Source organism: Burkholderia sp. WSM2232 (assembly GCF_000472545.1).
GTDB lineage: Bacteria > Pseudomonadota > Gammaproteobacteria > Burkholderiales > Burkholderiaceae > Paraburkholderia.
The window spans coordinates 228,629-271,894 of the sequence record NZ_AWZV01000006.1; the positions used below are offsets into that span (position 1 = coordinate 228,629).

A 43,266-nucleotide genomic window follows, 5' to 3' on the forward strand; every position below is an offset into this window, starting at 1 on the left:
ACCTGCGAGCGCCGCCGCTTTTCCACCAAAGTTTTCTGGTGCGTTGCCGTAAACCAGTTTAACGACGGTCACCGTCGCATCTTTGTGAGGGCTCGGCAGTGCTGATTTTCGTGGGAACACTCGTGACGCTTTTGTCCGTTTTCGGCGGTTACGCGCTGGAAGGCGGCCATCTCGGCGCGCTGTTGCAGCCCGTTGAAGTGCTGATGATCGTCGGCGCAGGCGTCGGCGCGTTCATCCTCGGCAACGGGATGAAGACGATCAAGGCAACGCTGCGCGTCATTCCGACCCTGTTCAAGGGCGCGAAGTACAACAAGGACGTGTATATGGAGCTGATGGCGCTCCTCTACGTCCTGCTCGCCAAGGCGCGCAAGGAAGGCACGCTGACGCTGGAGGCGGACATCGACGACCCGTCGAAGAGCCCGATCTTCACGCAATATCCGAAGATTCTCGCCGATCACCACATCATCGAGTTTCTGACCGATTACCTGCGGCTGATGGTGGGCGGCAACATGAACGCGTTCGAGATCGAAAGCCTGATGGACGAAGAGATCGAAACGCATCACCAGGAAGGCGAAGCGCCCGCGCATGCGCTCACCAAGGTCGGCGACGCGATGCCGGCGTTCGGTATCGTGGCCGCGGTGATGGGCGTGGTGCACACCATGGCGTCCGCCGACAAGCCGCCGGCGGTGCTTGGCGAAATGATCGCGCAGGCGCTGGTCGGCACCTTCCTCGGCATTCTGCTTTCGTACGGCCTCATCGGGCCGCTCGCGAGCGTCGCCGAACAGCGCGTGACCGAATCCACCAAGATGTTCCAGTGCATCAAGGTGACGATTCTCGCGAGCCTGAATGGGTACGCACCGGCGATCGCCGTCGAGTTCGGCCGCAAGGTGCTGTTCTCGACCGAGCGTCCGTCGTTCGCCGAGCTCGAAGAGCACGTGCGGCGCGTGAAGGCCAAGTAAGGGCGCCGGGACCGAACCGATGAGCAAGGACAAAGACCGCGCGATTGTCGTCAAGCGCTCCGCACCGAAGAAGTCCGGCCACCACGGCGGCGCGTGGAAGCTCGCGTACGCGGACTTCATGACCGCGATGATGGCGTTCTTCCTGCTGATGTGGCTGCTGAGTTCGGCGTCTACGGTGCAGTTAAAGGGCATTGCGGAGTACTTCAACCAGCCGTTGAAGATCACGCTGTGGGGCGGCGACCGCAGCGCGGAAGACTCGAGCATTCTGAAAGGCGGCGGCCGCGACATCTCGACCGACGCGCAGGGCGTGACGCGTTCCACGGACGGTTCGAACAATCGCGCCGAGCGCACCGTCTCGCACAGCAACGAAGATTCGATGAAGCAGTTGCAGGGCGAACTGGAGCGTCGCGAGCAGATCCGCCTGCACGATCTGCAGGTGAAGCTGATGGCCGCGATCGAAGCGAATCCGGTGCTGCGCCAGTTCAAGCAGCAGATCCGCATCGACTCGACGCTGACGGGCCTGCGCATCGAGATCGTCGACTCGCAGAAGCGGCCGATGTTCGCGACCGCGAAAGACCAGGTGGAGCCGTACATGCGCGACATTCTGCGCGAGATCGGCCACACGCTGAACGACGTGCCGAACCGCATCATCGTGCAGGGACATACCGACGCCGTGCAGTACGCGGGCGGCGAGAAGGGCTACAGCAACTGGGAACTGTCCGCGGACCGCGCCAATGCGTCGCGCCGCGAGCTGATTGCAGGGGGCATGGACGAAGCAAAGGTGATGCGCGTGCTCGGTCTCGCGTCGACGCAGAACCTGAACAAGGCGGACCCGCTGGATCCGGAGAACCGCCGCATCAGCATCATCGTGCTGAACAGGAAGTCGGAGGAGGCGCTCAATCATGACGACTCGACCACGACGACCTTGTCGGACGACGCAGCGGGCTCCAAGCCGCTGCTGCAAAGACTGGCGCCGCCCGTGACGGCCGCGCCGAAGGTACCGGCGGCAACGCCGGCGGCTCAGTAACAGGAAGGCGGTCGCCCGGCCGTCCCCGCGCCACGGCGGCGCGGCCAGCCAGGCGGCACAAAGCGCAAGCGCAACGAGGTTTTCATGATCAGGCACATCCTGGCAATCGACGATTCGGCATCGATGCGGCAGATTCTTTCCGCGACGCTGACGGCGGCCGGCTATGAGGTGACGCTCGCGGCGGACGGCGCAGAAGGGCTCGAAAACGCGCTCGCCGTGCGCTTCGATCTGGTGCTGACCGATCAGCACATGCCGGGCAAGACCGGCCTCGATCTGATCGCCGAGTTGCGCGGCAATCCGGCTTACAGGGAGACGCCCATCCTCGTTCTGACGACGGAATCGGGCGAGCCCTTCAAGGCCGCGGCGCGCGAAGCAGGCGCGACGGGCTGGATCGAAAAGCCGGTCGACCCCGATCTGCTGACCGAACTGGTGGCGGCGTTGGCCCAGCCAGATCACGCATAAAGCATCAACCCAGACAAGTTATAGAAGCTCTCGACGCTGCGGCAAGGTAGCCCAGGCCTAGACAGGAACTCTCGCGGTGACCCAGGCATGACACTCGACATCACTCAGTTCTATCAGACGTTCTTCGACGAAGCGGACGAACTGCTCGCGCAGATGGAGCAGTTGCTGCTCAATCTGGACGTCGCGCATCCGGACCCCGAAGACCTCGCGGCGATTTTCCGCGCGGCGCATTCGATCAAGGGCGGCGCAGCCACGTTCGGCTTTACCGCGCTGACGGAGACGACGCACATCCTAGAATCGCTGCTCGACCGTGCGCGCAACAACGAACTCGTGCTGCGCAAGGACATGATCGACACGTTCCTCGAAACCAAGGACGTGTTGTCCGGCCAGCTCGCCGACTACCGTGCGAGCGCCGAGCCCGACGCAGCAGTCGCGAAGGCGATCTGCGCGAAGCTCGAGCAGTTGCACGCGGAAAGCCGGGGCGCTGCCGCGCCGGCCGCGACCGCACCGGCCGAAGCACCGCAGGCCGCAGTGAGCGTGCCGGTCGAGGCACTCGCAACAGTAGAAGAAGGCAGTCCGCCGGAGCACGTCGTCGAACAGGCGGTGCAGGCGGCGGGCGAATGGAATGACGGCGAACCGGCACAGACCGGCGCGGCCGACGGAGCCGGCGACGCGAATGACGCCGCCGGCCCGCATCTGAAAATTACGCTACGGGGCGTTGATGAGAAGGACCAGGAACTGCTTGCCGAAGAGCTGGGCAACCTGGGCAACATCGTCGGGCAGGTCAAGAGCGGCGGCGACCTGACGCTGTGGCTTCAGACCGATGTCACGTCCGACGACATCATCGCCGTGTGCTGTTTCGTGATCGACGAAAGTCAGATCTCGATCAGCCGCGGAACCGCACCGGCGGACGGTGCTCAGCAAGGCGAACCTGGAACGCCCGACGCTGAGCACCCGTCTCCGGCGCAAGCAGCACCGGCGGCTTCGGCCGCCACCCATACCGAAGCGCCCGCCGCCCCGGCGCCGAGCGCCGCCGAGCCTGCGAAGGCCGCGGCCCCTGTTGCGGCCGCGGCTCCCGCTGCGGCGAGCGCGTCCGCACCGGCGGCCGCGCCCGCAGCCGCCCCGGCGCCAGCGACGGCACCGGCAGCGGCCGACTCCGACCGCAAAGCCGCGCGTCCCGCGGCAGCAGCGGCCGGCGCCGAGGGCAGTTCGATTCGCGTGGGCGTCGAAAAGGTCGATCAGCTGATCAACCTCGTCGGCGAACTGGTGATCACGCAAGCGATGCTCGCGGAAACCACCAGCACGTTCGACCCGGCGCTGCACGACCGGCTCTTCAACGGCATGGCACAGCTCGAGCGCAACGCGCGCGATCTGCAGGAAGCCGTCATGTCGATTCGCATGATGCCGATGGATTACGTGTTCAGCCGCTTCCCGCGTCTCGTGCGCGATCTCGCGGCGAAGCTCGGCAAGGAAGTGGAACTCGTCACCTTCGGTCAGGCGACCGAACTCGACAAGAGCCTGATTGAGCGGATCATCGACCCGCTCACCCACCTCGTGCGCAACAGTCTCGACCACGGCATCGAAACCGTGGAAGCGCGCCGCGCCGCAGGCAAGGACGCGACCGGCCAGCTGGTTCTCTCGGCGGCACATCATGGCGGCAACATCGTCATTGAAGTGAGCGACGACGGCGCCGGCCTGCGCCGCGACAAGATTCTCGCGAAGGCGGCGAAGCAGGGCATGCAGGTCAGCGAAAGCATGACCGACGACGAAGTCTGGAACCTCATCTTCCTGCCGGGCTTCTCGACGGCGGAGCAGGTCACGGACGTGTCGGGCCGCGGCGTCGGCATGGACGTGGTGAAGCGCAACATCCAGTCGATGGGCGGCCACGTCGAAATCACGTCGCAGGCCGGCAAGGGCAGCACGACGCGCATCATCCTGCCGCTCACGCTGGCGATTCTCGACGGCATGTCCGTCAAGGTCGGCAACGAGATCTTCATTCTGCCGCTGAACTTCGTGATGGAGTCGCTGCAGCCGCAAGCCGAGGACATCTACACGGTCGCCAACGGTGAGCGCGTGGTGCGCGTGCGCGGCGAATACCTGCCGCTCGTGGCGTTGCACGAAATATTCAACGTGGAAGACGCGAAGCAGGAGCCGACCCAGGGCATCGTCACCATCATGCAGACCGAGGGGCGGCGCTTTGCGATGCTGATCGACGAGCTGGTGGGGCAGCAGCAGGTCGTCGTGAAGAACCTCGAAACCAATTACCGCAAGGTGCACGGCATTTCCGCCGCGACCATTCTCGGCGACGGCAGCGTCGCGCTGATCGTGGACGTGGCGGCGCTCAACCGCGAGTCGCGCAACGCGCATGGCGCAATGAGCCTCGCATGATGTCCGCGACATTCGCAGCAACACTCACTCAACCTGATTTATCCCAACCGTTTGGGGGCTAACGTGGCAGAAGTTCAATCCATCAATTCGAGCGTCGCGAACGCGACGAATGGTCGCCGCGACGCGCAGCAGGCCGACGCCGGCGGTCAGGAATTCCTCGTCTTCACGCTCGGTGCCGAAGAGTACGGCATCGACATTCTCAAGGTGCAGGAAATCCGCGGCTACGACAACGTGACGCGCATCGCCAATGCGCCCGATTTCATCAAGGGCGTGATCAATCTGCGCGGCATCATCGTGCCGATCGTCGACATGCGCATCAAGTTTCACCTGGGCCGCGTCGAGTACGACCACCAGACCGTCGTGATCATCCTGAACGTCGCGCATCGCGTGGTCGGCATGGTGGTGGATGGCGTGTCCGACGTGTTGACGCTCGCCGTCGACCAGATCATGCCGGCGCCTGAATTCGGCGCAACGCTGACGACCGAGTATCTGACGGGACTCGGCACCGTCGACGGCCGCATGCTGATTTTGATGGACATCGAAAAGCTCATGACGAGCCGTGAGATGGCGCTCATCGAAACGCTCGGCGTGTAACGGCTGCGGCGTTCACAAAAGTTTGCAACAGGGAGCAGTGAGATGCTAAGCAGGTGGTCGATTCGCACATCGCTCACGCTAGTGGGGATCATTCTCGTCGCGCTGACCATGGTGGTCGGCGTGCTTGGGCTGACGGCGCTCGGCAGCGCGAGCCGTTCGCTCGACCGTATTGCGCGCGGCGATCTGGTGGCGATTCACGCGCTCGACGACGCTTCTGCCTATCTGCTGCGCTCGCGCATCTCGCTCGACCGTGTCACCGCGCTCACCGCTGCGGGCGAAACAGAAATGGCCAGCAAGGTGCTGGACCGCGCTGTCGAGCTTTATGGCTTCAGCAACAAGAACTGGCAGATTTACCTGGACGCGCCGAAGGCGGGCGTCGACCAGGCAAAAATGGACGAGCTTGCCGCACTGCGCGGGACCCTCGTGCGCGACGGCGTGGAGCCTGAATTCGCGGCGCTGCGCGCGAACGATCTGGCGGCCTATCACGCGATTGCCGACAAGAAGATCAGTCCCATGTTCGTGGCCTACGACAACGTGGCGGCCGTCGTGGTGAAGAGCCTGCAGCAGCAGGCAGTGGACCAGCAGGCAGACGCGCAGTCGAACATCTCGCTGATGACCACGCTGATCGTCGCCTTTGCCGCACTTGCGCTGCTGCTCGTGATCGGCCTGCGCTTCGCGCTGCGCGGCCTGATCATTCGGCCGCTGCAGGACGCAACCGAATGCTTCGAGCGGATTGCTGCGGGCGACCTGTCGGAAACCATCGAGGTGCGCAGCCGCAATGAAATCGGCCGCCTCTTTGCCGGCATCAAGCGGATGCAGGACAGCATGGCGTCGATGGTCACGGCGGTGCGCAGCAGCACCGAGTCGATCGACACCGGCGCGCGCGAAATCGCAATGGGCAACACGGATCTGTCGCAGCGTACGGAAGAGCAGGCCGCCTCGCTGCAACAGACCGCGCAGAGCATGGAACAACTCACGGGCACGGTGCGGCAAAACGCCGAGAACGCGCGCCAGGCGAGCCAGCTTGCCGTGAACGCGTCCGACATCGCGACGCGCGGCGGCGACGTGGTGAGCCAGGTCGTGACGACGATGCAGGACATTGCGAGCAGCTCCAGCAAGGTCGTCGACATCATCGGCGTGATCGAAGGCATTGCGTTCCAGACCAACATTCTCGCGCTGAACGCGGCAGTCGAAGCGGCGCGCGCCGGCGAACAGGGCCGCGGTTTCGCGGTCGTGGCGGGCGAGGTGCGCAGCCTTGCTCAACGCAGCGCGAGTGCCGCGAAGGAAATCAAGGAATTGATCGGCGACTCAGCCGACAAGGTGCAAAGCGGCTCGGCACTCGTCGGACGCGCGGGCACCACGATGGACGAGATCGTGCAGGCCGTGCGCCGCGTGACCGACATCATGGGCGAGATCAGCGCCGCTTCGGAAGAGCAGTCGGGCGGCATCGAGCAGGTCAATCGCGCCGTTGTGCAAATGGACGAAGTGACGCAGCAGAACGCCGCGCTCGTGGAAGAAGCAGCGGCTGCCGCAGCGTCGCTCGAAGACCAGACGCGTCAGTTGCAAGCGGTGCTCAGCGGCTGGAAGGTCGCGAGCCATGCGGCGCGTGGTTTCAACGCGCCGGGCACGGCGGCTGTGCAGCAAGTGAAGGCGCGTGTGGGCGGCGGCATCGGCAAGCCCGCTGCGAAGGTGGCGCCGCGCGCCGCGCAAGCGGCAGCCAGCGCGCCGGCCGCTCACGCTGCTGCGGCTCATGCGACCCATGCGGCAGCGCATGCAACGACCAACCCATCGGCTCATGCATCGACTCACCCAGCAGCCCCGAGCAGCGCCGCACCGGCTTCGGGCAACCACGAAGCAGGCGCCGGGCGCGTCGAACCGGCATTGAAGCCGAAGGCGCCGCGCGCGGCATTCGAACCGGCCGCCCGTCCGGCAGCGGCGAGCGTGAGCTCGGCGGGCTCGGACGCGGACTGGGAAACCTTTTAAACATGACGATGAAACATGCAGTCATTCGGTATCTCGCGGCTCGTGGCGCGAATCATCGAAGCACGTCCGGGCGGCGTGTCGCGGGCCGACTGCATGGTGGCGCAACGTGCGGGCGGGCGCGACCCCGTACAAACAATCCCTTGCTCGCCGGCGCTGTCGTCGGGCAGGCGTGATGGCTCGTATCGCAGGCAGGAACTTCCATGATGGCAACGCGCGCACAGCAACGCACCGACCGGGCGGACCCAATCAGGTCTGGCGAACAGGGACGTGATTTCGAATTCACCTCCGCGGATTTCACTCGCATTCGCGAACTGATTCACCGCAGCGCCGGCATTTCCCTTTCCGATCACAAGCGCGACATGGCGTATAGCCGCCTTGCGCGCAGGCTGCGCGCCCGCGGCCTCGATTCGTTCAGGCAGTATCTGGATCTGCTCGAAGCGGAGAACGATCCTGCCGAGTGGGAAGCGTTCACCAATGCGCTGACCACGAACCTGACCGCATTCTTTCGCGAGGCGCACCACTTTCCGATTCTCGCCGACTTCGTGGCGCGCCGCGCGCAGCCGGTTTCCGTCTGGTGCTCGGCGGCCTCGACCGGCGAAGAGCCGTATTCGATCGCAATGACGCTGATCGAAGCGCTCGGCGAAAGCGCCGCGCGCCAGGCCACGGTGCTTGCCACCGACATCGACACGCAGGTGCTCGCCAAGGCCGAAGCGGGCATGTATCAGTTCGATCAGGTCAAGCACCTGTCGCAGGAACGGCTCAAGCGCTTTTTCCTTAAAGGCACCGGCCCGCACGCGGGCATGGTCAAGGTGCGGCCGCAAGTGCGCGCGATGGTGCGCTTCGAGCAGTTGAACCTGACCGACCGCGATTACCAGTTGCGCACGCAGTTCGACGCGATCTTCTGCCGCAACGTAATGATCTATTTCGACAAGCCGACGCAAGCGCAGGTGCTCGGGCGCTTCGAGCCGCTCATGAAGTCGGGCGGCCTGCTGTTCGCCGGTCACTCGGAGAACTTCACGTACGTCACGCAGGCGTTCAGGCTGCGCGGCCAGACGGTTTACGAACTGACACGCGACGTCGCCGGGGCGCGCGCGCCGGCGCGTGCAGCGGCGAGTGCGAGCAGCACGCCGACGAGCGGGGTGACGGTATGAGCAGTGCCTTGCCTATTGCAACCAATCTCTACTACGACAACCACTTCCAGCGCCCCGGCGTGAAGCTGTTGCCCAACGAGTTCTACACCACGCATGACGACATGGTGCTCGTCACCGTGCTCGGCTCGTGCGTCGCGGCCTGCATTCAGGACCGCACGGCAGGCATTGGCGGCATGAACCACTTCATGCTGCCCGACGACGGGGCCGAAGTCGGCCAGCCGGCATCCGATTCGATGCGCTACGGCGCCTACGCGATGGAAGTGCTGATCAACGAACTGATCAAGGCCGGCGGCCGGCGCGACCGTTTCGAAGCGAAGGTGTTTGGCGGCGGCGCGGTGCTCGCGGGCATGACGACCATTAACATTGGCGATCGCAACTCGGAATTCGTGCGCCGTTATCTCGCGCTCGAAAAAATCCGCATCGTCGCTGAGGATTTGCAGGGCTCGCACCCGCGCAAGGTCGCGTTCATGCCGCGCACGGGTCAGGTGATGGTGAAGAAGCTGCGCTTGCAGCAGGATCCGGGCGTCGCCGAGCGCGAACAGGCGCTGGTGCGCCAGAGCGCGGAAGCGCGCGCCGAGCGGCTTGCCGCCGCGAGAAAACGGGTCGAGCTGTTCGCGGCCCCGGCGGCTGCGCGGCCAAAGGTGGAGCTGTTCGGTTCCTCCACGGGCGCGGCGAAGCCGAAGGTGGAGCTATTCGGGTCGACAGGAGGCGCCGCGAACGGTGGCGCGGGCGGCACGGGCGGCAGCGCGACCACGGGCGCTGCGAAGTCGCGCATCGAACTGTTCAACTCCACCGCGCGTCCCATCAATTCAAACAACGCCAGAACCGCAGAGGAGGCGTGAGCGCTGTGCAAAAGATCAAAGTATTGTGTGTCGACGATTCGGCGCTGATCCGCAGCCTGATGACCGAGATCATCAATAGCCAGCCGGACATGACCGTCGTCGCGACCGCGCCCGACCCGCTCGTCGCGCGTGAGCTCATCAAGCAGCACAACCCGGACGTGTTGACGCTCGACGTCGAAATGCCGCGCATGGACGGCCTCGACTTTCTGGAGAAGCTGATGCGCCTGCGGCCGATGCCGGTCGTAATGGTCTCGTCGCTGACCGAGCGCGGCAACGAAATTACGCTGCGTGCGCTGGAACTGGGCGCAGTGGACTTCGTCACCAAGCCGAAGGTCGGCATTCGCGACGGCATGCTCGATTACTCGGAAAAGCTCGCTGACAAGATTCGCGCCGCGGCGCGCGCACGCGTGCGCCAGGCGGCGCCTGTACAGCATGCGCCCGCAGCGGGCGCGCATGCGCCGGTCGGCGCGGCGCCGCTCTTCAACAATCCGCTGCTGAGTACCGAGAAGCTGATCATCGTCGGCGCGTCGACGGGGGGCACCGAAGCGATCCGCGAAGTGCTCGTGCCGCTGCCGCCGGACGCGCCTGCCGTGCTCATCGCGCAGCACATGCCGCCCGGTTTCACAAAATCTTTTGCGCAACGCCTCAATGGTTTGTGCCGGATTACCGTTAAAGAAGCTGAGCACGGCGAACGCGTACTGCCGGGACATGCGTATATCGCGCCCGGCCACGCTCACCTGCTGCTTGCCCGCAGCGGCGCGAACTACATCGCGCATCTGTCGGACGATCCGCCGGTGAACCGGCATCGTCCTTCGGTTGACGTGCTGTTCCGCTCGGCCGCGCAGCACGCGGGCAAGAACGCGGTCGGAGTGATCCTGACCGGCATGGGGCGCGACGGCGCCGCAGGTCTGCTGGAAATGAAGAAGGCAGGGGCTTACACCCTTGCGCAGGACGAAGCGAGCTGTATCGTGTTCGGCATGCCGCGCGAGGCGATTGCGCTGGGCGCGGCCGACGAAATCGCGTCGCTGCCGGACATGAGCCGGCGCGTGATGGCGCGTCTTGCGTCGATGGGCGATCGGGTTCAGCGCGTATGATGCGCCGTTCGGATTGAAGCGGTCATACGCCGCACAGTGAATCAAGTAAAGGGAATCAAATGGATAAGGCAATGAAGTTTCTGGTGGTGGACGACTTTCCGACAATGCGCCGGATCGTTCGCAACCTTCTAAAGGAGCTGGGCTACGGCAACGTCGACGAAGCCGAAGACGGCCAGGCCGGTCTCTCGCGTCTGCGCGGCGGTACGTACGACTTCGTGATCTCCGACTGGAACATGCCGAACCTCGACGGTCTCGCCATGCTCAAGGAAATCCGCGCCGACGCAAACCTCAAGCACCTGCCGGTGCTGATGGTGACGGCCGAGTCCAAGAAGGAAAACATCATCGCGGCGGCTCAGGCAGGCGCGAGCGGTTATGTCGTCAAGCCGTTCACGGCTGCGACGCTGGACGAGAAGCTCAACAAGATTCTCGAGAAGATGGCCAAAACCGGGAGCTGATGTGAACCTGCCGACCGAAGCGCCTAGCACCGAAGCGGTCAACGAGAGCGGCGACTTCGCGTCAGACCGCATTCTCGCCCGTATTGGACAACTGACACGCACGCTGCGTGACTCGATGCGCGAGCTCGGGCTCGACAAGCACGTCGAGCGCGCGGCGGAAGCCGTACCCGATGCACGCGACCGTCTGAAGTACATCGCGAACATGACCGAGCAGGCCGCCGAGCGCGTGCTGTCCTCGATCGACATCGCGAAACCCATTCAGGAGCAGTTGCAGAAAGACGCCGGTGAACTCGACGCGCGTTGGGAGCAATGGTACGCAGCGCCGATCGAGCGCGCTGAAGTGCGCGCGCTGATGAACGACACGCGCGAGTTTCTGCGCGGCGTGCCCGAGGCGACCACCGCGACCAATTCGCAGCTCATGGAGATCATGCTGGCGCAGGACTTCCAGGATCTGACCGGCCAGGTGATCAAGAAGATCACCGACGTCGTGTATCTGATCGAGCAGCAATTGCTTGGCGTGCTGGTCGAGAACATCGCGCTCGAACGGCGCGAGCAGTTCGCGGCGCACGCCGCGGCGCTGGTAGCCGAAGCGTCGCCGACCGGCAGCCCCGAGCATCTGCTGAACGGTCCGCAGATCAATCCGGAAGGCAAGACGGATGTGATGCAGGATCAATCGCAGGTCGACGATCTGCTCGCGAGCCTCGGTTTCTGAGCGGTCCGCGCCCTTGCGGCGCGCGGCCGGATCAGTGTGCGTAGCAAGTCGCGCTCCCGGGCCGGAGTGCTGTCTATCGACGCAAATGCAGGCATACTGCAAGGTCAACGAGGGGCGCGGCAGAAGGTGAACGCTATCACCAGGGCTGGCAAAACGAGGTTTTCGTCGAATTTGCGGCCTGCTCCGTGTCCTATGATTTGCCTACATGCAGCCGGTCAGCACGCAGTGTGCGCCGCGCGGCAGCCAGGGAGGAATGTCGATATGTGGAGTCACGTACGCCGCGCCGGTCGGGTCACGGCGCTTGTGTTGCCCTTTGTTTTACCCGGTTCGTTTTCCACGGTGCAGTCCGCTCACGCGGCACTCGGCGGCGCGCCCATGACGCCGCCCGCAGACGCATCGGTCTCGTCGCGCACCCTGCATCCTTCCAGCGCCGTGTTGCGTTCTGCATCGGGTGCGGCGTCTTCCGCTTCGGCTTCCACCACGGCCGCGTACACCGTTCGTCAAACCACGCTCGGCAACGGCACGGTGGTGCGCGAGTATCTCGCGGCCGACGGCAGCGTGTTCGGCATTGCGTGGAACGGCCCGCAAATGCCCGATCTGAATGAAATGCTCGGCAGTTACTTTCCGCAGTATGTCGCGGGTGTGAAGGCAGCGCGCGCGGCGCGCGGCGGCGCTCGCGGGCCCGTCGCGGTCGACCAGAACAGCCTCGTCGTGCAGTCCGGCGGTCATATGGGCGCTTTCAGCGGCCGCGCGTGGCTGCCGCCCGCGCTGCCCGCGGGCGTCAGCGGCTCCGACATTCAGTAACGGCGAGGACGAACGATGCACACCATGCAAATTGCAAAGAAACTCAAGGACTGGACGCAGGTTGCGGCAACCGTCGTGCTCGTGTCAGCGCTTGCCGCGTGCGGCGGCGGTGGCGGGGACAGCGGCGGCTCGACGTCCACGAGCGGTTCCACGGGCGGGTCGACCAGTGGTTCGACCAGCGGCAGCTCCTCGAGCAGCTCGTTGCCGGCGAGCCCCACGCAACAGCCGATCGCGGCAACCGCCGCGAACACGGTGGCAATCACGGTCGGCCACGGCGTGACCGGCGTCATCAACATTCCCACGATCAGCGTGACGGTTTGCGTGCCCAACACCACGACCTGTCAGACCATCGACAACATTCAGGTGGACACGGGTTCGTTCGGGCTGCGTATTGTCAATTCGGCGCTCAATTCGACCATGCAGGCGGGGCTGGTGCCGAGCACCTCGACAACCGGCGGCCAGCTCGCCGAATGCGCGACTTTCGCCGACGGCTACACGTGGGGCACCGTGCGTACCGCGACCGTGACGATCGGCGGCGAGACCACGACAGCGGCCGTGCCGTTGCAGATTATCGGCGACAAGGACGCGAGCACCACACCAACGTCCGGCTGCGGCAGCGGCTCCGCTGAGAACACGGCGAGCGATCTGGGCGCAAACGGCATTATCGGCATCGGGACGGCGCTTTATGACTGCGGTTCGACCTGCGCGAACGCGTCGACTGCTGCGACCTACAGCAACTACTTCTCGTGCCCGGGCGGCACCGGCTGCACGCGTGCCACGGTTCCGCTCGCGAGCCAGGTGGCCAACCCGGTCGCGAAGTTCCCGGTCGACAACAACGGCGTGATCGTACAGATGCCGCCCATCGGCAATAACGGCGCAGCCTCGGCCACCGGCACGCTGGTGTTCGGCATCGGCACGCAGTCGAACAATGGGCTGGGGTCCGCGCAGACCTTGACCACCGACGCCTATGGCGACCTCACCAACAGCGTGTTCAACGGCAGCACGACCACGGCGTTCCTGGATTCGGGCTCGAACGGCTATTTCTTCAACGATAGCTCGCTCACGCTATGCGGCAGCAACTTCTCGGGCTTCTATTGCCCGTCCACGCCGCAGACCCGCTCCATTACGCTGGTGGGCGCAAACAGCGTCAAGACGACGGCCAATATCGGCATCATGAGTGCGTCTACGCTCTTTAACAGCGGCAACAACTACGCGTTCAACGACCTCGCCGGCCAGCTTGGCGGTCTCGCCGCGTTCGACCTCGGCTTGCCGTTCTTCTACGGGCGCCATGTCTATCACGGCTTCGACCTGCGCCCCAACGGCGGCAGCCAGGCCCCGTTCGTGGCTTACGCCAGCTGATCCGCGGCAACGCGCTAACTGAGCGCTAAGCCACAACGCCCGCGCGAAACTGCGCGGGCGTTGTTTTTTTGCGGCGGCGCGCGGCCTTTCGCGCCGCTTGCCGATCCGCCGAAAAGCCCCCGTTTCTCCTTCCTTATCCGCCGATCGGCACTTGCGCCGAGCGGGAATAATCGCTCTCACTGGAAAGAGGCGCTGTGCCTCGCCCACCTGGAGAGCTTTGTGGCAGAGGAAAGCGACCTCGAAAAAACCGAATCAGCCACCCCCCGGCGCCTGGAGAAGGCGCGCGAGGAGGGGCAGATCGCGCGTTCGCGGGAGCTGTCGACGTTCGCGCTGCTCGCGGCCGGCTTTTTCGGCGTATGGGCCATGTCGGGCAGCATTGGTCAGCATTTGCAGGACATGCTGCGCACGGCCTTTACGTTCGACCATGCCACCGTTTTCGAAACGCGCCGCATGATGACCGGCGCCGGTACGGCGAGCCGCGAAGGCCTCTACGCATTGCTGCCGATTCTCGCGCTGACCGGCGCGGCGGCATTGCTCGCGCCGATGGCGCTGGGCGGCTGGCAACTGTCGACCAAAGGGCTCGAGCCCAAGTTCGATCGCCTCAATCCGATCGCCGGCCTCGGCAAGGTATTTTCGATCAACGGACCGGTCCAGCTCGTCATGTCGATCGCGAAAACGCTGGTGGTGGGCATCATCGGCGGCACGGCAATCTGGAATCGTCGCGAGGAAATTCTCGCGCTCGCCACGCAGCCGCTGCACCTCGCGCTCGCCAACACCGTGCATCTGATCGCCGTGTGCTGCGGGATGACGGTGGCGGGCATGTTCGTGGTCGCCGCGCTGGACGTGCCGTATCAGCTCTGGCAATTCCATAAGAAACTGCGCATGAGCAAGGAAGAAGTGAAGCGCGAGCATCGCGAAAGCGAAGGCGATCCGCACGTGAAAGGCCGGATTCGCCAGCAGCAGCGCGCGATTGCCCGCCGCCGCATGATGACCCAGGTGCCCAAGGCCGACGTGGTGGTCACGAACCCGACGCACTTCGCAGTCGCGTTGCAGTACACGGACGGCGAAATGCGTGCTCCGAAGGTGGTCGCCAAGGGCGTGAACCTCGTGGCCGTGCGGATTCGCGAGCTTGCCGCCGAGAACAACGTGCCGCTGCTGGAAGCGCCGCCGCTTGCGCGTGCGCTCTATCACAACGTCGAGATCAACCGCGAGATTCCCGGCCAGTTGTATGGCGCGGTCGCGGAAGTGCTCGCGTGGGTGTACCAGTTGCGGCGCTTCAAAACCGAAGGTGGCACGGCGCCGGTCGCACCGACCGGGCTCGACGTGCCCGCGGAACTCGACAAGGGCGGTGTGTCCGATCAGGAAGCCGATCAGGAAGCCGCCGATACGCTTAACCCTGCTAACGATGACGGAGCCTCCGCATGAACGCTCGCGCCGGTTTCCTCGCTCGACGGCCCGATGCCCTGAGCAGCACCAATTTGCGCGCCCTAGCCGGCCCGGTGCTGATCTGCATGATCCTCGGCATGATGATCTTGCCGTTGCCGCCGTTCCTGCTGGATCTGCTGTTTACCTTCAACATCGCGCTTTCGGTGATGGTGCTGCTCGTCAGCATGTACACCATGAAGCCGCTGGACTTCGCGGCTTTCCCGAGCGTGCTGCTGTTCTCGACCTTGCTGCGGCTCTCGCTGAACGTTGCGTCCACGCGTGTCGTGCTGCTCGAAGGCCACACTGGTCCCGACGCCGCGGGCCAGGTGATCGAGTCGTTCGGCCACTTCCTCGTGGGCGGCAACTTCGCGGTCGGTATCGTCGTCTTTATCATTTTGATGGTGATCAACTTCATGGTGATCACCAAGGGCGCGGGGCGGATCGCGGAAGTGTCCGCGCGCTTCACGCTCGACGCGATGCCCGGCAAGCAGATGGCGATCGACGCCGACCTGAACGCCGGCCTCATCAACGAAGAACAGGCGCGCAAGCGTCGCGCTGAAGTCTCGCAGGAAGCCGAGTTCTACGGCTCGATGGACGGTGCGAGCAAGTTCGTGCGCGGCGATGCGATTGCCGGCCTGCTGATCATGGTGATCAACATCTTCGGCGGACTGATCGTCGGGATGGTTCAGCACGGCATGGACTTCGCGTCCGCGGGCAAGAACTACACGCTGCTCACCATCGGCGACGGCCTCGTCGCGCAGATTCCGTCGCTCGTCATTTCGACGGCTGCCGGTGTGATCGTGTCGCGTGTCGCGACCAACGAAGACATCGGCACGCAGCTCACCGGGCAGCTCTTCACGAATCCGCGCGTGCTGATGATTACCGGCTGCATTCTGGTCCTGATGGGCCTGATTCCCGGCATGCCGCATTTCGCGTTTCTGATTCTGGGCGGCGGTCTGATCCAGCTCGGCCGCACCATGAAAAAGCGCGCCGAAGAACGCAAGAACACCACGGCGCTCGTGGATGTCGCGCCGGCCGCGGTTGCACCGGTCGAAAACACGGAAGCAAGCTGGGACGACGTGACGATGATCGACACGCTCGGGCTGGAAGTCGGCTACAGGCTGATTCCGCTCGTCGACAAGAACTCGGACGGCGAGCTGCTCAAGCGGATCAAGAGCATCCGCAAGAAGTTCGCGCAGGAAATTGGCTTCCTGCCGCCTGTCATCCATATTCGCGACAATCTCGAGTTGCGCCCGAACGGTTATCGCATTGCGTTGAAGGGCGTGGAAGTGGGCGTGGGCGAAGCGTATCCGGGCCAATGGCTCGCAATTAACCCAGGCCAGGTGTCGGCCGCGCTGCCAGGCACGCCGACGCAGGACCCGGCGTTCGGTCTGCCCGCAATCTGGATCGATACGAATCTGCGCGAACAGGCGCAGGTGTACGGCTACACCGTGGTGGATTCGAGCACCGTGGTCGCAACGCACCTGAATCACCTCGTGGTCACGCATGCGTCCGAACTGCTCGGGCGTCGCGAAGTGCAGGCGCTGCTCGAGCGGATGCAGAAAGATACGCCGTCGCTCGTCGACGATCTGGTGCCGAAGACGCTGCCGCTCACCACGCTGCAAAAGGTGCTGCAGAACCTGCTGGAAGAAGGCGTGCCGATCCGCGACCTGCGCACCATTCTCGAAGCGCTCTCCGAGCACACGCCGAAGCTCAGCGACCCGCACGATCTGACCGCCGCCGTGCGGCTTGCACTGGGCCGCGCGATCACGCAGCAGTGGTTCCCGGGCACCGGCGACATGCAGGTGATGGGCCTCGACTCGAATCTGGAACGCGTGCTCTCGCAGGCACTGTCCACCGGCTCCAACCCCGGCCTCGAGCCTGGCCTCGCGCATACGCTGATGACCGAGACACAGAAGGCGATGAGCCGTCAGCAGAACATGGGCCTCGCGCCGGTGCTGCTCGTGCAGCACGCATTGCGGCCGATGCTCGCGCGCTTCCTGCGCCGCAGCCTGCCGCAGCTCAAGGTGCTGTCGTATGCGGAAGTGCCGGACACGCGCAACATCAAGGTGGTGAATCTGATCGGCGCGCATGGTTGAAGCACAACGGCAAGCGCTGCGCTTGCCATGCGTATGACGAGTGGACGAGTGAACCCACATTCCACAGATTTGCCGGCGCCCGAGGGCGCCGGTTTTCATTTGCGCGCCTCGTTTTTGCATCGCGCGGCTACTCATTGATTCATGTCGCGCTCGCGGCGGCCGCCCGCATTCGCGTGGAGTCGGGCGGCATGTTCCTCCGCCGCCGCGAACGTAGCTGACGGCCAGCCTCCATCGTTCGAATTACCCACGTTTCCCGGCCTTTATCCACCGATCGTCGGTCGACGGGTTTCGCAATAATGATCTCAATGGGAAGCGGTGTGTTGCCGGTCCGTCAGTCCGTATACCTCATCGGGGGTCCAGCTTGAACATTCGTAAATTTATAGGTGCCACCAGTCGCGACGCACTGCGTCTTGTGCGCGAAGCGCTGGGCGCGGACGCGGTCGTGCTGTCCAATCGGACAATGGATGACGGCAGTGTCGAAATTGTCGCGTTGGCCGACAGCGACCTTGCGGCGATCACGCCAAAGGCACCGCGCGCGGACACCGGCGCGACGCCTGCCGCATCGACCAGTGCTGCGCTCACGCAGCCCGCATTGGCTGCATCTGCGGCGCCGCGTACGCTCTCCTCCACACAGCCGATGCAGGCGAACCCGTATGCGAGCGGTATGCCCGACGTGTTCTCGTCGGTGTTCGGCGCGAGCCCCGAAGCCGGGACCGAGGCGACGGGCAACGTTGCCGACTCCGCGCTTGCAGCCGGCCACGATACACAGCCTGCCGCCAAGGTGGTTCCGAGCGCGGCCATGAATGCGGCGATGAAGGCAGCGAGACCCTCGGCCGCGCAGACCGAGACCCGCAACAGCGCATTAAGCAGCGTGTCCGGCTCCACGTCGTCCGCTGCAGTTGCGGCAGCGAAGCACGCAGCGGCGCCGCAAGCACCGCAGATTCACGTCGGGCAGCCGAGCGCGCGCGCTGCGGCTGCGCGTCTCACCGAAGACATCCGCGCCGATCTCCTGAAGGCGGCCGGCGTGCCCTCTGCGTCTGCCGCAGCCACCGCCGACATCCACGGGCCGCGCACGCTCGCCGAGTCCAATCCGTGGCTGATCGATCACGCACGACGCATTGCCGCCGAACAGGAACAGCACGGCGACTACCGCGCACGTCCGGCCGCGATGACGCCGGCCGACGCTATGGCGAAGGGCCTTGGCGCCGCCGTCGAGCCGGGCAGGGGTGCGGCAGCGGCTAGCGACAACACGCCGGACTGGGCGCGCGAAGCCGCCCAGGTCGCTGCACGCCGCGCCGCGCAAAAATTCACGCCGACGCCTCCTGCAGCCGACGACGCGCGCACGCCTGCCGCGGTCGCGGAAGCGATCAAGGCGCGCATGGAACAGGTCGTCAAGGAAACCGTGATGAGCGAGCTGTCCTCGCTGCGCGGCATGATGGAAGAACAGTTCGCGGGCCTCATGTGGGGAGACCGGCAGCGCCGCAACCCGGCGCACGGCGCCCTCACCAAGCATCTCTTTGCCGCCGGCTTCTCGGCGCAACTCGTGCAGATGATGGTGGACAACCTGCCCGAGGACGTCGACAACATGGACGACGGCATGGACTGGGTGCGCTCGGTGCTCGCCTCCAATCTGCCCGTCATGGAAGACGAAGACACGCTGATGGAACGCGGCGGCGTGTTCGCGCTGATGGGCCCGACGGGCGTAGGCAAGACCACGACGACCGCCAAGCTCGCCGCGCGCTGCGTGATGCGTTTCGGCGCCAGCAAGGTCGCGCTGCTCACGACCGACAGCTACCGGATCGGCGGCCACGAACAACTGCGCATCTTCGGCAAGATTCTTGGCGTGTCGGTTCACGCGGTGAAAGACAGCGCCGACCTGCAACTCGCCCTCTCCGAATTGCGCAACAAGCACATCGTGCTGATCGACACGATCGGCATGAGCCAGCGCGACCGGCTTGTCTCCGACCAGATCGCGATGCTGAGCCGCGCGGGCCAGCCGGTGCAGCGCCTGTTGCTGCTCAACGCAACGAGCCACGGCGACACGCTCAACGAAGTCGTGCAGGCATATCAGCGCGGACCGGACCAACAGCCGCTCGCCGGCTGCATTCTCACCAAGCTCGACGAAGCCACCAACCTCGGCGGCGTGCTCGATACGGTGATCCGCTACAAGCTGCCGGTGCACTACGTGTCGACCGGTCAGAAGGTGCCTGAGAACCTCTACGTCGCGACCAAACGTTTTCTGATCAAGAGCGCGTTCTGCATTCCACGCGATCACTCGCCGTTCGTCCCGCACGACGACGATGTGCCTGCACTGCTCTCCGCGCTGTCTGCGCGTTCGACCGCTGAACTGCACGAGGTCCGCTTTGGATAAGCTCGTCTCCGATCAGGCAGAAGGACTGCGGCGCCTCCTCGCGCGCAGCGGCTCGCGCGTGATTTCGGTGACGGCGGGCTCGCTGGGTGCGGGCTGTACGTCCACGGTGATCAACCTTGCCGCCGCGCTCGCGCAGCAAGGCAAGGACGTGCTCGTGATCGACGAGTGCGTCGGCGGGAAGTCGGTGAGTGCGCTTGCCGGGAACCTGCGCGACGCCGGCAATTTCGCCGCCTTGATGCGCGGCGAGGCGACGCTCGACGACGCCGCCTCGCGGCATCCGCTCGGTTTCTCGGTGCTGAGTGCCGCACGTGCGCATCGCGAGGGTTATAGCGCGGCGCAGTTCGGCGTGCTGCTGCACGGTCCGGCCGACATCGTGCTGATCGACGCGCAGCTCGACTCACACGGGCATCTGTCCGCGCTCGCCATGCAGGCGCACGACGTGATGATCGTCACACGCATGGCCGCTCAGGCGATCACGGACGCGTATGCCTGCATGAAGCGACTGCACTACGCGCATGCGATCGCGCAGTTTCGCGTGCTGGTGAACCACGTGCAGAGCGTGGAAGACGCCCGCACTGCTTTTGCAAACCTGGCCGGCGTGGCCGGGCGCTACCTCGCGGTGGCGCTGGAAGACGCCGGTTGCATTGCCGCGGATGCGCGGATGGCGCGAGCCGAAGAGTTGTCGCGTTGTGTCGTCGACGCCTTTCCGTCGACACCGGCAGCGCGCGATTTCCGGCACCTCGCAGCCGAATTGCAGTACTGGCCAATGCGGCCAGCGATGTCGTCGCAAACGCCATGGATGGCGCCTGCGACAGTTTCATCGGCGCAACACGCCGACCAACCGTCTGCGCAGCACGCCTGAGAGGCGGCACAAGGACAAGGGGAGCACGATGTATAACGCTCAGGGAAAGATTTCCCAAGCCGATGTTTTGACGAAGTATGCACCGCTCGTGCGTCGCCTCGGCTTGCAGCTCGTTGCCAAAATGCCGGCCAGCGTCGATCTCGACGATCTGATTCAGGCCGGCATGATTGGCCTACTGGATGCCGCGAGCCGCTATAAGGAAGATCAGGGCGCGCAGTTCGAAACCTACGCGAGCCAGCGGATTCGCGGAGCGATGCTCGACGAATTGCGCAGCAACGACTGGTTGCCGCGCAGCTTGCGGCGCACTTCGCGTGAAGTGGAAACGGCCGTGCACAAGGTGGAGCAGAACCTGGGACGCTCGGCGAGCGAAACGGAGATTGCCGAACACCTGCAGATGCCGCTCGACGAGTATCAGTCGATGCTGCAGGATCTGCACGGCAGCCAGCTCATTTACTACGAAGACTTCGACCGTTCGGCGGACGACGAGCCGTTTCTCGACCGCTACTGCGTCGACCACTCGGACCCGCTTTCGGCGCTGCTCGACGAGAGCCTGCGCTCAGCGCTGGTCGAGGCGATCGACCGCTTGCCGGAACGCGAGAAGCTGCTGATGTCGCTCTACTACGAGCGCGGCATGAACCTGCGTGAAATCGGCGCGGTGATGGAAGTCAGCGAGTCGCGTGTATGCCAGTTGCACAGCCAGGCAGTGGCGCGCTTGCGCACGCGCCTGCGCGAAATGGCCTGGGCGAATGCCGAGGCAACCTGAGCGGTGTGCGTTGTGCACCCATGCCACGCAACGCGGTTCAGTTGCGAACGTGGTTGCGCAATGAGTTCGGATGCCGAAGCGGTGGGCGCTGCACGCGCCGATGTCAGGCGTCCGCCATTTCATGCTCGGCTGCCAGCGCAAGAAAAGCCGAACGCGACATGCCGCGCGCCTGCGCGTATTCGTCGATGTCGTGCACCAGCGCCTCCGGTAACGAGATGTTGATGCGCACCGCTTTTTTCAGCGCGGGAATGTTGCGGGTTGTCACGAAGCCCCATGTGAAACCCGCGTAGTCAGGATTACGCCGATGCTCGTCTAGCGTCAGCCTTTCGGGAATCGGCAAACCTTCGTCGAGCAGCGTGTCCAGATGCGCCTCGATTGCCTCTTTCGCGTTCGCGTAAGCCTCCTCCAGCGTATCTCCCGCCGAGTGACAGCCGGGAATATCCGGCACGATGACGCCGAACGCGTGCTGCGCGTCGCCCGGCTCGATTGCGATCGGAAAGATCAGGTTTTTCATTTCGGTCCTGCCTGTTTCAAGATGCTGTTCAGCATGCCGGGCGGGAGGTCCCGCTTGGGGTGAGGGATGGTCACGAGCCCGGCTTTCAATGCGTGCCGGAAATGATGATGACTGCCCGATATGCGCACGAGCCTCCAACCGTCCGCCTGAATCAGTTTGACGACCTCGCCACTGTTCATTTTGCACTCCCCGTAATATACACACGATTACACAACTCCGCTAAAGAGATTTCACCGCCTCGCGCGCGACGCTGCCGAAACTGGGCGCAACGGCGCACGCACGCCGCGGGAAACGTCATGGAAAAGAGAAGATTTGAACGCGGAAGGCTGGCTTAGCGCCACCTGGCCAGATGGCCAGTCATGAGGAAGTGAGAGAAGGCGAATGACCGACAGCCGCGCGGCGGGCGGAAACGAAAAGGGGTTCGTCGTGGCGACGAACCCCTTGTTCAGTGGTGCTTCGGTTCGAGTACTCGAGACTCAGGCTCGAGTTTCAGCGCTTGCGTTTCAGCGCTTGCGTTTCAGCGCTTGCGTTTCAGCGCTCGAGTTTCAGCACGGCAGCGTTTGACCTGCTATCAAACCGCGACACGCGCGGGAATCCGCCCGTCTGGTCCATAAAAGCCGGCCTTTTGCGGCATCACGACCTGCAACGCCGCCAGGGCCCGCTGGTTGTAATCCATGCGCACGCGAATCAGTTCACCATTGCTCGTGTTCGAACGGCGCGCGCGCTCGGCGGCTTTTTGCAGCAGCGACCATTGCTCAGCAATGCGCTCGTCGGTGCTGGCTGCGAGCTCCATGCCGGCCCAGCCGGCCGGAAAACCCATGCCGGCGAGCAGTTCGTCGCGGCGCGTTTCAAGCTGGGCGAGCTCGCCGATCAGCTCGGTCTTTTTCTCGATCACCGACGGCAGCAGCTCGACCGGCGACAAGGCGGTCAGCGCCTTGGTCTCGAGCGTCAGTACCGACGCAAACGCCTCGACGGCGGAATACTCTTCGGAGAGGGTGGCAAGCAGGGCGTCTTTCATCTCAACAACTCGCTGGAAACGACGGCTCGCGCTAGATACGCGAGCCGGGTCTGTCGAACGTCGCCCGGCCATTCACCGTACTTCGATGCGTCGATTAGTTGCCGGTCGACGAGGATTTGTTCTGCAACAACTCGCGTGCGGTGCTCAGCACGCCGTCGGCGATCTTGCCGGAGTCGATCGTTAGCGTGCCGTCCTTGATGGCCTGCTTGATCGACTCGACGTGCGCCGTGTCGATGTCGGCCGAGCCGGTCGCCGCGAGGCTGCGCAGATGCTGCGACAGACCCGACAGGCTGACGCTGGCGTCGCCCGAGCTGCTGGGAGTGGCTTGCGAGGCAGTGCCCGCGGTCTGCGCGCTGGTGTTCGCGGTCGCCGCGTCGCTTTGCTGCGAGCGGGACAGCGCGTCTTTCAACGTCGGCAGATTCGAATTGGTTTGAGAATCGACTTTCACGATTGGCTTCCTGAACGATTTGATTCTGATAACGGCAAGCGTCGATCAAAACTTTAGCGCAATCGCTACAGCTTTTTCCTTGTCTATCAAGACGATCCGGCCCTGATACGGGCGGCGCGACCCAGCTTCTGGCGACGCGCGGCGCGCTCACTTTCACAGTTGAATCTCCACCGTCGAGCCGTCCTTGACGATGCCTGAGATGATCTGGCCGTTGGCGGTCTTCACGCGAACCTGCTGGCCCGGCGACGCGTTGTTCATCGCGCTGCCTTCCGACGAAATCGCGAAGCCGTCGCCGGCGGCCACGACCTTCACCGTCTGCCCGATCGATACCGCCGACGCGCTTCTCAGCATATCGCGGCGCAGCGGCATGCCGGGGGAGACGCGCGTCAGCGTGAGCGAGCCGACCGCCTGCGACGGGTCCGTGACGATGGCCTGCGGCAAGCCGGTCAGATCGCCTTCGCGCGCAACCAGATCGGCGGCAGTGAGGACTTCGCCTGCCGACATGGCACGCGCCGCGAGGTAGTAGGTCGCGTGCAGCGAGATGCGCGCTTGCAGATAGATGGTCCACGGACGCTGTCCCGCGCAACGCACGCCGACGGTCACACGGCCCCACATGCGCGCGCCGCTCGGCATGAACGGCTCGAGCGTCATGCAGGCCGCGAGACCGCGCGGAAACGCGGGCGCGACGGTGATATCCACTTTGCCCGGCAAGCCCGCCGACTGCTGTTGCAGAAACGCCAGCGCAACCGCGCGGATGGCTTCCGGGTCTTGCTGGCCGGGCAGCGGAGCGGGCTGCGCCGGTGCCGTTGCCGCTGCACGCGGGTTCTGCTGGGCCACTGAGGCCGTGGGCGAGGCGGGCCGCGTCGCGGGCATGCGGGCGTTCGGCGCAGCGACCGCGCTGTTCGCCGAATTGGCTGGTGCGCTCGGGCGAGCCGCGATCGGTTTGCCGTCGGCGCCGATCTGCGGCGGCTCGCCGCGCGACGCGAGCGTGTCGAAGCTGTCTGGCACCAAAGCGCCCGCCGTCGCGGCCGAAGGGGCCGAAGCGCCCGCTCCCGCCGACCGGGACATGCCCGCCGCTGCGCGGCTTGCCACGCTCGACGCCGCATTGGCCGCCACCGGCTGGACGCCCGCGTTCTCGCGTGCGCCGTTGGATTGAGGCGCCGGGGTCACGACAACAGGCACGACGCGGCGTGCGGCCTGCGCAAGGTTGACGCGAGTCGAAGCGCCGACCGCGCTGGACGTATCCGCCGCGTTGGGAGCATCCGGGAGGTTGGCCGCATTCATCGCGCCAGTCCCCGCGCGCCCCGGCGCCGGAATGGTCACGACACCGTTCGGATCCGGCTTGAAGTTCGTGCGGATCATCTGCGGCGCGGCGGGCGTCTCGCCTGATCCCGCTATCACGATGGAACCGCTCACATTGGCGGCGCGAATGAACGGATCGTTCTCGCGCGTGGAAGCACCTCGCGTGAGCGACTGCGCGGTAGCGGCGGCGAGCGTGGCGGCCGAGCCGGTACGTTTCGCGGGCGCGCTCTGCATATGCTGGGCAAGTTCGGCAAGCGCCGCCGAATTCTGTTCGTTCGGCCCGGCAATCACGATAGGGCCGTCTGCCTCGCCGGCGTGCGCAGCTCCGGCGAAGAGCATGCAGCTGCCGCCAGCCGCGCAGACGCCAAGAGACGAGCTCAACACCAGGCGGACAGCGACCCGCCATGCCGCCGCACTCGTGCGATGCGCAACCGTGCGTTTCGCGCGGGGCGTCGGATCGGAAGTGGGCTGGTCCATCGGGTTCTCCATCGAATGCATTCGGTACGTCTTGCATTCTATTGAGCGCCCCCTTCGCGCAAACGTTGAATAGAAGCCCCCTTTCCCGGTTATTCGTCCGATTGCTGCTTGCGCCCCGCCCATAAGATGCTCCTCATGCAAAAAGGCCTTCCCGTCTGATGCAGTCCTCACGCGAGGCGCACGGGAAGCCTCGGGACCGTTCTCCGGAGATTCTTATGCTGGACAAACTCGATGCCGAATTCGCTTTTGGACGTGAGGCGCTCGATGTGCGCGCTTATCGCCAGGAGCTCCTGTCGTCGAATATCGCCAATGCCGACACGCCCGGCTACAAGGCACGCGACGTCGACTTCGCCTCGTCGCTCGCGGGCGCGCTGAAAAAGACCGGTGCGTCCGGCCACACGGCGTCCAACACCGCGACGCTCGCGATGGCCCAGCCGGCCGGCGTGACGAGCGGCATGTCGATGGCGGCGACGGCGCCGGGCCATCTGTCCGGCAAGTCGACCTTGCGCCCGGCAGGCGGCACCTCCGACGACTACGGCAATCTGCAATACCGCAATCCGACGCAACCGGCGCTCGACGGCAACACCGTCGACATCGACACCGAGCGCGTACAGTTCGCGGACAACACGTTGCACTTCGAATCGGGCATGACGGTGCTGTCGAGCCAGATCAAGACGATGTTGTCGGCGATCCAGTCGGGCTCGTAATAGCGACGCGGGCAACGCGCGGCGCATGAAAAAAACGCTACGGGAACTCACTTGATGCCGGCTCGAACCGGCACGAAAGGTCAGCAAACATGCCTTCTTTGATGAACATATTTGGTGTTGCAGGCTCCGCGATGTCCGCGCAGTCGCAACGGCTCAACGTGACGGCGTCGAACCTCGCCAACGCGGACAGCACCACCGGCCCGGACGGCCAGCCGTACAAGGCCAAGCAGGTCGTGTTCGCGGTCGCGCCGCTCGGCGGCGCGCGCACGGGCTCCGGCCAGCAGGTCGGCGGCGTGCAGGTCACCGGCGTGGTGGACGACCCGACGCCGATGAAAACCGCCTACGACCCAGGCAACCCGGCCGCCAACGCCGACGGCTACGTCACGCTGCCCAACGTCGACCCGGTGCAGGAAATGGTGAACATGATTTCGGCGTCGCGCTCGTATCAGGCCAACGTCGAAACGCTGAATACCGCCAAGACCCTGATGCTGAAAACGCTCACGATCGGAACCTGAGGAGAGCCCCTTGACCACTAGCACGACCATCGGCAACAACGGCACGACCGTGTCGCAAACGCTGCTCGACACGATGAACGGCACGAACAGCGCGTCGAGCTCGACCAGTTCGACGGCCAGCACGTCCGGCACCTCGGCGACCGATCTGCAGAACACCTTCCTGAGCCTGCTCGTGGCGCAGTTGAAGAACCAGGATCCGACCAACCCGATGGACAGCTCGCAGATGACTTCGCAGCTCGCCCAGATCAATACCGTGTCGGGCATCAGCCAGCTGAACACGACGTTGAGCTCGCTCGCCACGCAGATGTCGGCGGGCCAGCAGTCGCAAGCGGCGCTGCTGATCGGCTCGACGGTGCTCGCGCCGGGAAGCTCGGTCTCGGTCGCAAGCGGCAAGGCGGATGCGTTCGGCGTGCAGCTCGCCAACTCGGTGAGCGACCTGCAGGTCGTGGTGAAGAACTCGGCGGGCACGATCGTCAAGACGATCGATCTCGGCAAGCAGTCGGCCGGCACGATTCCGGTGGGCTGGACGCCGACCGACGCAGCCGGCAACGCGCTGCCCGACGGCAGCTACACGATCAGCGCGGTCGGCACGATCAACGGCCAGCAGGCCACGGCCACCACGCTCGCGAGCGCGACGGTGCAAAGCGTCGTCATGCAGAGCAACGGTACGCCGGGCCTCGTGTTGTCGAACGGCTCGACCGTCGCGTTGACCGGCGTGGCCGCCATCCTCTAATTCAGATTCAGTCAGTTACGACTTTCCAGACACGGAGACCGTCATGGGTTACCAACAAGGTTTGAGTGGTTTGTCCGCATCGTCGAGCGATCTCGACGTGATCGGCAACAACATCGCCAACGCGAATACGGTTGGCTTCAAGAGCGGCGCGGCGCAGTTCGCCGACATGTACGCGAATTCGGTGGCGACGGCGGTGGGCAACCAGGTCGGCATCGGCACGAAACTGTCCGAAGTGCAGCAGCAGTTCTCGCAAGGCACGATCACGAGCACGAACCAGGCGCTCGACGTCGCGATCAACGGCAACGGCTTCTTCCAACTGTCGAACAACGGCTCGCTCGTGTATTCGCGCAACGGCGTGTTCCAGCTCGACAAGAACGGCTTCATCACGAATGCACAAGGTCTGCAACTGATGGGCTACGCCGCGAACAGCTCCGGCATCATCAACACAGCGCAAACCGTGCCGTTGAGCGTGCCCACCGCGAACATCGCGCCGAAGGCGACCACCAACATCTCGGCCGGCCTGAACCTGAACGCGCAGGACCCGCTGATGCTCGGCACGCCGAGCGTCACGGCCAACGCCTCGAACACCGGCACGCTCACCACGCCTGGCGCGACCATCACCAACACTGCATCGGGCACGAACAACGACAACTACACCGTCACGTTCACCAGCGCGACCGCCTACACGGTGACCGACACGACGCTCGGCACCTCGACGACCGGCACCTACACGGCCGGCTCGCCGATCTCGCTCGGCAACGGCCAGACCGTCACGTTCAACGGCGTGCCCGCGACCGGCGACAGCTACGCGATCGCGCCCACGCCGGTGGCCTTCAACCAGAACAGCTCGTCGACGTATAACTACTCGACCAGCACGACCGTGTACGACACGCTCGGCGGCTCGCAGACGGTCAACATGTATTTCGCCAAGACCTCGGCCGGCACGTGGGACGTGTATGCGGGCGTGTCGACCGGCACGGCGACGCTGGTCGGCCACGCGAACTTCAATTCGTCGGGCACGCTGCTCGGCACGACCGACGCGTCGGGCACGGCAACCACCACGCCGTATGTCTTCAACTTCTCGGTACCCACCACGGACGGTTCGGCGACGCCGCAGGCTTTGACGCTGAACATTGGCGGCACCACGCAGTACGGCGGCAAGAACGGTGTGAATTCGCTGCAGCCCGACGGCTATGCGGCCGGCACGCTGACGAGCTTCACGATCGGCGCCGACGGCACGCTGACCGGCAATTATTCGAACCAGCAGACCGCGGCGCTCGGCCAGATCGCGCTCGCCAACTTCTCAAACCAGAACGGTCTCGTGAACCTCGGCAACAACGTGTTCCAGCAGACGTCGCAGTCGGGCGTCGCGCAGATCTCGGCGCCCGGCTCGACCAACCACGGCGTGCTGCAAGGCGGCGCGGTGGAGAACTCGAACGTCGATCTGACGAGCGAGCTGGTTGATCTGATCACCGCGCAACGCAACTATCAGGCGAACGCGCAGACGATCAAGACGCAGCAGACCGTCGACCAGACGCTCATCAACCTGTAAGCGAGCAGGACGGACCCATCATGGATCGGCTGATCTACACCGCGATGTCGGGCAGCACGCAAGCGCTCGAACAGCAGGCCATCGTTGCAAACAATCTGGCGAACGCGTCGACCACGGGCTTTCGCGCGCAGCTGGCGACGTTTCGCGCCGTGCCGATGTCGTTCGGCGACGGCAGTTCGATCAACGACAACACCACGCGCACCTTCGTGCTGTCGTCGACGCCGGGCGCGGACTACACGCCCGGCCCGATCCAGCAGACGGGCAATCCTCTGGATGTCGCCATCGAAGGGCCGGGCTGGCTCGCCGTGCAGACCGCCGACGGCGGCGAAGCCTACACGCGCGCCGGCAATCTGCATATCGACCAGAACGGCCAGCTGGTGAACGCCACCAACCAGGTGGTGCTCGGCAACGGCGGCCCGATGGCGGTGCCGCCGGGCGCGCAGATCACCATCGGCCGCGACGGCACCGTGACCGCGCTCACGCCGGGCGATCCGCCGACTGCCGTGGTGACGATCGATCAGCTCAAGCTGGTCAATCCCGATCCCCAAACGCTCACGCGCGGCGACGACGGCCTCTTCCGCACCGCCGACGGCAACCCTGCCGAGGTGGACCCGACGGTGGCGATCGCGCCGGCATCGCTGGAAGGAAGCAACGTGAATCCGGTCAGCGCGATGGTCGCGATGATCACCAACGCGCGCCAGTTCCAGATGCAGACCAAGCTGCTGGAAAGCGCCGACAAGAACGATCAGTCGGCAAACCAGTTGCTGAGTTTCAGCTAACGGGCCGTTCACGGGTCCGCAACCAGTTGCATGAGACCTGAGCGAGCGCAGAGCGCGAGCCCGGTCGACAGGAGAATAGATTTATGAACCGCTCACTCTACATTGCCGCTACCGGCATGAATGCGCAGCAGGCGCAGATGGACGTGATCTCGAACAACCTCGCGAACGTCAGCACGAATGGCTTCAAGGGCTCGCGCGCCGTGTTCGAAGATCTGCTGTACCAGACCGTCCGCCAGCCGGGCGCGAATTCGACGCAGAACACGGAGCTGCCCTCCGGCATTCAGCTCGGCACCGGCGTGCAGCAGGTTGCCACCGAGCGTCTGTACACGCAGGGCAACCTGCAGCAGACGGGCAACTCGAAAGACGTCGCCATCAACGGCCAGGGCTTTTTCCAGGTGCAGATGCCCGACGGCACGACCGCCTACACGCGTGACGGCTCGTTCCAGACCAACGCGCAAGGTCAGCTCGTCACGTCGAGCGGCTACCAGGTGATTCCTGCGATCACGGTGCCGAGCAACGCGACCTCGCTCACCATCGGCAGTGACGGCGCGGTGTCGATCAGCGTGGCGGGCTCGACCAACACGCAGCAGCTCGGCACGATGCAGCTCGCCACCTTCATCAACCCGGCCGGTCTCGACGCAAAGGGTGAAAACCTGTTCGCGGAAACCGCCTCGTCGGGCGCGCCCAATGTCGCGCAGCCTGGTCTGAACGGCGCGGGCACGCTGAATCAGGGCTACGTGGAAGCATCGAACGTGAACGTGGTGCAGGAACTGGTCAACATGATCCAGACGCAACGCGCTTACGAGATCAACAGCAAGGCCGTGACGACGTCCGACCAGATGCTGCAGACGCTCAGCCAGATGCAGATTTAACGCTGCAGTCAGCGGGAATTAACAGGCGGTAATCAAGATGTCGTACTTCACTCGTAATCCGGTCCATTCGCGCACTGCCGTCGCGCTCGCGCAGCTTGCGCTCGTCGCGGCGCTCGGCGGTTGCGGCCTCGTGCCGAAGCAGCCGATCACGCAACAGCCGATGACGGCGATGCCGCCTATGCCGCCGCAGGCGCAGGCGCCCGGCTCGATCTACAACCCGGGTTACGCAGGCCGGCCGTTGTTCGAAGACCAGCGCCCGCGCAATGTCGGCGACATCCTGACCATCGTGATCCAGGAAAACGTCAACGCGACCAAGTCGTCGGGCGCGGGCGTGAACCGCAACGGCACGACGAGCTTCGACGTGCCCACCGCCGGCTTTCTCGGCGGGCTGTTCGGCAAGGCGAACCTGAGCGCGAACGGTGCGAACAAGTTCACCGCGACGGGCGGCGCCAACGCGTCGAACACGTTCAACGGCACCATCACGGTGACAGTGACCGGCGTGCTGCCGAACGGCAACCTGATGGTCAGCGGCGAAAAACAGATGCTGATCAACCAGGGCAATGAATTCGTGCGCTTCTCAGGCATCGTGAATCCGAACACCATTTCGAACCTGAACGCGGTGTACTCCACCCAGGTGGCCGACGCGAAAATCGAATACTCCGCGAAGGGCTATGTCGACGAAGCGCAGAACCTCGGCTGGCTGCAACGCTTCTTCCTCAACGTGTCGCCGTGGTGATCATGGGTACTGCTTCTCTTCGCTTTCTCGCGCGCGCCGGCAACATCGGCCGGGCGCTCGCCCTCGTCGCGCTCGCGTGCGCGGCGCTGCCGGCGGCCACGCCTGCTCACGCGGAGCGTCTGAAAGACCTCGTACAGATCCAGGGCGTGCGTGACAATCCGCTGATCGGCTACGGCCTCGTCGTCGGTCTGGACGGCACGGGCGACCAGACCACGCAAACGCCGTTCACGACGCAGACGCTCGCCAACATGCTGGCGAACCTCGGCATCTCGATCAACAACCAGGCGGCCGGTTCGAGCAACTCGCAATCGTCGTTGTCGAACATCCAGTTGAAGAACGTCGCCGCGGTCATGGTGACGGCCGTACTGCCGCCGTTCGCGCGTCCGGGCGAACAGATCGACATTACCGTGTCGTCGCTCGGCAATGCGAAGAGCCTGCGCGGCGGCACCCTGCTGCTCACGCCGTTGAAGGGCGCGGACGGCCAGGTGTACGCACTCGGCCAGGGCAATCTCGCGGTGGGCGGCGCGGGCGCCAGCGCGAACGGCAGCAAGGTGCAGGTCAATACGCTGGCGGCGGGCCGCATTGCCGGCGGCGCGATCGTCGAGCGTGCCGTGCCGACCTCGGTGTCGCAAGGCGGCACGATGCAGTTGGACCTGAACGAGATGGACTACGACACGACGCAGCGCGTGGTGGCGGCAGTCAACAACGCATTCGGCAGCGGCACGGCCACGGCGCTCGACGGCCGCACGATCCAGTTGCGTGCGCCGAGCGATCCCGAGCAGCAGGTCGCGTTCATGGCGCAGTTGCAGAACCTCGACGTGAAGCCGGCGCAGGCCGCCGCGAAGGTGATTCTGAACGCGCGCACCGGCTCGATCGTGATGAACCAGATGGTCACGCTGCAGAACTGCGCGGTCGCGCACGGCAACCTCTCGGTGGTAATCAACACCCAGCCGGTAGTGAGCCAGCCGGGCCCGTTCTCGAACGGCCAGACGGTGGTGGCCAAGCAGTCGCAGATTCAGATGAAGCAGGACAACGGCGCACTGAAGATGGTGACGGCCGGCGCGAACCTCGCCGAAGTAGTGAAGGCGCTCAACGCCTTGGGGGCGACGCCCGCGGATCTCATGTCGATCCTGCAGGCGATGAAGGCGGCGGGCGCTCTGCGCGCCGACCTGGAAATCATCTAAGGAAGAGAAGAGATGAATTCGGATACGACCAATTCCGCCGCGGCGGCGAACGATCTGACCCAGCGCTTCGCGCTCGACGTGCAGGGTTTCGCGAAGCTGAGCGCGCAGGCGAAAGCGTCGCCGCAGGCCGGCATGAAGATGGCGGCGCAGCAGTTCGACGCCGTCTTCACGCAGATGATGCTAAAGAGCATGCGCGATGCGACGCCCCAGGACAGCCCGTTCGATTCGCACGACAGCGCGACCTTCACGTCGATGATGGATCAGCAGTTGTCGCAGCAGATGTCGCAAAAGGGCATTGGCGTCGCCGACGCGATGCTCAAGCAGTTGATGCGCAACCAGGGCATGCAGGTGAGCGGTGCCAACGGCGGCAGCGGCGCGGGCGGCCTCGTTGGCATGGCCAATGCGCTCGGCGGCGGCAGCGGCGGCGACGAAGGTCAGACCGCGGCGCTCAACGCGCTCGCCAAGGCTTATGGCAACGCGCAAGCCAACGGGCAACTGGCGACGGGCAAGGGCTATTCGGCCAACAGCGCGCTCACGCCGCCGCTGAAGGGCGACGGCAGCTCGCCGAAGGTCGACGCGTTCGTCGACAAGCTTGCAGCGCCTGCCCAGGCCGCCAGCGCCGCGACCGGCATTCCGGCGCGCTTCATTATCGGTCAGGCCGCACTGGAGTCGGGCTGGGGCAAGAGCGAGATCAAGAAGGCGGACGGCACCACGAGCCACAACGTGTTCGGCATCAAGGCGACCAAAGACTGGACCGGCAAAACGGTTTCCACGCTCACCACCGAATATGTGAACGGCAAGCCGCAACGCGTGGTGGAGAAATTCCGCGCGTACGATTCGTATCAGGAAGCCATGACCGATTACGCAAGCCTGCTCAAGGGCAATCCGCGTTACGCGCAGGTAATCAATTCGGCACATGACGTAAAGGGTTTCGCCACGGGCATGCAGCGCGCCGGTTATGCGACGGATCCGCATTACGCGAAAAAACTGATGTCGATTATGAGCAAGATGGGTTGAAACACCGCAACCATGCACGCGACGGGGCCAGGTGCATGACAAGACGGACGAAGCCGGCTGCCGACAGCGGCCGGCTTACCCGCGAAACTCATCTGCAGAAACCGGCGCGTTGAAAATGCGCGTTACGATTTACCCACGCGTTATCAGCACGTTATAGCCGCGTTATCCGGCTTTTAACGTTTGCGCGGTGCAATGCCAAATAATTCATTGGGCGCCCCTAAATTTTAGCGGGATACTGCCGCTAATCCGTTAGAGCCCATACCGGAAGCGTTTATCTCCGGTTGAATGCGCGTGCCACGGTCTGCATGGAAAAAAGACCGCGTGAAAGCCCCGGCAGGAGCTCTGGCACGTGCCCGCAAGAACATGCATACCGGCAAGCCCATGGAAACCAATCAGTCGAACGGCCAGACCGACACGCCGATCCAGCCGCACGTTTCGTCAGACGACAGCGCTCACGATTTCGGCCGGCGCAATCCGCTGGAGATCGGCGTGCAGTTGCGCAATCTCGTCAATCGGGGCGATTTCCTCACCGTTCAGTATCCGGGAGGGCAGCTCGTCACGCGTCTGCTCGACGTCGACGTGCGCGCGCGCACTTTCACCTTCGACTGGGGTGCGTTATCCGAGCAGAACCGCGGCCTGCTGGCTGCGGCGGGCTGCCAGTTCCACGCGGCGCCGGAGGGCGTGCGCGTGGAGTTCGCCACGGGCACGCCGCGCGAAACGCGCTTCGAGGGACTGCCCGCATTCGAAGCCGACTTTCCGCCCGTGCTGTTCTACGTCCAGCGCCGCGAGTATTTTCGCGTCGACGCACCCATTCTCGATCCCTATACGTGCAGCGGACGTCTGCCGGAAGGCGATTCGTTCCGCTTCGAAGTGCACGACCTGTCGCTTGGCGGCGTGGGCATGCGCACGTCCGACGAACGTGTGGCGGAACTGCCCATGGGCACGCGTCTGGACGATTGCGAACTGTCGCTTGGCCGGCTGGGCCGCCTGTCGCTCGATCTGCAGCTGGTGTCGCATCGCTCGCTCGCGCTGCCGAACGGCACGCAGCGTTATCAACTCGGCTTCCGTTTCCTGACGCTGCCGGGTAGCGCGGAAAACACGCTGCAGCGTCTCATCACGCAACTGGAAATGAAGCGCCGTTCTCTCGTTCGCTAACGGACGGGCGCAGCGGGCGCAATGCGCCGGCAGCGCGGCAGCGGACTGTCTTCGCATGCCCGCCGCGCCGGCCTCGCAAACGTTGGATCGAAGTTTTGCAAGCGTCGCGAATGGCCTCAATTTTCCGTCGCGAAAGCCGTTAAACAGAAAGTTCAAGTAACGCGGCGGCATGTGTATGGTGTCGCCCTTCAGGATGACGCATGTCCAATCTCATCAATCTTGGTCTCAGTGGACTGAACGCAGCCCAGTGGGGACTCACGACGACCGGCCAGAACCTCAGCAACGCGTCGACGCCCGGCTATACGATCGAAACGCCCGTCTACGCGGAAGCCGGCGGGCAGTACACCGGTTCGGGCTATCTGCCGCAGGGCGTCTCGACGGTCACCGTCACGCGTCAGTACAGCCAGTACCTGACGACGCAGCTCAATGACGCGCAGTCATCGAGCAGCTCGCTCGCCACCTACAACTCGTTGATCTCGCAACTGAACAATCTGATCGGCAGCCCGACTGCCGGCATTGCCAGCGCCATCACGAGTTATTTCACGGGCATGCAGAACGTCTCGAACAATGCTTCGAGCCTCGCCACGCGCCAGACGGCGATGAGCGGCGCGCAGACGCTCGCGAACCAGCTCAACGCCGCCGGCCAGCAATACGACGCGCTGCGCCAAAGCGTCAACACGCAATTGAGCAACACCGTTTCGCAGATCAACAGCTACACGCAGCAGATCGCGCAGCTGAATGGCCAGGTCAGCGCCGCCAGCACGCAAGGCCAGCCGCCGAACCAGTTGCTGGATCAGCGCGACCTCGCCGTGTCGAATCTGTCGAAACTGATCGGCGTGCAGGTCGTCAATAGCAACGGCGCCTACAGCGTGTTCATGAGCAACGGCCAGCCGCTCGTGTCGGGTGGCAACAGTTTCAACCTGGGCACCGCGCCTTCCACGGGCGACTCCAGCGAACTCTCCGTGCAGTACCTGGGGCAGGCCGGCGCGAATCCGGCAGCGGCGCCGCAGGACTTGCCCGATAGCAAGATCGAGGGCGGCACGCTCGGTGGACTCGTCGCGTTCCGCAGCCAGACGCTCGACCCGGCAGAGGCGCAGCTCGGCGCGATTGCCGTCAGCTTCGCCTCGCAGGTCAACGCGCAGAACGCGCTCGGCATCACGCTCGCGGGCGTGCAGGGCGGCGCGCTGTTCTCGGTGGGCAGCCCCACGGTGTATGCGAACACCCAGAACACCGGCAATGCGTCGCTCAGCGTGTCGTTCGCCGACGCCACCCAGCCGACTACCGGCGACTATACGCTCGCCTACAACGGCAGCAGCTACACGCTGACCGACAATTCGACGGGCACGGTGGTGGGCTCCGCGAGCAACCTGAGCCAGCCGATCAACGGCCTGAACTTCTCGACGACGGGCACCATGAATGCCGGCGACTCGTTCACGGTCGAGCCGACGCGTGGCGCGCTGAACAGCTTCGCAACCGCCACCACGGACGCCGCGGCAATCGCCGCCGCGTCGCCGGTACTGGGCGCGGCCGCGTCCACCAACACGGGCACTGGAGCGATTTCGTCGGGCACCGTGACGGCCGGCTACACGATGCCCAGCTCGACCACCACGCTGACCTACGACGGCACCGGCCTGACCGGCTTTCCGGTCGGCTCCACGGTGACCGTGGCCGGTTCGCCCGCGACCACGTATCCGATCACGAGCGCGACGACCGTCGTGCCGTATTCGTCGAGCACCGGCGCGAGCCTGACGATCAACAACACGACCGCCGGCCAGATGAACAACGTGTCGGTGACCATCAGCGGCGTGCCCGCTGCTGGCGACAAGTTCACCATCGGCCCGAACACCGGTGCGAACAACGACGGCCGCAACGCGCTTGCGCTGTCGAACCTGTCCACGGCCAAGTCGATGAACGGCGGCACGGTCACGCTGACGGGCGCGTATGCGAACTACGTCAACGACGTCGGCAACCAGACCAATCAGATTCAGACCTCGAGCACGGCACAGGCTTCGCTGGTGACGCAGATCACCACCGCGCAGCAGTCGGTCTCGGGCGTCAACATCAACGAAGAAGCAGCCAATCTGCTTCAGTATCAGCAGCTCTATCAGGCGAACAGCAAGGTGATCCAGACCGCGCAGACCCTGTTCCAGACGCTGCTTGGCATCTTCCAGTGAGGCGTTGAACATGCGCATCTCAAGCACGCAGTACTTCACCATGAACGTGGCGACGATGAGCGATCAGCAGGCTCAGTTGTCGCAGCTTTACGCGCAGATTTCGAGCGGCGTGAGCCTTTCCACGCCGTCGGACAATCCGCTCGGCGCGGCACAGGCCGTGCAGCTGAGCTCCACCGCGACGAGCCTCGCCCAGTACACGAGCAATCAGAACACCGCGCTCGCGTCGCTGCAGCTCGAGGATTCCACGCTCGGCAGCGTCAACAACGTGCTGCAAAGCATCCACACGCTCGTGCTGCGCGCGGGCGACGGCTCGCTGAACAACGGCGACCGCGGCTCCATCGCAACCGAACTGCAAAGCCTGCGCAGCCAGTTGATGACGCTCGCCAATGCGACGGATCCGCAAGGCAACTACCTGTTCGCGGGTTATCAGAGCAGCGCGCAGCCGTACAACACGAATTCGGCCGGCGTGGTCACGTATTCCGGCGACACGGGGACGCCCGCCGTGCAGATCACCAACTCGCACGTCGTGCAGACCGGCGACAACGGCACGTCGATTTTCGGCAGCGTGGCGCCTATCGGCACGAGCGCGGTGCCGGCCGCAACCGCGGGCAACACGGGCACGGGCGTCATCAGCACGGTGAGCCTGAATAATCCGACCGACCCGACCAACGCGGACACGTACTCGATCAACTTCACGTCGTCGACGACCTATACCGTGAGCCAGACCGATCCGGCGACGGGCACGGTCACGACAAGCGGACCGCAAGCATTCACCGCGGGCTCGGCGATCACGCTCGGCGGCCAGTCGGTGTCGATCAGCGGCGCGCCGAACGCAGGCGACAGCTTCTCGGTGACGCCCGCCACGCAGGGCAGCATGGATGTGTTCGCGAACCTGAGCCAGTTGATCAGCACGCTGCAATCGCCGATCTCGGGCGGTGCGTCGACGGCCAGCTTCCAGAGCGCGCTCGTCACCAGCATGACGCAGCTCGAAAACACGATGAACAATGTCGTGACCGCGCAGGCGACAGTAGGCGGCCGCCAGCAGGAGATCAAGGCGTTGCAGACGGTCACCCAGACGAACACGCTGCAAACCGCGAACGACCTGTCGGACCTGACGCAAACCGACATAATCAAGACCGTCGGTAAATACACGTTGGCACAGAACGCATTGCAAGCGGCACAGCAAGCGTTCGTGAAGATTCAGAACATGTCGCTGTTTCAGTACCTCAGCTGATTGCGCGAGCGGCTTGCCGCTCCATGAACAAAGGGCGGAAACCGGTGTGAGCCGGTTCCGCCCTTTGTGTTTTTCCAGCGTGCCGGTGCCGGCGTGTTACCGGGCCGAGGTTCGGCTAAAAAGCCCTTATCTGAAGCCGAGCGCAACGCGTCCCATCTGGTCGATGCCCACCGTGAACAGACGCGCGAAGAACGGAATCATGTTCGGGATCATCAGTTGCAGAAGCAACAAGCCGATCAGCATGGTGAGCGGAAAGCCGATCTGGAACACGCCGATCTGCGGCGCCGCGCGGTTCAGAATGCCGAGCGCGAGGTTGGTGATGAGCAGCGCGGCGACCACGGGCAGGGACAGCAGCAGTCCCGCCGAGAAAATCGTGCTGCCGAAGCTGGCGAGTGTGCGCCAGCCAGGCGCGCCGAGAATGTTGGCCGAAACAGGCAGCGAGTTGAATGACGCGAGCAGCGCGCTGATCATCTGCAGATGACCGTCGATCACGAGAAACACCAGCATCGCGATCGTGTACATGTAGCTCGACAACACCTGGCTGGAACTACTCGCCTGTGCGTCGAAGAAGGTCGCGAAGCCGAGGCCCATGCCGAGGCCGACGAAGTCGCCCGTCGCGCTGATGGCCTGAAACACGATCTGCATGGTCATGCCGAGCGCCACGCCGATCAGGAACTGGTTGACGATGATCCACACGCCCTCGGCGGAAAACACTGTGACTTGCGGCAGCGCGCCGAGCGTCGGCGCGACGATGATCGTCACGAAGGCCGCGAGGCCTATTTTCACGCGCAGCGGCAGCGAGCGGTTGCCGAGCACCGGCGCGGTCGCCACCAACGCCAGAATCCGCACGAACGGCCACAGAAACGCGGTGAGCCAGGCGTTCAGTTGCGCATACGTGACGGAAAACATGGCGGCGGCTAGGCTCGTTGGGAGAAGAAAAGCGCGGCGCTCAGTTGACGAGCGTCGGAATATTGGTGAGCGTCTGGCGCAGATAGTCGAGCATGGTGGTGAGCATCCACGGACCGGCGATCACCATGGTGACCGCGATTGCCAGCAGCTTCGGAATGAACGACAGCGTCGATTCATTGATCTGCGTGGCGGCCTGAAAAAGGCTCACCACCAGACCGACCACCAGCGCGACGAGCAGAAGCGGCGCGGCAAGCAGCAGGCCCACATACATGGCCTGGTGCGCGAGTGTCATGACGGATTCTGAATTCATGGCGATTCAACCAGAAGCGTGAAGAATGTGAAGCACGTGAGCGAGAACGCGCGCGGGCGAGCGGTGCGCGGCGCCGCGCGTCGCGTTCAGACAAAACTTTGCGCGAGCGAACCGAGCAGCAACTGCCAGCCGTCGACGAGCACGAACAGCATCAGCTTGAACGGCAGCGAGATCGTTGCGGGCGAAACCATCATCATGCCCATCGACATCAGCACGCTCGCCACCACCATGTCGATGATGAGAAACGGAATGAAGATCGTGAAGCCGATCTGGAAGCCCGTCTTCAGCTCGCTCGTGACGAACGACGGCACCAGCAGCGACAGCGGCACGTCTTCCGGACCCTGCATCGGCGCGGCATGCGAGATGCGCGCGAATAATGCGAGGTCGCTTTCGCGCGTCTGGCGCAGCATGAACGTCTTGAAGGGGGCGAGGCCGCGGCTCACCGCCGTTTCCATTGGCACCGTGCCTTCGGAGAAGGGCTTGTAGCCGTCCGTGTACGCCTTGTCGAGCACTGGCGACATCACGAACAGCGTGAGAAAGAGCGCAAGACCCACCAGCACCTGGTTAGGCGGCGTGGTCGTCGTGCCGAGCGCCTGACGCAGCAGCGACAACACGATGATGATGCGCGTGAAGCTCGTCATCATCAGCACCATGGCCGGCAGGAACGACAGCATCGTGAGCAGCAGCATCGTCTGCACGCTCAGCGAATACGTGGTGCCGCCGTTCGGGCCCGGGCTCGTGTTGAAGGCCGGCAAACCGGCGGTTTGCGCGAAAGAGAGCGTCGGCAGCGCGAGCATCAGCGCGGGCAATACAACCGAGGCGATGGGCGCGGCGCGGCGCACGCCGCGCAAGACTGTAGAGACGGTCCGCGAGCGGCGGGTGGAATGCGCGCCATGCGCCGAGTGAAGACTGAACTGCATTACCGAACCCCGTTGCCTTGCCCGTTGAAACGTTTGCTCACTTCGCCCTTCAGGGCGTCGCGAAAGCGCTGGCCGAAGCTGCCGGACAATGTGCCGCCGCTCGTGCCGCTCGTGCCGCTCGTGCCGCTCGTGCTGCCGGTGCCGCTCGTGCCGCCGAAGTTGCCTGCGCCGGGCAAGCCGCCTTGCGTCTGGCCCACCGTTTCGATGGCCACCGAGCCGGCCGGCATCGAATGAAGCAGACGCACGTTGCCGGGCGCCGCCCCGAGTACGAGCCACGTATCGCCGATCTCGACCACCGCGACGCGCTCCTTGCCGCCGAGCGACGCACCGCCGACCGTTTTCACGAGCCCGCTGCGGCTGCCCGGCTGCAAGCCGAAGCGGCGCGCGAGCCACGCACAGCCGAACACCAGGCCGATCACGACGACGAGCCCGACGATGGTCTGCAACACCGCGCCGATACCCAACGCGGGAACCGCGCTGCCGGCACCGACGTTCGAGGCCATCTTCGCTGCGTTGTTGACGGCGTTCATGTCGGCCGCATGAGCGGCGAGCGGTGCGCTGAGCGCGTAGCACAGCGCCGTCGCGGACAGCACCGCGCACGCCGCGCGGGAACGGGCATGACGCGACGCTGCGAGCACGGCGCGGCTAACTGCGGGTTTCATCGATTCAACTTCCGGATACGTTCGGACGGCGTGATGATGTCCGTGAGGCGAATACCGAACTTGTCGTTCACCACCACGACCTCACCCTGCGCGATCAGGCAGCCGTTGACGAGCACGTCCATCGGCTCGCCGGCCATGCCGTCCAGTTCCACTACCGAACCCTGCGCAAGTTGCAGCAGGTTGCGGATCGCGAGCTTGGTGCGGCCCAACTCGACAGTCATCTGGACCGGAATGTCCAGAATCATGTCGATGTCGTTGCGCGTCGTAGTCGGCGCGACTTTCGACAGCGGCTGGAACACGCCGGCCGTGCTCGCGCTGATCTCGCTGCTGTTGTCGTTCTGCTCGGCGAGCGCGCTTGCCCAGTCGGCGAGCGCCGCTTCGTCTTCGGCGCTCGCCGCGTCGGCGGCAACCTGCGCCGCGGCGGAGCTCAGCTCTTCCTCGGGCTTTGCGTTCAGATCACTCATATCCACCTTCCTTCATCGTGTCGGCTGCGCTGATCATCTTCTGCACGCGCAACGCGTATTGACCATTGAAAATTCCGTAGCCGCATTCCATCACCGGCACACCGTCGACTTTTGCGGTGATCTGCTCGGGAATGTTGATCGGCAGAACATCGCCTTTGCGCATGTTCAGAATCTGTTCGAACGTGATCGGCACTTGCGCGAGGTCGGCCGTCAGTTCGACTTCAGCCGCCTGCACCTGCTGCGACAGCACGCGGACCCAGCGGCGGTCCACTTCGAGCGCCTCGCCCTGGATCGGCGAGGACAGGATGTCGCGAATCGGCTCGATCATCGAATACGGCATGCAGATGTGCAGCGTGCCGCCCGTCGTGCCGAACTCGATCGAGAACTGCGTGACGATGACAATTTCGTTCGGCGTCGCCACGTTGGCGAACTGCGTGTGCATTTCCGAGCGCATGTATTCGAATTGCAGCGGACGCACGCTTTTCCACGAGGCCGCGTAATGTTCGAACGTCAGGTTCAGCAGCTTCATGATGATGCGCTGCTCGGTCTGCGTGAAATCGCGTCCTTCGACACGCGTATGAAAACGCCCGTCGCCGCCGAACAGGTTGTCGACCACGAAGAACACCAGGTTCGGGTCGAACACGAACAGCGACGTGCCGCGCAACGGCTTGACATGGACCAGATTCAGATTGGTCGGAATCGGCAGGTTGCGGGTGAACTCGCTGTACTTCTGCACCTTCACCGGACCGACGGAGATTTCCGCCGAACGCCGCATGAAGTTGAAGATGCCCACGCGCAACAGGCGTGCGAAGCGGTCGTTGATGATTTCGAGGCCGGGCATCCGGCCCCGGACGATGCGTTCCTGCGTCGCGATGTTGTAGGGACGTACGCCTACACGTTCGCTTTGCTCGGCTTCCGAGTCGGACTCGCCGGTTACGCCCTTGAGGAGGGCATCGACCTCCTCCTGGGACATGAACTCTTCGTGGCCCATTTCTTATTCCTCGTGCATACCGTGGCGATGGATGAGGGCAGTGCGCAACCGCGTCACTGCACGACGAATTCGGTGAACAGCACGTCCTGGACGTGGATCGGCGCGGCGCCCTTGTCGGTCGGCTGCTCGATCAGCGTGCGCAGCTCGGTGGCGAGTGCGCGCTTGCCGTCCAGCGGCGCGAGTTCATCGGGATGATGGTTCGACAGCGCGAGCAGGATGCGGCTACGGATTTCCGGCATGTGTTCGGTCAATTCCTGCTGCGTTTTCGGATCGGTAAGCTTGAGCGTGAGGCCGATGCGCAGGAAGTGCTGCTGGCCGTCATCCGATTGCAGGTTGACCGTCATCGAGTCGAGCGGGAAGAACGTGGGCGCCGGAGCGGGGGCGGGCGTTGCCGCCGCCGTGGCGGCCGGGGCGCGCTTCGACATGAAGAACCACACGCCCGCGCCCGCGGCGCCGGCGGCGACGATGGCGATGAGTGCGATCAGGATGATGCGCTTCATGGGGCCCGGCGATGCGGGCGCGGCTTGCTGATTTGCGGGAGTGGTAGCCATGAGGGTTTGCTGTGCTTGCCGTTAGTGCTGGTGATAGTGATTGTTGTTGATTTGCCTGCGGCGCGATGGGTCGAACAGAAGGGTTAATGCGGGCTATCTCTGGTTTTTGGGCCTGCCGGCGGTGCTTGTGGTTTTTGTTCTTTTCTGGGTCGGCTTTTTGGCGTGAACCCTTGGCCTTTCCTTGAATTCGCGGTGGTCTATTGGCGTTGCCCCTGTGCGGGGCGGCACCTACTTTCTTTGCGGCCGCAAAGAAAGTAGGCAAAGAAAGCGGGCTCAAACCGCCAGCTCATAAGTGGGTCCCCCGGCTCGCAGATGGCAGTGGTGCATCTGGAATCTGTGTTCCCGCACATTCGGCGCAAGTGACAAGGCAGTCATACTTCCCGCCTCGCACTACGTGCTCGCCGGAAGGGGCGGGCCTAAAACCGGGAGCTCGACACGGCGGGAACAGCAAAGACCCGGCGTCGCGAAACATGCGACGGTTGGGAGAACGACCGCTGCGGCGCGCGGAGTGTCGCCGGAAGAATGACTGCCTTGTCACCGAGGCGGAGTGCGCGGGAACACAGATTCCAGATGCACCACTGCCCCGTCCAAGCCGAGGGACCCACTTATGAGCTGGCGGTTTGAGCCCGCTTTCTTTGCTTACTTTCTTTGCGGCGGCAAAGAAAGTAAGTGCCGCCCCGCACAGGGGCAAC

The 43,266-nt window shown here is 64.4% G+C and carries 42 protein-coding genes; 30 read left to right on the plus strand and 12 right to left on the minus strand.

Features of this window, described 5'->3' with window-relative positions; all coding sequences use genetic code 11:
- The first annotated feature begins 98 nt into the window (after positions 1–98).
- From motA to F757_RS0106425, 18 genes are all read left to right on the plus strand, one after another.
- The gene (gene motA / locus F757_RS0106335) at positions 99–959 is read left to right on the plus strand and encodes a flagellar motor stator protein MotA (protein ID WP_013340867.1); all 861 of its coding nucleotides are present in this window, start codon (positions 99–101) and stop codon (positions 957–959) included.
- 19 nt (positions 960–978) lie between these two features.
- Complete coding sequence (motB, locus tag F757_RS0106340) at positions 979–1,986, plus strand: flagellar motor protein MotB (RefSeq protein WP_027210675.1); 1,008 nt, start codon at positions 979–981, stop codon at positions 1,984–1,986.
- A gap of 84 nt (positions 1,987–2,070) precedes the next feature.
- Positions 2,071–2,448, plus strand: a complete 378-nt coding sequence (locus F757_RS0106345; protein ID WP_027210676.1) for a response regulator — start codon at positions 2,071–2,073, stop codon at positions 2,446–2,448.
- An 87-nt stretch (positions 2,449–2,535) separates the two neighbouring features.
- A complete protein-coding gene (cheA, locus tag F757_RS0106350) occupies positions 2,536–4,836 on the plus strand; it encodes a chemotaxis protein CheA (RefSeq protein ID WP_027210677.1) in 2,301 nt (766 codons plus the stop codon).
- A gap of 63 nt (positions 4,837–4,899) precedes the next feature.
- Entirely contained in the window at positions 4,900–5,430 is a 531-nt protein-coding gene (locus F757_RS0106355; RefSeq protein WP_013340863.1) for a chemotaxis protein CheW, read from the plus strand.
- A 42-nt stretch (positions 5,431–5,472) separates the two neighbouring features.
- Positions 5,473–7,413 carry a methyl-accepting chemotaxis protein gene (locus F757_RS0106360; RefSeq protein WP_027210678.1) on the plus strand — a complete coding sequence of 647 codons (1,941 nt, stop codon included), beginning with the start codon at positions 5,473–5,475 and terminating at the stop codon, positions 7,411–7,413.
- Positions 7,414–7,613: 200 nt separating this feature from the next.
- Positions 7,614–8,564, plus strand: coding sequence for a CheR family methyltransferase (locus tag F757_RS0106365; RefSeq protein ID WP_027210679.1), 951 nt, complete (start codon positions 7,614–7,616; stop codon positions 8,562–8,564).
- Positions 8,561–9,406 carry a chemoreceptor glutamine deamidase CheD gene (gene cheD / locus F757_RS0106370; RefSeq protein WP_027210680.1) on the plus strand — a complete coding sequence of 282 codons (846 nt, stop codon included), beginning with the start codon at positions 8,561–8,563 and terminating at the stop codon, positions 9,404–9,406. Before F757_RS0106365 ends, cheD begins: the two co-directional genes overlap by 4 nt.
- Positions 9,407–9,411: 5 nt before the next feature.
- Positions 9,412–10,500 carry a protein-glutamate methylesterase/protein-glutamine glutaminase gene (locus F757_RS0106375; protein WP_027210681.1) on the plus strand — a complete coding sequence of 363 codons (1,089 nt, stop codon included), beginning with the start codon at positions 9,412–9,414 and terminating at the stop codon, positions 10,498–10,500.
- 59 nt (positions 10,501–10,559) lie between these two features.
- Positions 10,560–10,955, plus strand: a complete 396-nt coding sequence (gene cheY / locus F757_RS0106380; RefSeq protein WP_027210682.1) for a chemotaxis response regulator CheY — start codon at positions 10,560–10,562, stop codon at positions 10,953–10,955.
- Between the two features lies 1 nt (position 10,956).
- Entirely contained in the window at positions 10,957–11,667 is a 711-nt protein-coding gene (gene cheZ, locus F757_RS0106385) for a protein phosphatase CheZ (protein ID WP_027210683.1), read from the plus strand.
- Between the two features lie 261 nt (positions 11,668–11,928).
- Positions 11,929–12,471, plus strand: coding sequence for a DUF2844 domain-containing protein (locus F757_RS0106390; RefSeq protein ID WP_027210684.1), 543 nt, complete (start codon positions 11,929–11,931; stop codon positions 12,469–12,471).
- Between the two features lie 15 nt (positions 12,472–12,486).
- Positions 12,487–13,830 carry a DUF3443 domain-containing protein gene (locus F757_RS0106395; protein ID WP_027210685.1) on the plus strand — a complete coding sequence of 448 codons (1,344 nt, stop codon included), beginning with the start codon at positions 12,487–12,489 and terminating at the stop codon, positions 13,828–13,830.
- A 219-nt stretch (positions 13,831–14,049) separates the two neighbouring features.
- Positions 14,050–15,255 carry a flagellar biosynthesis protein FlhB gene (gene flhB / locus F757_RS0106400; RefSeq protein WP_027210686.1) on the plus strand — a complete coding sequence of 402 codons (1,206 nt, stop codon included), beginning with the start codon at positions 14,050–14,052 and terminating at the stop codon, positions 15,253–15,255.
- Positions 15,252–17,354, plus strand: a complete 2,103-nt coding sequence (gene flhA / locus F757_RS0106405) for a flagellar biosynthesis protein FlhA (RefSeq protein ID WP_027210687.1) — start codon at positions 15,252–15,254, stop codon at positions 17,352–17,354. The genes flhB and flhA overlap by 4 nt, the downstream gene beginning before the upstream one ends.
- Positions 17,355–17,715: 361 nt before the next feature.
- Positions 17,716–19,725 (plus strand): flagellar biosynthesis protein FlhF, encoded by a 2,010-nt coding sequence (gene flhF, locus F757_RS0106415; protein ID WP_027210688.1) that lies wholly within the window; start codon positions 17,716–17,718, stop codon positions 19,723–19,725.
- Complete coding sequence (locus tag F757_RS0106420) at positions 19,718–20,587, plus strand: flagellar biosynthesis protein FlhG (protein WP_027210689.1); 870 nt, start codon at positions 19,718–19,720, stop codon at positions 20,585–20,587. Before flhF ends, F757_RS0106420 begins: the two co-directional genes overlap by 8 nt.
- Before the next feature lie 28 nt (positions 20,588–20,615).
- On the plus strand, positions 20,616–21,350 hold the full coding sequence (locus F757_RS0106425) for an RNA polymerase sigma factor FliA (protein ID WP_015004008.1): 735 nt from the start codon (positions 20,616–20,618) through the stop codon (positions 21,348–21,350).
- 103 nt (positions 21,351–21,453) lie between these two features.
- On the opposite strand, the gene F757_RS0106430 is transcribed toward F757_RS0106425, so the two are convergent.
- The 5 genes from F757_RS0106430 to flgA form a co-directional block, all read right to left on the minus strand.
- Complete coding sequence (locus F757_RS0106430) at positions 21,454–21,864, minus strand: type II toxin-antitoxin system HicB family antitoxin (RefSeq protein WP_013340849.1); 411 nt, start codon at positions 21,862–21,864, stop codon at positions 21,454–21,456.
- Entirely contained in the window at positions 21,861–22,043 is a 183-nt protein-coding gene (locus F757_RS0106435; RefSeq protein WP_027210690.1) for a type II toxin-antitoxin system HicA family toxin, read from the minus strand. Before F757_RS0106435 ends, F757_RS0106430 begins: the two co-directional genes overlap by 4 nt.
- Before the next feature lie 392 nt (positions 22,044–22,435).
- Positions 22,436–22,882, minus strand: coding sequence for a flagella synthesis protein FlgN (locus F757_RS0106440; protein ID WP_027210691.1), 447 nt, complete (start codon positions 22,880–22,882; stop codon positions 22,436–22,438).
- A 94-nt stretch (positions 22,883–22,976) separates the two neighbouring features.
- Positions 22,977–23,330 (minus strand): flagellar biosynthesis anti-sigma factor FlgM, encoded by a 354-nt coding sequence (gene flgM, locus F757_RS0106445; RefSeq protein ID WP_027210692.1) that lies wholly within the window; start codon positions 23,328–23,330, stop codon positions 22,977–22,979.
- Between the two features lie 153 nt (positions 23,331–23,483).
- The gene (flgA, locus tag F757_RS0106450) at positions 23,484–25,109 is read right to left on the minus strand and encodes a flagellar basal body P-ring formation chaperone FlgA (RefSeq protein WP_027210693.1); all 1,626 of its coding nucleotides are present in this window, start codon (positions 25,107–25,109) and stop codon (positions 23,484–23,486) included.
- A 215-nt stretch (positions 25,110–25,324) separates the two neighbouring features.
- Between flgA and flgB the strand changes: the two genes are divergently transcribed.
- The 12 genes from flgB (at position 25,325) to flgL (ending at position 37,767) form a co-directional block, all read left to right on the plus strand.
- A complete protein-coding gene (gene flgB, locus F757_RS0106455) occupies positions 25,325–25,816 on the plus strand; it encodes a flagellar basal body rod protein FlgB (RefSeq protein WP_027210694.1) in 492 nt (163 codons plus the stop codon).
- 89 nt (positions 25,817–25,905) lie between these two features.
- Positions 25,906–26,331, plus strand: coding sequence for a flagellar basal body rod protein FlgC (gene flgC, locus F757_RS0106460; RefSeq protein ID WP_013340843.1), 426 nt, complete (start codon positions 25,906–25,908; stop codon positions 26,329–26,331).
- A gap of 10 nt (positions 26,332–26,341) precedes the next feature.
- Positions 26,342–27,064: a flagellar hook assembly protein FlgD gene (flgD, locus tag F757_RS0106465; RefSeq protein ID WP_027210695.1), complete on the plus strand. Its 723-nt coding sequence runs from the start codon at positions 26,342–26,344 to the stop codon at positions 27,062–27,064.
- A gap of 43 nt (positions 27,065–27,107) precedes the next feature.
- Positions 27,108–28,616, plus strand: a complete 1,509-nt coding sequence (locus F757_RS0106470) for a flagellar hook protein FlgE (protein WP_027210696.1) — start codon at positions 27,108–27,110, stop codon at positions 28,614–28,616.
- 20 nt (positions 28,617–28,636) lie between these two features.
- Positions 28,637–29,395, plus strand: coding sequence for a flagellar basal-body rod protein FlgF (flgF, locus tag F757_RS0106475; RefSeq protein ID WP_027210697.1), 759 nt, complete (start codon positions 28,637–28,639; stop codon positions 29,393–29,395).
- Positions 29,396–29,478: 83 nt separating this feature from the next.
- Positions 29,479–30,267 carry a flagellar basal-body rod protein FlgG gene (gene flgG, locus F757_RS0106480; protein WP_013340839.1) on the plus strand — a complete coding sequence of 263 codons (789 nt, stop codon included), beginning with the start codon at positions 29,479–29,481 and terminating at the stop codon, positions 30,265–30,267.
- 37 nt (positions 30,268–30,304) lie between these two features.
- The gene (flgH, locus tag F757_RS0106485; RefSeq protein ID WP_027210698.1) at positions 30,305–31,003 is read left to right on the plus strand and encodes a flagellar basal body L-ring protein FlgH; all 699 of its coding nucleotides are present in this window, start codon (positions 30,305–30,307) and stop codon (positions 31,001–31,003) included.
- Between the two features lie 2 nt (positions 31,004–31,005).
- Positions 31,006–32,187 carry a flagellar basal body P-ring protein FlgI gene (locus F757_RS0106490; protein ID WP_027210699.1) on the plus strand — a complete coding sequence of 394 codons (1,182 nt, stop codon included), beginning with the start codon at positions 31,006–31,008 and terminating at the stop codon, positions 32,185–32,187.
- 12 nt (positions 32,188–32,199) lie between these two features.
- Positions 32,200–33,204: a flagellar assembly peptidoglycan hydrolase FlgJ gene (gene flgJ, locus F757_RS0106495; protein ID WP_027210700.1), complete on the plus strand. Its 1,005-nt coding sequence runs from the start codon at positions 32,200–32,202 to the stop codon at positions 33,202–33,204.
- Between the two features lie 381 nt (positions 33,205–33,585).
- Entirely contained in the window at positions 33,586–34,359 is a 774-nt protein-coding gene (locus F757_RS0106500; protein WP_198021351.1) for a flagellar brake protein, read from the plus strand.
- Between the two features lie 200 nt (positions 34,360–34,559).
- Complete coding sequence (gene flgK / locus F757_RS0106505) at positions 34,560–36,533, plus strand: flagellar hook-associated protein FlgK (protein WP_027210702.1); 1,974 nt, start codon at positions 34,560–34,562, stop codon at positions 36,531–36,533.
- A gap of 10 nt (positions 36,534–36,543) precedes the next feature.
- Positions 36,544–37,767, plus strand: coding sequence for a flagellar hook-associated protein FlgL (flgL, locus tag F757_RS0106510; protein ID WP_027210703.1), 1,224 nt, complete (start codon positions 36,544–36,546; stop codon positions 37,765–37,767).
- Positions 37,768–37,893: 126 nt separating this feature from the next.
- Here flgL and fliR read toward each other — a convergent pair whose 3' ends face one another.
- The 7 genes from fliR to fliL all read right to left on the minus strand — a co-directional run bounded on the left by fliR (position 37,894) and on the right by fliL (position 42,574).
- The gene (gene fliR, locus F757_RS0106515) at positions 37,894–38,676 is read right to left on the minus strand and encodes a flagellar biosynthetic protein FliR (RefSeq protein ID WP_027210704.1); all 783 of its coding nucleotides are present in this window, start codon (positions 38,674–38,676) and stop codon (positions 37,894–37,896) included.
- 40 nt (positions 38,677–38,716) lie between these two features.
- Positions 38,717–38,986 (minus strand): flagellar biosynthesis protein FliQ, encoded by a 270-nt coding sequence (gene fliQ, locus F757_RS0106520; RefSeq protein WP_013340831.1) that lies wholly within the window; start codon positions 38,984–38,986, stop codon positions 38,717–38,719.
- Between the two features lie 86 nt (positions 38,987–39,072).
- Positions 39,073–39,906, minus strand: a complete 834-nt coding sequence (gene fliP / locus F757_RS0106525) for a flagellar type III secretion system pore protein FliP (RefSeq protein ID WP_027210705.1) — start codon at positions 39,904–39,906, stop codon at positions 39,073–39,075.
- Positions 39,906–40,568, minus strand: a complete 663-nt coding sequence (fliO, locus tag F757_RS0106530; RefSeq protein WP_027210706.1) for a flagellar biosynthetic protein FliO — start codon at positions 40,566–40,568, stop codon at positions 39,906–39,908. The genes fliP and fliO overlap by 1 nt, the downstream gene beginning before the upstream one ends.
- The gene (gene fliN, locus F757_RS0106535) at positions 40,565–41,032 is read right to left on the minus strand and encodes a flagellar motor switch protein FliN (protein ID WP_027210707.1); all 468 of its coding nucleotides are present in this window, start codon (positions 41,030–41,032) and stop codon (positions 40,565–40,567) included. Before fliN ends, fliO begins: the two co-directional genes overlap by 4 nt.
- Complete coding sequence (gene fliM / locus F757_RS0106540) at positions 41,025–42,023, minus strand: flagellar motor switch protein FliM (protein ID WP_013589920.1); 999 nt, start codon at positions 42,021–42,023, stop codon at positions 41,025–41,027. The genes fliN and fliM overlap by 8 nt, the downstream gene beginning before the upstream one ends.
- A 53-nt stretch (positions 42,024–42,076) precedes the next feature.
- A complete protein-coding gene (gene fliL / locus F757_RS0106545) occupies positions 42,077–42,574 on the minus strand; it encodes a flagellar basal body-associated protein FliL (RefSeq protein WP_027210708.1) in 498 nt (165 codons plus the stop codon).
- Between the last annotated feature and the right edge of the window lie 692 nt (positions 42,575–43,266).

Coding starts and splice junctions, on each gene's coding strand:
- motB (WP_027210675.1), top strand. CDS start 979: ATGAGCAAGGACAAAGACCGCGCGATTGTCGTCAAGCGCTCCGCACCG.
- F757_RS0106345 (WP_027210676.1), top strand. CDS start 2,071: ATGATCAGGCACATCCTGGCAATCGACGATTCGGCATCGATGCGGCAG.
- cheA (WP_027210677.1), top strand. CDS start 2,536: ATGACACTCGACATCACTCAGTTCTATCAGACGTTCTTCGACGAAGCG.
- F757_RS0106360 (WP_027210678.1), top strand. CDS start 5,473: ATGCTAAGCAGGTGGTCGATTCGCACATCGCTCACGCTAGTGGGGATC.
- F757_RS0106365 (WP_027210679.1), top strand. CDS start 7,614: ATGATGGCAACGCGCGCACAGCAACGCACCGACCGGGCGGACCCAATC.
- cheD (WP_027210680.1), top strand. CDS start 8,561: ATGAGCAGTGCCTTGCCTATTGCAACCAATCTCTACTACGACAACCAC.
- cheY (WP_027210682.1), top strand. CDS start 10,560: ATGGATAAGGCAATGAAGTTTCTGGTGGTGGACGACTTTCCGACAATG.
- F757_RS0106390 (WP_027210684.1), top strand. CDS start 11,929: ATGTGGAGTCACGTACGCCGCGCCGGTCGGGTCACGGCGCTTGTGTTG.
- F757_RS0106395 (WP_027210685.1), top strand. CDS start 12,487: ATGCACACCATGCAAATTGCAAAGAAACTCAAGGACTGGACGCAGGTT.
- flhA (WP_027210687.1), top strand. CDS start 15,252: ATGAACGCTCGCGCCGGTTTCCTCGCTCGACGGCCCGATGCCCTGAGC.
- F757_RS0106425 (WP_015004008.1), top strand. CDS start 20,616: ATGTATAACGCTCAGGGAAAGATTTCCCAAGCCGATGTTTTGACGAAG.
- F757_RS0106430 (WP_013340849.1), bottom strand. CDS start 21,864: ATGAAAAACCTGATCTTTCCGATCGCAATCGAGCCGGGCGACGCGCAG.
- F757_RS0106435 (WP_027210690.1), bottom strand. CDS start 22,043: ATGAACAGTGGCGAGGTCGTCAAACTGATTCAGGCGGACGGTTGGAGG.
- F757_RS0106440 (WP_027210691.1), bottom strand. CDS start 22,882: ATGAAAGACGCCCTGCTTGCCACCCTCTCCGAAGAGTATTCCGCCGTC.
- flgA (WP_027210693.1), bottom strand. CDS start 25,109: ATGGACCAGCCCACTTCCGATCCGACGCCCCGCGCGAAACGCACGGTT.
- flgB (WP_027210694.1), top strand. CDS start 25,325: ATGCTGGACAAACTCGATGCCGAATTCGCTTTTGGACGTGAGGCGCTC.
- flgC (WP_013340843.1), top strand. CDS start 25,906: ATGCCTTCTTTGATGAACATATTTGGTGTTGCAGGCTCCGCGATGTCC.
- F757_RS0106470 (WP_027210696.1), top strand. CDS start 27,108: ATGGGTTACCAACAAGGTTTGAGTGGTTTGTCCGCATCGTCGAGCGAT.
- flgF (WP_027210697.1), top strand. CDS start 28,637: ATGGATCGGCTGATCTACACCGCGATGTCGGGCAGCACGCAAGCGCTC.
- flgG (WP_013340839.1), top strand. CDS start 29,479: ATGAACCGCTCACTCTACATTGCCGCTACCGGCATGAATGCGCAGCAG.
- flgH (WP_027210698.1), top strand. CDS start 30,305: ATGTCGTACTTCACTCGTAATCCGGTCCATTCGCGCACTGCCGTCGCG.
- F757_RS0106490 (WP_027210699.1), top strand. CDS start 31,006: ATGGGTACTGCTTCTCTTCGCTTTCTCGCGCGCGCCGGCAACATCGGC.
- flgJ (WP_027210700.1), top strand. CDS start 32,200: ATGAATTCGGATACGACCAATTCCGCCGCGGCGGCGAACGATCTGACC.
- F757_RS0106500 (WP_198021351.1), top strand. CDS start 33,586: ATGGAAACCAATCAGTCGAACGGCCAGACCGACACGCCGATCCAGCCG.
- flgK (WP_027210702.1), top strand. CDS start 34,560: ATGTCCAATCTCATCAATCTTGGTCTCAGTGGACTGAACGCAGCCCAG.
- flgL (WP_027210703.1), top strand. CDS start 36,544: ATGCGCATCTCAAGCACGCAGTACTTCACCATGAACGTGGCGACGATG.
- fliR (WP_027210704.1), bottom strand. CDS start 38,676: ATGTTTTCCGTCACGTATGCGCAACTGAACGCCTGGCTCACCGCGTTT.
- fliQ (WP_013340831.1), bottom strand. CDS start 38,986: ATGAATTCAGAATCCGTCATGACACTCGCGCACCAGGCCATGTATGTG.
- fliP (WP_027210705.1), bottom strand. CDS start 39,906: ATGCAGTTCAGTCTTCACTCGGCGCATGGCGCGCATTCCACCCGCCGC.
- fliO (WP_027210706.1), bottom strand. CDS start 40,568: ATGAAACCCGCAGTTAGCCGCGCCGTGCTCGCAGCGTCGCGTCATGCC.
- fliN (WP_027210707.1), bottom strand. CDS start 41,032: ATGAGTGATCTGAACGCAAAGCCCGAGGAAGAGCTGAGCTCCGCCGCG.
- fliM (WP_013589920.1), bottom strand. CDS start 42,023: ATGGGCCACGAAGAGTTCATGTCCCAGGAGGAGGTCGATGCCCTCCTC.
- fliL (WP_027210708.1), bottom strand. CDS start 42,574: ATGGCTACCACTCCCGCAAATCAGCAAGCCGCGCCCGCATCGCCGGGC.